General features: G+C 55.9%; 50 protein-coding genes and 4 pseudogenes (1 of these 54 running past the window's edge). 36 read left to right on the top strand and 18 right to left on the bottom strand.

The features are described 5' to 3' along the window. The first annotated feature begins 394 nt into the window (after window positions 1-394). On the top strand, window positions 395-1,996 hold the full coding sequence (locus ASD32_RS21460; RefSeq protein ID WP_060640099.1) for an MFS transporter: 1,602 nt from the start codon (window positions 395-397) through the stop codon (window positions 1,994-1,996). Here the strand turns inward: ASD32_RS21460 and ASD32_RS21465 are convergent. Next, on the bottom strand, window positions 1,993-2,892 hold the full coding sequence (locus ASD32_RS21465) for a LysR family transcriptional regulator (protein WP_060640100.1): 900 nt from the start codon (window positions 2,890-2,892) through the stop codon (window positions 1,993-1,995). The two genes, ASD32_RS21460 and ASD32_RS21465, sit on opposite strands and share 4 nt — an antisense overlap. An 835-nt stretch (window positions 2,893-3,727) precedes the next feature. Here ASD32_RS21465 and ASD32_RS21470 point away from each other — a divergent pair. The 5 genes from ASD32_RS21470 to ASD32_RS21490 all read left to right on the top strand — a co-directional run bounded on the left by ASD32_RS21470 (window position 3,728) and on the right by ASD32_RS21490 (window position 10,444). After that, complete coding sequence (locus ASD32_RS21470) at window positions 3,728-4,477, top strand: gluconate 2-dehydrogenase subunit 3 family protein (RefSeq protein WP_060510760.1); 750 nt, start codon at window positions 3,728-3,730, stop codon at window positions 4,475-4,477. A 3-nt stretch (window positions 4,478-4,480) separates the two neighbouring features. Further along, window positions 4,481-6,247, top strand: coding sequence for a GMC family oxidoreductase (locus tag ASD32_RS21475; protein ID WP_060640126.1), 1,767 nt, complete (start codon window positions 4,481-4,483; stop codon window positions 6,245-6,247). Further along, window positions 6,244-7,473 carry a cytochrome c gene (locus ASD32_RS21480; RefSeq protein ID WP_060640101.1) on the top strand — a complete coding sequence of 410 codons (1,230 nt, stop codon included), beginning with the start codon at window positions 6,244-6,246 and terminating at the stop codon, window positions 7,471-7,473. Before ASD32_RS21475 ends, ASD32_RS21480 begins: the two co-directional genes overlap by 4 nt. 599 nt (window positions 7,474-8,072) lie before the next feature. Beyond that, a complete protein-coding gene (locus ASD32_RS21485) occupies window positions 8,073-9,041 on the top strand; it encodes an MBL fold metallo-hydrolase (RefSeq protein ID WP_082546868.1) in 969 nt (322 codons plus the stop codon). Between the two features lie 356 nt (window positions 9,042-9,397). Continuing rightward, window positions 9,398-10,444: an alpha/beta hydrolase gene (locus tag ASD32_RS21490; protein ID WP_082546869.1), complete on the top strand. Its 1,047-nt coding sequence runs from the start codon at window positions 9,398-9,400 to the stop codon at window positions 10,442-10,444. A gap of 374 nt (window positions 10,445-10,818) precedes the next feature. On the opposite strand, the gene ASD32_RS21495 is transcribed toward ASD32_RS21490, so the two are convergent. After that, entirely contained in the window at window positions 10,819-11,256 is a 438-nt protein-coding gene (locus ASD32_RS21495; protein ID WP_060640102.1) for a hypothetical protein, read from the bottom strand. Window positions 11,257-11,494: 238 nt separating this feature from the next. On the opposite strand from ASD32_RS21495, the gene ASD32_RS30760 reads away from it, so the two are divergent. Further along, on the top strand, window positions 11,495-11,662 hold the full coding sequence (locus ASD32_RS30760; RefSeq protein ID WP_280139468.1) for a catalase-related domain-containing protein: 168 nt from the start codon (window positions 11,495-11,497) through the stop codon (window positions 11,660-11,662). A 193-nt stretch (window positions 11,663-11,855) separates the two neighbouring features. Here ASD32_RS30760 and ASD32_RS21500 read toward each other — a convergent pair whose 3' ends face one another. Continuing rightward, window positions 11,856-14,039, bottom strand: coding sequence for a PAS domain-containing sensor histidine kinase (locus tag ASD32_RS21500; RefSeq protein WP_060640103.1), 2,184 nt, complete (start codon window positions 14,037-14,039; stop codon window positions 11,856-11,858). Between the two features lie 358 nt (window positions 14,040-14,397). On the opposite strand from ASD32_RS21500, the gene ASD32_RS21505 reads away from it, so the two are divergent. From ASD32_RS21505 to ASD32_RS21520, 4 genes are all read left to right on the top strand, one after another. After that, window positions 14,398-15,144 carry an SDR family oxidoreductase gene (locus ASD32_RS21505; RefSeq protein WP_060640104.1) on the top strand — a complete coding sequence of 249 codons (747 nt, stop codon included), beginning with the start codon at window positions 14,398-14,400 and terminating at the stop codon, window positions 15,142-15,144. A 610-nt stretch (window positions 15,145-15,754) separates the two neighbouring features. Then, window positions 15,755-16,534 carry an alpha/beta hydrolase gene (locus ASD32_RS21510; RefSeq protein ID WP_060510769.1) on the top strand — a complete coding sequence of 260 codons (780 nt, stop codon included), beginning with the start codon at window positions 15,755-15,757 and terminating at the stop codon, window positions 16,532-16,534. A 185-nt stretch (window positions 16,535-16,719) separates the two neighbouring features. Further along, on the top strand, window positions 16,720-17,370 hold the full coding sequence (locus tag ASD32_RS21515) for a response regulator (RefSeq protein ID WP_060640105.1): 651 nt from the start codon (window positions 16,720-16,722) through the stop codon (window positions 17,368-17,370). 59 nt (window positions 17,371-17,429) lie between these two features. After that, entirely contained in the window at window positions 17,430-17,801 is a 372-nt protein-coding gene (locus ASD32_RS21520) for a response regulator (RefSeq protein ID WP_060510773.1), read from the top strand. Window positions 17,802-17,810: 9 nt separating this feature from the next. Here the strand turns inward: ASD32_RS21520 and ASD32_RS21525 are convergent, their stop codons facing one another. Next, window positions 17,811-18,065, bottom strand: coding sequence for a hypothetical protein (locus ASD32_RS21525; RefSeq protein ID WP_060510775.1), 255 nt, complete (start codon window positions 18,063-18,065; stop codon window positions 17,811-17,813). A gap of 101 nt (window positions 18,066-18,166) precedes the next feature. Here ASD32_RS21525 and ASD32_RS21530 point away from each other — a divergent pair, with 101 nt between their 5' ends. After that, entirely contained in the window at window positions 18,167-18,607 is a 441-nt protein-coding gene (locus ASD32_RS21530; RefSeq protein WP_060510776.1) for a hypothetical protein, read from the top strand. Window positions 18,608-18,659: 52 nt separating this feature from the next. Here the strand turns inward: ASD32_RS21530 and ASD32_RS21535 are convergent, their stop codons facing one another. Continuing rightward, the gene (locus ASD32_RS21535) at window positions 18,660-19,415 is read right to left on the bottom strand and encodes an NAD(P)H-binding protein (protein WP_244489808.1); all 756 of its coding nucleotides are present in this window, start codon (window positions 19,413-19,415) and stop codon (window positions 18,660-18,662) included. 554 nt (window positions 19,416-19,969) lie between these two features. Here ASD32_RS21535 and ASD32_RS21545 point away from each other — a divergent pair. Together ASD32_RS21545 and ASD32_RS21550 are read left to right on the top strand one after the other, a co-directional pair. Then, entirely contained in the window at window positions 19,970-20,617 is a 648-nt protein-coding gene (locus tag ASD32_RS21545) for a response regulator (protein ID WP_060510780.1), read from the top strand. 318 nt (window positions 20,618-20,935) lie between these two features. Further along, a complete protein-coding gene (locus ASD32_RS21550) occupies window positions 20,936-21,697 on the top strand; it encodes an SDR family oxidoreductase (protein WP_060510782.1) in 762 nt (253 codons plus the stop codon). Between the two features lie 183 nt (window positions 21,698-21,880). On the opposite strand, the gene ASD32_RS21555 is transcribed toward ASD32_RS21550, so the two are convergent. The 4 genes from ASD32_RS21555 to ASD32_RS21570 form a co-directional block, all read right to left on the bottom strand. Then, the gene (locus tag ASD32_RS21555; protein ID WP_082546871.1) at window positions 21,881-22,855 is read right to left on the bottom strand and encodes an alpha/beta hydrolase; all 975 of its coding nucleotides are present in this window, start codon (window positions 22,853-22,855) and stop codon (window positions 21,881-21,883) included. Window positions 22,856-22,975: 120 nt separating this feature from the next. Continuing rightward, a complete protein-coding gene (locus ASD32_RS21560; RefSeq protein ID WP_060640107.1) occupies window positions 22,976-23,611 on the bottom strand; it encodes a hypothetical protein in 636 nt (211 codons plus the stop codon). A gap of 429 nt (window positions 23,612-24,040) precedes the next feature. Further along, the gene (locus ASD32_RS21565) at window positions 24,041-24,760 is read right to left on the bottom strand and encodes a winged helix-turn-helix domain-containing protein (RefSeq protein ID WP_060510785.1); all 720 of its coding nucleotides are present in this window, start codon (window positions 24,758-24,760) and stop codon (window positions 24,041-24,043) included. A gap of 88 nt (window positions 24,761-24,848) precedes the next feature. Further along, window positions 24,849-25,268, bottom strand: a complete 420-nt coding sequence (locus tag ASD32_RS21570) for a cupin domain-containing protein (protein WP_060510787.1) — start codon at window positions 25,266-25,268, stop codon at window positions 24,849-24,851. Window positions 25,269-25,353: 85 nt separating this feature from the next. Between ASD32_RS21570 and ASD32_RS21575 the strand changes: the two genes are divergently transcribed. Then, window positions 25,354-26,757 (top strand): PLP-dependent aminotransferase family protein, encoded by a 1,404-nt coding sequence (locus ASD32_RS21575; RefSeq protein WP_200953629.1) that lies wholly within the window; start codon window positions 25,354-25,356, stop codon window positions 26,755-26,757. A gap of 19 nt (window positions 26,758-26,776) precedes the next feature. Here the strand turns inward: ASD32_RS21575 and ASD32_RS21580 are convergent, their stop codons facing one another. From ASD32_RS21580 to wrbA, 6 genes are all read right to left on the bottom strand, one after another. Next, window positions 26,777-27,937 carry an adenylate/guanylate cyclase domain-containing protein gene (locus tag ASD32_RS21580; RefSeq protein WP_060510864.1) on the bottom strand — a complete coding sequence of 387 codons (1,161 nt, stop codon included), beginning with the start codon at window positions 27,935-27,937 and terminating at the stop codon, window positions 26,777-26,779. A gap of 69 nt (window positions 27,938-28,006) precedes the next feature. Further along, window positions 28,007-28,651, bottom strand: a complete 645-nt coding sequence (locus tag ASD32_RS21585; protein WP_060510790.1) for an NAD(P)H-dependent oxidoreductase — start codon at window positions 28,649-28,651, stop codon at window positions 28,007-28,009. A 282-nt stretch (window positions 28,652-28,933) separates the two neighbouring features. Next, window positions 28,934-29,305 carry a response regulator gene (locus tag ASD32_RS21590; protein ID WP_060510793.1) on the bottom strand — a complete coding sequence of 124 codons (372 nt, stop codon included), beginning with the start codon at window positions 29,303-29,305 and terminating at the stop codon, window positions 28,934-28,936. A gap of 73 nt (window positions 29,306-29,378) precedes the next feature. Further along, window positions 29,379-30,017 (bottom strand): response regulator, encoded by a 639-nt coding sequence (locus tag ASD32_RS21595; RefSeq protein ID WP_060510795.1) that lies wholly within the window; start codon window positions 30,015-30,017, stop codon window positions 29,379-29,381. Window positions 30,018-30,094: 77 nt separating this feature from the next. Next, window positions 30,095-32,170, bottom strand: a complete 2,076-nt coding sequence (locus ASD32_RS21600) for an ATP-binding protein (protein WP_060640109.1) — start codon at window positions 32,168-32,170, stop codon at window positions 30,095-30,097. 253 nt (window positions 32,171-32,423) lie between these two features. After that, window positions 32,424-33,053 carry an NAD(P)H:quinone oxidoreductase gene (gene wrbA / locus ASD32_RS21605; RefSeq protein WP_060510799.1) on the bottom strand — a complete coding sequence of 210 codons (630 nt, stop codon included), beginning with the start codon at window positions 33,051-33,053 and terminating at the stop codon, window positions 32,424-32,426. A gap of 344 nt (window positions 33,054-33,397) precedes the next feature. On the opposite strand from wrbA, the gene ASD32_RS21610 reads away from it, so the two are divergent. The 12 genes and pseudogenes from ASD32_RS21610 to ASD32_RS21665 all read left to right on the top strand — a co-directional run bounded on the left by ASD32_RS21610 (window position 33,398) and on the right by ASD32_RS21665 (window position 44,731). Next, on the top strand, window positions 33,398-34,561 hold the full coding sequence (locus tag ASD32_RS21610) for a VOC family protein (protein ID WP_082546872.1): 1,164 nt from the start codon (window positions 33,398-33,400) through the stop codon (window positions 34,559-34,561). A gap of 45 nt (window positions 34,562-34,606) precedes the next feature. Next, complete coding sequence (locus ASD32_RS21615) at window positions 34,607-35,725, top strand: iron-containing alcohol dehydrogenase (protein WP_060640110.1); 1,119 nt, start codon at window positions 34,607-34,609, stop codon at window positions 35,723-35,725. Further along, window positions 35,726-37,105: an amidase gene (locus tag ASD32_RS21620; RefSeq protein ID WP_060640111.1), complete on the top strand. Its 1,380-nt coding sequence runs from the start codon at window positions 35,726-35,728 to the stop codon at window positions 37,103-37,105. A gap of 14 nt (window positions 37,106-37,119) precedes the next feature. Continuing rightward, window positions 37,120-37,548 carry a CBS domain-containing protein gene (locus tag ASD32_RS21625; protein ID WP_060640112.1) on the top strand — a complete coding sequence of 143 codons (429 nt, stop codon included), beginning with the start codon at window positions 37,120-37,122 and terminating at the stop codon, window positions 37,546-37,548. Between the two features lie 98 nt (window positions 37,549-37,646). Then, a complete protein-coding gene (locus ASD32_RS21630) occupies window positions 37,647-38,288 on the top strand; it encodes a glutathione S-transferase family protein (RefSeq protein WP_060640113.1) in 642 nt (213 codons plus the stop codon). Between the two features lie 156 nt (window positions 38,289-38,444). Continuing rightward, a pseudogene (locus tag ASD32_RS21635) lies at window positions 38,445-39,380 on the top strand (mechanosensitive ion channel family protein); the annotation flags it as partial. 312 nt (window positions 39,381-39,692) lie between these two features. Further along, window positions 39,693-40,406, top strand: coding sequence for a nitroreductase (locus ASD32_RS21640; RefSeq protein ID WP_060640114.1), 714 nt, complete (start codon window positions 39,693-39,695; stop codon window positions 40,404-40,406). Window positions 40,407-40,533: 127 nt separating this feature from the next. Beyond that, on the top strand, window positions 40,534-41,454 hold the full coding sequence (locus ASD32_RS21645) for a LysR substrate-binding domain-containing protein (protein ID WP_060640115.1): 921 nt from the start codon (window positions 40,534-40,536) through the stop codon (window positions 41,452-41,454). A 150-nt stretch (window positions 41,455-41,604) separates the two neighbouring features. Further along, window positions 41,605-41,862: a hypothetical protein gene (locus ASD32_RS21650; protein WP_060640116.1), complete on the top strand. Its 258-nt coding sequence runs from the start codon at window positions 41,605-41,607 to the stop codon at window positions 41,860-41,862. 117 nt (window positions 41,863-41,979) lie between these two features. Next, complete coding sequence (locus ASD32_RS21655) at window positions 41,980-42,873, top strand: LysR family transcriptional regulator (protein WP_060510818.1); 894 nt, start codon at window positions 41,980-41,982, stop codon at window positions 42,871-42,873. A 350-nt stretch (window positions 42,874-43,223) separates the two neighbouring features. Beyond that, window positions 43,224-43,703: a carboxymuconolactone decarboxylase family protein gene (locus ASD32_RS21660; RefSeq protein ID WP_060510820.1), complete on the top strand. Its 480-nt coding sequence runs from the start codon at window positions 43,224-43,226 to the stop codon at window positions 43,701-43,703. Window positions 43,704-43,891: 188 nt separating this feature from the next. Further along, entirely contained in the window at window positions 43,892-44,731 is an 840-nt protein-coding gene (locus ASD32_RS21665; RefSeq protein ID WP_060510822.1) for a tryptophan 2,3-dioxygenase family protein, read from the top strand. A gap of 149 nt (window positions 44,732-44,880) precedes the next feature. Here ASD32_RS21665 and ASD32_RS21670 read toward each other — a convergent pair whose 3' ends face one another. Then, entirely contained in the window at window positions 44,881-46,854 is a 1,974-nt protein-coding gene (locus ASD32_RS21670) for a PAS domain-containing sensor histidine kinase (protein ID WP_244490227.1), read from the bottom strand. A 713-nt stretch (window positions 46,855-47,567) separates the two neighbouring features. Here ASD32_RS21670 and ASD32_RS21675 point away from each other — a divergent pair. From ASD32_RS21675 to ASD32_RS21690, 4 genes are all read left to right on the top strand, one after another. Continuing rightward, on the top strand, window positions 47,568-47,924 hold the full coding sequence (locus ASD32_RS21675) for an SPW repeat protein (protein WP_060510826.1): 357 nt from the start codon (window positions 47,568-47,570) through the stop codon (window positions 47,922-47,924). 204 nt (window positions 47,925-48,128) lie between these two features. After that, complete coding sequence (locus ASD32_RS21680; RefSeq protein ID WP_060640118.1) at window positions 48,129-49,301, top strand: HlyD family secretion protein; 1,173 nt, start codon at window positions 48,129-48,131, stop codon at window positions 49,299-49,301. Window positions 49,302-49,453: 152 nt separating this feature from the next. Continuing rightward, window positions 49,454-50,995, top strand: coding sequence for an MDR family MFS transporter (locus tag ASD32_RS21685; RefSeq protein ID WP_082546875.1), 1,542 nt, complete (start codon window positions 49,454-49,456; stop codon window positions 50,993-50,995). Next, window positions 50,995-52,251 carry an adenylate/guanylate cyclase domain-containing protein gene (locus tag ASD32_RS21690; protein WP_060510829.1) on the top strand — a complete coding sequence of 419 codons (1,257 nt, stop codon included), beginning with the start codon at window positions 50,995-50,997 and terminating at the stop codon, window positions 52,249-52,251. Before ASD32_RS21685 ends, ASD32_RS21690 begins: the two co-directional genes overlap by 1 nt. A gap of 301 nt (window positions 52,252-52,552) precedes the next feature. On the opposite strand, the gene ASD32_RS21695 is transcribed toward ASD32_RS21690, so the two are convergent. Beyond that, a complete protein-coding gene (locus tag ASD32_RS21695) occupies window positions 52,553-53,008 on the bottom strand; it encodes an Rrf2 family transcriptional regulator (protein ID WP_060510831.1) in 456 nt (151 codons plus the stop codon). A 107-nt stretch (window positions 53,009-53,115) separates the two neighbouring features. On the opposite strand from ASD32_RS21695, the gene ASD32_RS30110 reads away from it, so the two are divergent. From ASD32_RS30110 to ASD32_RS21710, 3 genes are read left to right on the top strand one after another with little or no spacing between them, the layout of a single operon-like run. After that, window positions 53,116-53,775: a DUF1971 domain-containing protein gene (locus tag ASD32_RS30110; RefSeq protein WP_112834623.1), complete on the top strand. Its 660-nt coding sequence runs from the start codon at window positions 53,116-53,118 to the stop codon at window positions 53,773-53,775. A gap of 22 nt (window positions 53,776-53,797) precedes the next feature. Beyond that, window positions 53,798-55,012, top strand: a complete 1,215-nt coding sequence (hmpA, locus tag ASD32_RS21705) for an NO-inducible flavohemoprotein (RefSeq protein WP_060640119.1) — start codon at window positions 53,798-53,800, stop codon at window positions 55,010-55,012. Between the two features lie 51 nt (window positions 55,013-55,063). Then, window positions 55,064-56,212, top strand: coding sequence for a hypothetical protein (locus ASD32_RS21710; RefSeq protein WP_244490228.1), 1,149 nt, complete (start codon window positions 55,064-55,066; stop codon window positions 56,210-56,212). Between the two features lie 55 nt (window positions 56,213-56,267). On the opposite strand, the pseudogene ASD32_RS29115 reads toward ASD32_RS21710, so the two are convergent. Beyond that, a pseudogene (locus ASD32_RS29115) lies at window positions 56,268-56,399 on the bottom strand (helix-turn-helix transcriptional regulator); the annotation flags it as partial. Window positions 56,400-56,532: 133 nt separating this feature from the next. Here ASD32_RS29115 and ASD32_RS29120 point away from each other — a divergent pair. Then, window positions 56,533-56,666, top strand: a pseudogene (locus ASD32_RS29120) (transposase domain-containing protein); the annotation flags it as partial. A gap of 237 nt (window positions 56,667-56,903) precedes the next feature. Continuing rightward, window positions 56,904-57,671 (top strand): annotated as a pseudogene (locus ASD32_RS21720) (alpha/beta fold hydrolase); it runs 312 nt beyond the window's last position.

Consider the following 57,671-nt stretch of genomic DNA (forward strand, 5'->3'; position numbering starts at 1 on the left):
AAGGCTTCAATGAATCAAAATCAAACCGATTTGCAAACCCGATTTATGAGTGCGCGGCCTAGCTGGCGTTCTCGTGGACATCCGCCATCGCTCGGGTTGATGATACGGCCCAGCAAAGCTTGAAAATCCCCATAAAGAGACGTCCTGGGCAGCCGGCTCCCGCACGAAACGCTCCCTCGCCAACGCTATGCAAAAGCTCCCCATCAACCGGCATTGCCAACTCAATCATTGGTTAGACAACAGGGATCTTCTGACACGATTTTACACCCAGGCTGTAAGATCCTCTCTCGATTTGCCAGCTTATCAATCGCGCCGTGCTCCGGCATTTTCTTCCCACGCCTCCCCCTGGAGGCAAGAAGAGCGACTTGGGCGCCTCGCGCTGCGGGAAAATGTCATGAGCACCGTTTCGGAAGCCACCAGCCGCCCAACGAACTTCGCGGGGTTTTGCCTGATCGGTGGAGCGTCTTTGGCCGCCTTGACCGAAGCCATCCCCGGGACAGTCCTCTCGTTCGCACGCCTCGACATGATGGGGAAGGTTGCAGCGACGGCCGACGAATTTGCCCGGATGGATTTTGGCTATACAACCGCGAAGCTCATTGGCTTCGTCATGACTGCATGGCTAGCCGGGCGTTTCACGCTGGCCTCATCCTTGGCGACAGCAACGATCACAATGACGGTCGCGTCGGGATTTGCAGCCGTCACGGAGGAATTGCATTCCCTCTTTGTGTTACGTCTTCTCCAGGGCATGGCGGGAGGTGTCATTCTGGTGAGCGCCCAGTCAATGCTCCTCAAGTCATATGCTTGGCGGCATCAACCGTTCGTCCAGAGTGTCTTCGCCGTCACCGCGGTGGTTGCCCCTGCAACGCTTGTTCCCTACCTCCACGGCTGGCTGCTCGACAGTCATTCCTGGGTGTGGATATTCCTGGGTGTCATCCCGATCGGCCTGACCGCGCTCGCTCTCCTGTTGCTGGGCCTTTCATTGGAGGGAGAGGCACCAAAGCCAATCCGGATGAACTGGCCATCGCTCGCTTGGTTCGCTGTCGCCGTGTCATCGCTGACCTACGTTTTAAACCAGGGCAATCGTTGGGACTGGTTTGAGGAGCCCACCATTGTCTTGTTCGCCGCAATCGGCATAGCCGCACTCGCCGTCGTTGTCGGCTGTCATTTCGTTGGCGATAAGAATCGTCGTCTTCTGGACTTCTCGGTGTTCATGAACGGCGGGTTCAGCTTCGGTTTTTTGGCAAGCTTCGCGGCCGGTTTTGCTCTCCTTGGCAGCAGTTACCTGATCCCGTCCTTCGCCATCTCGATACTGCGAATGACACCGATGGAGGCCGGCGCGCTCCTGCTGCCGAGCTCGGCCGCCTTCATCACTACACTCTTCTTCACGGCCTTCATCATCAATCGCGGCGCGCCCCCAGCGCTCACCATCCCCTTCGGCATCCTGGGCCTCATGCTGGCGATGTGGATGCTGTCCGGTTCAACCAGTGGCAGCGGTATCCCTGACATGTTGCCCGGTGTCCTGGTTCGTGGATGCGCGCTTGGATTTCTGTTTCTCTCAATCACCCTCATCACGATGTTTGGACTTAATGGATCGGCAGTCGTCACCGCCGTCGCCCTTTTCAACGCCGGTCGACAAACTGGGGGTCTCGGGGGCATTTCGTTCCTGCAAACATTCGTGGAAGATCAGACGGCCCAAAACCGCGCCGTGCTTGCCGCCTACATCACGCCAGGTCGTCCGGAAGTTATCGATCACCTGTCCGGCCTTGCACAGTATTTCTCGACCCACGGCCTGGAACACGGGGCGCACAAGGCATCTGCGCTTCTGATGGGCAAGTCCGTCGCGTTGCAGTCGACGACGATCGCCTTCAACTCCGCCTTCTTTTCCGTGGCACTATTTTTCCTGGGCGCTGCACCGGTCCTGATCGTCTCGAAGATCATCATCGGAAAGGTGATCGCTAAGCGCCTTCGGGTTGCGGGCCAGATCGCGATGCCTTAGGCCATCCACTTTCGATGTTCGAAGAAGCGTTCAACGAGAAGTTCGATAAAGAGCCTTACTTTGGTCGGAAGTTGCCTTCGTTCCGGAAACAGAGCATCGATGGAAAATTCGACGCCCCGGTAATTGGGCATATTTGATATAAGCCGGCCGGCCTTCAGATCATCGAAGACCAGGAAGCTCGGTGCAAGGAATACGCCGTGTCCGTCGATTGCCAATTCCCTGAGAGTTTGCGGGCTGTTCGAAACGAAGTTGCCCTCAATCTTGACCTCTTCCTTGACACCCGCGCTGTTCTCAAAGTGCCAGGACGTTCCGTAGGCATAGTGCGAGTATTGCAAGCAATTATGGCTTGCAAGATCACTTGGTTGTTCCGGCGCCGGATGTGATTTGAGGTAGTCGGGAGAGCAGACAACAAAGTGTCGCCATGGCGTTAGTTTGCGGGCGATAAGGCGGGAATCCCTCAACGTCGTCCTGATGACGAGGTCATAGCCCTCCTCGATCATATCGATCATCCGCTCGCCAATATCCAGCTCGATAACCACCGAAGAATATTGCTGCATGTACTCGCTCATGAGTGGGACGAGAAACGGGGCGATGGCAGTGCTTGTGTATATTTTAAGCTTTCCCCGGGGTGTTGATACCAACGCGCCGGCGAACTGATCTGCTTCGTCGAGATCAGCAAGGATCTGCAAGGAGCGGTCATAGTAGAATTTGCCGGTTTCGGTGAGGTTGACCCTTCGCGTCGTCCTGTTCAGCAATCGGACGCCGAGGCGATCTTCCAGAGATTGAACGTGGTTGGCCACCATGCTTGTTGACATGTTCATGCGCCTTGCGGCTGCAGAAAATCCCCCGCATTCAACGACTTGTCCAAAGACTGCCAAGCTTGTCAGCCGATCCATGCTTTCCTCCGATTATGCACTCAGGCTTTACGATCCTTACACAATCTCTGAGATTATCAAATCATACGTTAAGGTGCATTTCCCTTCTCCCAGAAACACTAATCCACGTCGGGCAGCAACGAAGTATATGAAAATGGCGGAGTGAGACCCTAACCATATGTCGGAGATCGTCGAAACACGTTCCGTCAAGAACGGAACTGTGGGTTTGCGCATCGGTTTCGGTAGGTGCAAAAGGCAAGCAAGTTGTCAGGAGCGGCGCGATCGCCATTCTTTAGCTTGCGAAGCCGCCGACTACGGGTACCAATTCCGGACGTTCAGCCGCTTTCCCGAGATGACCGACAACGGCCTATTGGAAAGCCGATTGTACCGCCATTGCCTCAAATTTTTCCGGCTCTTTCAAGGAAGGAGACGGAGGGTCCTATTCTGCCGCGCATCGACGACCCAGTTTTTCAGGCGATACTGTCGCATCCCAAGGCGGACGTTAAGACGGGCAGAACCGCGATCGCAATATCGACTCCCCGATTAAGCTTCCTTTGCCAAGAAACGGCCGCAATGAAGCAGCCAGTCACGCTAGCAACAGAGCCCACTCCAAGAGTTCACCCTGTACACCTTAAAGGCGGAACCCGACAGTCCGCAACCGCTCGCGCCAGGAGACCTATACGTAGGTATGGATTGCGACGACAAGCACTGCGAGAAAGACTGCGTTCGATATCGTTTCTGGAGAAAACTTCGCTCATATCTTCCTACCCCTCTCACCAGAGTGGCTGATAGATCAGCGCCCCAAAGTCAACATTCGTCTTCGGAACGAAACAGAGACCCAAACCGAGAAGACCCGATGAAACCCCCACTACCGTTCAAGCAGAGCCGGAGGCATTTCCTCGCTTCCGGCGTCGCGGCCATTTTCGTGGCCGTAGCGTCAACAGCTGGCGCCACCATCATCAAGGGCGTCGCGCCTTTCAAGCCGTTCGACTACAACCCGCCCGAAACTCTGGGTACGGGCGGATGGTATTTTTTCACACCGCAGGAGGCGCGGCTGATGGAAGCGCTGGTCGAGTGTCTCATCCCCGCCGACGAACTGAGCGTCAGCGGTCTGGATGCCGGATGTGCCGAATTCATTGACCGTCAGTTGGCCGGTTCCTACGGGACCTTCGAGCGTCTCTACATGCAGGGGCCATTCGTGGCCGGAACGCCCGAGCAAGGTGACCAATCGCCGCTGGTCCCGCAGCGACGCTATCGCCTCGGACTTGCTGCACTGGAAAGACACTGTCAGCAGACCCTCGGCAAGAGCTTTGTCGAACTGCCGGGCGAGCAGAAAGACCAAGTCATCACGTCGGTACAAAACGGTGAGATCGTTTTCAAAGACATCGACTCGAAAATGTTCTTCGCGATTTTGCTGCAAAACACGATGGAAGGCTTTTTCGCCGATCCGATCTACGGCGGCAACCGGGACATGGTTTCCTGGAAAATGCTCGGCTTCCCCGGCGCACGCTATGATTATCGCGACTATATCGACCGTCACAATGAAAAACTCGATCTGCCGCCACTGAGTATTTCCGGCCGCCCCGAATGGCACAAGAAAGGTTAGATGATGGCAAAGAGACTTCCTCCAACAGACGCTGTCATCATAGGGCTCGGGTGGGCAGGCGCCATCATCGCCAACGAACTGACCGATGAAGGCCTTCAGGTCGTCGCGCTCGAGCGTGGACCGTGGCGCGACACGGCCGCGGATTTCAACATTGCCACGGCTCCTGACGAACTCCGCTACTCACAGCGCCAGGACCTGATGTTGCGGACGGCGCAGAACACGATTACCATGCGCAACAATCCCGGACAGAAAGCCCTGCCTATGCGCAACTGGGGCTCGTTCCATCCGGGGAACGGCACCGGCGGCGCGGGCAACCACTGGGCCGGGATCACCTTCCGTTTCCAGCCCGAAGAGTTCCGGCTCAAGAGCCATTTGACCGAACGATACGGTTCTACGGCAATCCCCGAGCAGCTGACTTTGCAGGACTGGGGCACCGACTGGACCGAAATGGAGCCGTTCTACGATGCCTTCGACAAAGTGGCTGGAACCTCGGGCAAAGCTGGCAATCTCGAAAACAAGATCCAAGACGGCGGCAACCCCTACGAGGGGCCGCGCTCGAGCGAGTATCCGACCCGGCCGCTGAGGCAGCCGTACGGACCAACGCTCTTCGCCCAGGCGGCGCGCGATATGGGCTACAAGCCGTTTCCGGTGCCTTCGGCACTCATCTCCGAGCCTTACACAAACTCCCTCGGCGTAACGATGGGACCGTGCACATTCTGCGGTTTCTGCACGAACTACGGCTGCGCGAACTACTCTAAGGCAAGCGCGATCACCACGATCATTCCGGTTCTAGTGCGCAAGTCGAACTTTACCTGTCGAACCAACTCCGAGGTCTTGCGTATCCTCATGGACGCAAGTGGCAAACGGGCCACGGGCGTGGTTTTCGTAGACAGCTCCGGCGAAGAATGGGAGCAGCCGGCAGACATCGTAATCGTGACCGCCTTCACCTTCGAAAACGTTCGCCTCATGCTGCTATCAGGTGTCGGCGAGCCCTACGATCCGATCACCAATACAGGGACGACGGGCCGTAACTACGCCTACCAGACCGCCAACGGCGTGCAGCTTTTCTTCGATGACAAGAATTTCAATCCGTTTATCGGAGCGGGTGCAGTCGGCATGGGGATCGACGATTTCAACAACGACAACTTCGACCATTCCGGACTGGGTTTCATTGGTGGTGGGAGCATCCGCGTCACGCCGATCGGAGCTGCTCCCATCGGAAATCGCCCGACGCCGCCAGGGACCCCGACCTGGGGATCGGAATGGAAGAAGCAAACGGTGAAGAACTACCTGTCAACGATGTCGATCGGTTGTGAAGCGTCCAGCTACTCGATGCGAAACAACTATCTTTCGCTTGATCCGACTTATTGCGACAGGCTCGGGCGACCGCTTCTCCGCGTGACTTTCGATTTTCCCGAAAACGACCTCAAGATGGCTCAGTACTGTACCGACAAGGTCGGCGAGATCGCCAAAGCTATGAATCCGCGCCAGTACGTTAAAAACCCCTCTAAGGGTCACTGGAACGGAGGGCCATATCAATCCTCGCATGTCGTCGGTGGCTTCGTCATGGGCGCGAACCCCAAGACCAGTTCGGTGAATAAGTATCTCCAGAGTTGGGACGTATCGAACGTCTTCGTCGTGGGTGCATCGGCTTTCCCCCAAAACCCCGGCTACAACCCGACAGCCACAGTCGGAGCGCTAGCTTTCAAGGCGGCTGACGCAATCCGCACGTTGTATGTCAAAAATCCAGGCCCATTGGTGCAAGCATGAACAATCTCCTTCTCAAGTCAGTGGGGATACTCGCGTTCACGGCGACCGCGGCTGTCGCCCAGGCCCCGCGTGACGACTCCTTTGAAAAGGTTGCCCGCGGTCGCTATCTCGCGACCCTCGCCGACTGCAGCGCGTGCCACACGGCCGCCGGAGGCGCTCCCTTCGCTGGCGGCGTCGTCCTGCAGACGCCATTCGGCGATCTCGTCGGAGCCAACATAACGCCCGATCCAGATACCGGAATCGGCCGCTACACCGAGGAGGAGTTTCAACGCGTCATGTCGGAAGGTATCGGCAAGGGTGGTTATCACCTCTACGTGGCCATGCCTTTTACCGCTTATACCAAGGTCTCGAAGTCCGACAATTCCGCGATCTACGCCTATCTCCGGTCGGTCGAACCGGTCAGGAACAAGGTCGAGACCAACCAGCTGCCGTTTCCGTTTAACATCCGCGCGAGCCTTATTGGCTGGAATTTTCTCAATTTTTCAAAAGGCGAATTTGAGAAGAACCCGGACAGGTCGGCCGAATGGAACCGCGGAGCCTACATCGTAGAGGGGCTTGGCCATTGCGGCACATGCCATACGCCCAAGACCTCTTTGGGAGGCGACGAGAACGACAGGTTCCTGGAGGGAGCAACATTACAGAACTGGCATGCGCCGAACATTACCGCCGATCGACACAGGGGTATCGGCTCATGGTCCACGGACGAGATCGTCCAGTACTTGAAAACGGGAACGAATAGATTTGACACTGCCTCAGGTCCCATGGCGGAAGAAGTCGAAAACTCCAGCCAACACTGGAACGACGCTGACCTAAACGCCGTCGCCGTCTACCTGAAGGAAAGCAGGACGTCCGCAACGGAGGTGCCGGACGCGCTCGACGCGGACGACACTCGTATCGTGGCGGGCAAGAATATTTACGCTGACCGCTGTTCCGCCTGTCATACGCCGGACGGAAATGGCATTCCGCGCCTGTTCCCCAAGCTTTCCTCCGCACCGCTCGTAAACAGCGACGATCCGACTAGCCTAATCCGTGTAGTGTTGGCGGGCAGTAGGGCAGGCGGAACACAGGCTTCTCCGACCGGTCCTGCCATGCCTTCGTTTGCTTGGAACCTTTCAGACGACGACGTGGCAAACGTCCTGACCTACATTAGAAATAGGTGGGGCAACAGTGCCGTCCCAGTCGCGGCCAGCGAAGTCAAAGAGTTGAGAGAACAACTACAGGAATGACCGATCCACTATCCCGCTGCTTGTTTTCGCTGCCTATGTGTCGAACCGCCGAGCACCTCGGCCTAGGCAATCCTCTTCATATGGCTGACTCGACCGTCGACGGCAAAATCGCTGATCGTAAGAGATGGTCAGCAGCGGGGCAACGTCGACAACGCCATTATTGTTAGCGCCGTGCCGACCAAATGGTCCACAAGATCGCAGCGAGTCGTGGTGGTATAGCTATATGAGTTTAGCAATCGCCCCCCATTCTTCCTTGGCGTTGCGTCCGGCCCATTTTCGGGCTTCAACCGCCTGGCAGCGCAGGTTTCACAAAGTATGACCGACAACTGGTGGTGCTCGGGCATGCCTTCGCGAACTGAGTGTGCCGTCGTCTACCTCAGACATTGTGATTTCTTACGCGGTCTCGGCAGCAACCTAAACTTAAGTTAGGATTACCTACTCCAACGGCCGACGATAAGTTTGCCGAGAGCCGTCACCCCGAAACGCTCGAACCGGCTAAAGCCGGATAGTTAATTTTCAGCGCTTGTCCGTGCCCTTACGCATCGCGTACTGCAGCACGGGGCGTGAACGGCTTGCATTAAAAAACATAGGAGCGCCTCATGTCGCAGACAGAAGCAAAAACTCATACCCCAGGCCCGCCACAGGCTAAGATCCCCGCTGAAAGCGCCTTTCATCCCGGTAAGGCCGGGGCGGGCGAACTCGTTCCTTCGCGCTACGCGTTGAAAATCGGGGACATCGACGTCATGGTCGTCAGCGACGGTGTCTTGCCGCTGCCGACACAAATGATGGGGCACAATGCCGACCCTACCATTCGTGCAAACTGGATGGCGGACATGTTCTTGCCTCCGGATTCTTTTGACTGGCCACTGAACGCCGTTGTGGTTCGTAGCGGCGATCAGACAATCCTGCTTGACGCCGGCCTTGGTCTCGATCCAGATCTGCACCTGCCGCGCGCAGGCCAACTCGTCCAGCGCCTTGCGGCCGCAGACATTGACCTCGGATCGGTGACGGACATCGTGCTTACGCACCTGCACATGGATCACATCGGCGGACTGCTCGTCGAAGGCGTTAAGGAACGTCTTCGTTCTGACCTTAGAATCCACGCAGCAGCATCGGAGGTGGATTTCTGGAAGAACCCCGACTTCACCCACACCAAAATGCCGGAAGGGTTCCCGGCCGCGCTGCGGGCGACCGCCAAGCGTTTTCTGGAGGAATACGGAAACCACATCATTACGTTCGACGAGCGCTACGAGGTCGCTCCAGGCGTAATTGTACGCCGCACGGGTGGACATACGCCCGGACACGCAGTGATCCGCGTGGCTTCGGGAAATGAAGCACTGACGTTCGCCGGCGACGCCGTCTTCGCGGTCGGATTCGAACAGCCTGACTGGCACAACGGCTTCGAGCACGATCCGGAAGAAGCGGCGCGCGTCCGCATTGACCTTCTGCGTCAGCTCGCAGATACGCGCGAACTCCTTGTGGCAACCCATCTTCCGTTCCCGTCACTCGGACGGGTGGCTGTCGCGGGCGACGCCTTCCGTTGGGTTCCGGTGTTCTGGGACTACTGACACTTAGAGCATGACGCCTTGAGCGATCGTGTTGCTAGCGTTCGCCCGTCATTGAGCAACGATGCGGCGGTGGCCACACCATGCAGCAAAAGGCCCAAAGTAGCGAGGTCCGGAAGTCAACCGGACCTCGCACGAACTCTGTGCTTACAGCATCTCATCTTAGTGGAACGGTGTCACGTTCATCTCAGACCGCGAACTACCGCTTCATCTGTCACAGCAATCGCTCATTTATGTTCTGTTTGGACTGGCGAGCAGCGGAGATGCGGACTGCAATCGTGTTCGCCGAGTTCGACCCGCCACCGCCCCTAACGGAACATCGCTTGGTCCAATAAAAGTCAAATTGCGGAGTAGTCATTATGGCAGGCGAAATAGTCCCCGGCTGTAAAACCGTGTCCCACTCTCTCGCGCAGTTTGGACGTCGTGCATTTGTGGCTGGCGCCGCGGCGTCGGCACTTGGTGTTGCGGTCCCTAAGCGTCTGATGGCTGCGACAAACGGAGATGGAACTTTGTTCTCAGAGACGCCGAGTCAGATTCAGGCCGGGGTGCTGAATGTCGGCTACTACGCTGCCGGCTCCCAAACGGCGCCGGCCGTCTTTCTTCTGCATGGCTTCCCTTACGATGTGCATAGCTACGTCAATGTGGCTCCGATGCTGGTTCAAAGGGGTTTCCGCGTGATTGTGCCGCATCTTCGCGGGCACGGAACGACAGCTTTCCTTGAAACTTCTACAGTCCGGTCCGGTGAGCAGGCTGCGATCGGTAGAGATCTCGTCGACCTAATGGACGCCCTCAAGATAGACCAAGCAATCTTTGCTGGGTACGACTGGGGAGGCCGCGCTGCATGCGTGGCGGCTGCGCTTTGGCCGGAGCGTTGCCTTGGACTCGTCTCGGTCAACAGCTACCTTATCCAGAATATCGCGAAGGCGCTTGAACCTGCGCCGGCGAAAGTCGAACGCGGCTTCTGGTATCAGTTTTATCTGCAGACGGAGAGGGGGCGGCAAGGGCTAGAGCGCAATCGCTCAGACATCGCCCGCATCATGTGGCATGACAACTCTCCAACCTGGGAGTTCGACGAGGTGACGTTTCAGCGCAGTGCACGATCTTTCAACAACCCGGACTTCGTCGACGTTGTCGTCCATTCCTATCGCCATCGACTTGGCGGCGCACCAGGATATCCCGATTATATGAAGCTGGAAGCTCTGCTCGCATTGCAGCCACAGATCACCGTACCAACCGTGACTCTGGATGGGGACTCGGACGGGGTCGTCGCAGCCACTGACGGAAGTTCGACGTCGGCAAAATTCGTCAAGCGTGTGCACCACATTATTCGCGGTGTTGGGCATAATCTACCCCAAGAGGCACCCTACGCATTCGCGAACGCCATCGTTGAAGTAGGGGCAATGTAGGGATCTGCGCCGACCACACTTGGTCCCAAACCTACGTATAGTGTTATTGGAGGGCGCAATCAGGTATCTTCTAAGTGTCGATATCGCGATCCCCTCCCAGCGATACTGACCAAAACCTCGGTTCTCCGCCCCCTCCGCCGAGGACGTGGATGTCAAATCCACCAGTGGGCCGTCTTTCCTCGGAAGACGGCCCCTTTTTCGCATAACGTTTTGGAGGCAGTCAGGCGGAGCCGTTAACGCGCATCAACGTCCACCTCTATTCTTTGAAGCCAGTGGACCCGCTCACCAGTAACCGCAGCGCGGCTTCCAAGGCATGCGAACATTGCCTGAGATAGCATGTCAAAAAAACTAACGGCCGTGAATCTATTAGCACCTCATCCCTGCCTGTTGCGAAGGCGTTCCGCATAACCGGCACCGAGATGGCCGACGTTCACAGGGAAGATTTTCTGCAAGCCGTCGCCAAGTTCCTCCGCTGTCACCCAGCCTTTACTGGTTGCGTCGAGCTTCGCCCATTTACTTTCACTATAGGCGGTGTCGTGCGGTGTTCCATTCATTTCCGCTAGACGTGACTGCCCATCCATGAACTCGCTTTTGGTGACCTTTCCGTCCTTGTCGTTGTCTGCCCAGTCGAGTGCTTGTTTTGACATGCGGGCGTGGAAGTCTGCAATCAATTCCTGATCACTCCGGACGGCGGGAATCTTGGGCGCATTCACCTGAACTGCACCACCCATTTTCGCGTCAGCGATGGACGGCCCTTTTCGCGGCGAGGAAGCCAACAGGCTGTAGATGGAATTGTCAGATCCGACTCTCATTAATTTATCCTTTTCGTTGCGGGGATACCGGCCATAGGCTGGGCATAGGCGCTTGTGTCAAGCTTGCCGAATACGGCTATTTGGCTCTAATGTTGCAACTGCAACCAATTCCATTCGATTTAAGCGGAGTCGTCACCTGAGGCCGTCTTGAGAGCACCCGCCGCGCCTCATGACCACACAAACGACGGTCTATATGGCCGAGCCGCTTGATGGCATCCTGCCAAACCATTCAAATCCTATGGCAACGCATACGCAAAAATCCACTCTCATCCGGAACACAGTTGAATCGATGGCGGAGGTGTCCGCTAGAATCAAAATGCGGTACGTCGCGAACTGCCGTCGGACCGACCTCGAGTATGGGGATCGTTCAGCATCCGCTCTCGGGTTAGGGACGACTGTTCGTTGAGGCTGCAGCAGCACACAGTGAGGCGTGAAAACATCCTCTGCGGATCCAATCGCGTACCGCCGACGTCAATGGTTTCAGGTGCAGCGCAGACACTGTTAGCAGCTCGCTACCCGGCAAGCCATTTAACGGAAAACTGACGACGAAGTGCAATCTGCGGCTTGACGCGAGATGATCGCACCGGCGTTAAAATCTTTCAGGCCGTTGGCAGAGTGAACGAGAAGGTCGCACCGCTTGGGACGGATGGTTCAACCCACAAACTTCCTCCATGTGACTCGACAATCGAGCGGCAGATTGCAAGGCCCATCCCCATCCCCTGTTCTCCCTTTGTCGTAAAGAACGGTTCGAAAACGCGTTCCGGATATTCTACGCCCGGTCCGACATCGCTGACGTCCACCCGGACTGATTCTTCGAAGCGATAGGCAGTGAGGCTTAGCCGCTTTCCTTCAATGGGCAAATCCATAGCCTCAAGCCCATTCCTAATCAGATTGGTGAGCACCTGCTGAATCTGCACTCGGTCCACTGCCACGAGTGGAAGATGTGCGTTGATATCGATAGACATGACGGTGTGCCGTCGAGAGGCCTCCTCCGCAAGCAGATCACGTGCTTCAAGTATAAGCTCGGCCAATGCCGCGGTCTCGCGAGACTCGTCAGTACGCCTGAACAGCGCACGCACACGCTTTACCGTTTCTACCGCTGTTGCAGCGCTTCGGGTTACACGATCCAGTGCCACTTTTGCCCGTTCGAGGTTGGGTGGATCGCTGCTTAGCCAGCGCTCACACGCATCGGAGCTTGATACCAGCGCGGCAAGCGGTTGACCAACTTCATGTGCGATGGACGCCGAAAGTTCAGCCAGACTAGCCGCTTGGCTCGCGCGGGTGTATTTTTCATGGGCTCGCCGTAGTTGCTCTTGGGAGCGAACCTGATCCTCAATATCGAAGCACACGCCATTCCATTGGACGATGGTGCCGTCCTCCTTCCGCATTGCCGTAACACGCATCTCAACCCAACGAAATTGACCATCGAAACGGCGCATCCGGTGCTTGAATGCAAAGGACGTACCTGTCGTCAATGCAGTGAGGAAGGTCTGCTCTAGGGCAGGGCGCTCGTCGGGATGAACGATCGCGTCAAGTACGACCGTCAGCCGCTTTTTGCCCTCGACATCTCTTTGATCGACGTCGAACCCAAGAAAATCGCGAAACTGCTGGCTGAAGTAGATTGGCTCACCGTTCTCAGCAGTGCACCAGATGAGGGCCGGGACGGTCTCGATCAATTGGCGTAGAGAGCGCTCGCTTTCGCGGAGTGCACTTTCCGTTCGCTTGTACACATCAATGTCGATCGAGGTGCCATACCAGCCGGTGATGCGGCCAGAAGGATCGGTGGTAGGGCAGGCGGCGATCCTGTGCCATACATAAAGCCCCGTCGTTCTCAACATTCGATACTCGATATGCCAATGTTCGCCCGTTCTGAGGGAGTGCCGAAATGTCTCGGCCGCGCGCGGATAATCGTCCGGATGCACTCCCAAGCTCCAGCCATTGTCTCCACCCTCAATAAATCGCTTGTCGCTCAACGGTCGATTCAAATCATTGAGCGCCATGCCGATCGCTACCTGGCCAGACGGAGTGACGTAGGTGAACTGCGCTTCCGCGTTCAGCGCCCATGCTTTGCCGTACAAGCGTTCAATGACCTTGGCCGCCCGGATTGCTTCCGCAGTCTCTCCGACCGGTCCCATCTTCAGCCACCGCTCGTCTGGATCGGATACCATCGGATCGACGTTTACGCTGACCCCATAGCCTGGTTCGGCTTTCATCTCCGTCCAGCGATATTGTCCGTTGCTTTGACGCTGCCTGTATTTGAAAACCTGTGGGACGCCGGTCCAAAAAGCATACGCGGCAGCGTGTGACGCCGCCGCACGGTCTTCGGGGTGAACGATGCCGAGCGAGGGATGGACGTCTCGGTCTTCCCCCACCCCTGACGGTTTAGCTAGCGTAGGGCCGCTCGATTGAACCGCTTGCATGGCCTTGGCCCGGATCGCTTCGCAGACCAGAAACGATAAACCGAATAGGGCGACGGTGGACCACGTCAAAGACGCCTCTGCAGCATCTGGCTGAGCTCCCGCTATAATTAAAGAAACAACGAATCCAAAGCACAAGAAGGATCGAAAAATCTCTCTAAGGCGGTCATCAGAGACAACAAATGCGGCCACTAGCGGACACAGTAGTCCCAAGAGAGTGTGTGTGGACCACGCGACCGCCGTACCTGCAATTACGGCGGCGAAGGTGATGACGAACGGCGTCTGAAGTCTGGCAGCGATCCATCCGATCGCACCGGGAGCCTTTTTTGGCCCTGGCGGGTTCTTGCCTAGATGGATTTCTGACATAACAGACCTTCCCCAAAAGCTTCGCCATGCGGGCTAAAATAACGCATTTCCGTGGGATAGACCAACCCCACATTCGGTTTGGGTGAACCGAGAGGATGCCGCGCAGCACGAAAGCACGCTCCTGCGCCCGGGATTGCGGAGAGTTTGATTTGCTCCGGCCAGCGCCTTGACGACGCGGTGTTTGCCGGCTTTGACAAGGCCTTAGCCTTCACTTCACGTCATCCATATTCAGCGGCCGAGAATCGCCATCCCGACGCACATTATAATGGACGAGGAATACCTTATGTGCCGCTCAGGGGGCTAATGCGGCGACAGCCCAAGTCGTATTTCTCCGAAATCAGAACGGAGATAAATAGCAATGCGATTACTCGACGATAAAGTAACAATTATAACTGGAGGCAATAGCGGGATCGGCAAGGCAACTGCCAAGCGCTTTGCTAAGGAGGGGGCCCAAGTCGTCATCACTGGTCGTCGACAGGAGGTGCTCGACCTGGCGGTAAAAGAAATCGGACACGGTGCTGTCGGCGTCTGCGGCGACGTTGCAGCAAATGATTTTCACCAGCGTCTCGCTGATAGCGTCGGTAAGTGGTTTGGAGGCGTCGACGTATATTTCGCGAACGCCGGCATCATCAAGCTCGAGGCTTCAGCAGCGGTTTCCGAAATCGGATACGACGAGCATTTCGCCGTCAACACCCGAGGCGTTTTCTTCGGGGTCCAGGCCATCTCGCCCCTGATCCGTGACGGAGGGAACATCATCGTGACAAGCTCGCTGGCGGCTACCAAAATCTTACCCCAGCACACACTATATGCAGGATCAAAGGCCGCGATGGCAGCCTTCGCCCGCAATTGGGCGATTGAGTTCAAGGAACGACGCATCCGCGTCAACATCCTAAGCCCAGGACCGGTGGAGACAGAAATCCTGACGAAGCTCGGTATCGCCGAAGCAGATCGCCCAGGATTCGAAGCGCACATGGCTGACCTGATCCCGGCCGGAAGGATGGGGCGGCCAGAGGAGCTGGCGGAGGCCGCTCTGTTCCTGGCAGCGAAGGGTACCTTCGTTAATGGTGTCGAACTGGTTGTCGACGGCGGCATGTCGCTGACCTGAGTTGAAAAGGACGAAGGGGCCGACGCGGAACTTTGCGTCGGTCTTCTTTTATATTCGGTCCCCGGGTCGATTTGACCGACTGTGAGCGAATGTCAGTAATTTACAGGTCTGATGAGACTTCCGGTCCCGAGGCCCGCCTGGACGGCTGATATCCCGTCCGTTTCCTTCCTTGAGAATAGCAACTCCGCACGGGACGCCGCGATATATTAGTTCGGCCCTTACTTGCATCGCAAAAAATAACTTTGAATGATTGTCGGGTCGGTCTCCGATATGGAGCATGGCAAGTGACGGCCGTATGACGCCGGCAAAAATCCGATAGAAAAGGCAAAGCTGGCCCAGAGTGTTCTCCATACGCACGGTCGAACTCGTGGGGCCGGCATGGCTGCTGTCCGACCAGTGCAAACACCAGGCTGACAGGCGCTGCTCGATAAAGCCACCTACGCTCGTTCGCCGGCAGTCACATACTTATGTTTGGGTTGAATGGAGCCCCTGCGTGGAAGCAGAATAGATAGCCGCCGTCCGTGACGAAGTCGATTTCTCGACGGGTCGCTCCTGACGTTCGTCTGCAAGCGGCTAGGCCTTTTTTGTCAAGTGATCAAAAGGAATGCAAATGCGTAAGAGTGCCAAACTTCTCGCCGCTGCAGCGTTGTCTGCAGCGACGTCTCTCTCCGTCCATGCAGAGACAATTAAGCCGACAATTGTGCTTGTCCATGGCGCTTTTGCCGATTCCTCGAGCTGGAACCATGTCATCTCCCGCCTTGAAAAGGATGGGTACCCGGTGCTGGCCGTCGCCAATCCCCTGCGCGGCGTTACGAGCGATGGAGCCTACGTGGCCGGCATCCTGAGAGGCATAAAGACACCCGTCGTGCTCGTTGGACATTCCTACGGCGGCTCGGTGATCAGTGACGCAGCCACTTCTGCATCGAACGTGAAGGCACTCGTTTTTGTGGCGGCCTTTGCACCGGAGCCTGGGGAGTCCGCGGTCGCACTGTCCGGTAAAAACCCTGGCAGCACTCTCGGCCCGACACTTGCAGAGCCGGTTGCGCTACCTAGCGGGGCAAAAGATCTATATATCGACCAAAAGAAATTTCCGGAACAGTTTGCGGCCGACGTGCCACGTACCACCGCACGCCTGATGGCGGTAGCTCAGCGCCCTATCACTGACACCGCATTAGCGGAGCCAGCTCCAAAAGCGGCCTGGCAAACGATTCCGTCCTGGTTTGTATACGGTCAAGCTGACAAAAACATTCCGCCGGTTACTCTGAGGTGGATGGCGGAACGCGCCAAGTCCAAGAGAACTGTTGCGATCGATGGGGCGTCTCATGTCGTGATGATCTCTCATCCGGGCGAGGTTACCAAACTCATAGAAGAGGCTGCGACGGCAAAATGAGCCGAGATGTTCGGAGGCGGGCCTGGGTTCGCCTCCGACAAATGGTTCGTTACGTGACAGGTCAGACACCATGGTGGACGGCGACTGCAAGCCCATAGAACCTTCGTATAGGTGGGGGTGCGTATCGGCGGTGTTATATTGCGTCGCTGCGCATGCTCGTCTTGAGAAGCAGCTAGGAGCGAGACGTGCAGCCGACAGATCTACAGCATGACACCCACCTTCCGACGATCTCCATCGTCGACGATGATGCAGCGCTCCGACTGTCGTTGGTGGATTTGTTCGAGTCATTGGAAATACGCGCGATGCCTTATGGAAGCGGCGATGATTTCCTCTCGCGCGCGGACCTCGGAAAAGCGGGGTGCGTTCTTCTGGATATCCACATGCCAGGCATGAACGGCCTCGACATTCAAAAGCAACTCGCCGCCATCGAATGCATGCTGCCGATCGTCTTCATGACGGATGATGCGACGGTACCTATGAGCGTCCAGGCTATGAAGCGTGGTGCGAGCGATTTTCTTTTGAAACCTTTGGATCGCCCTGCACTTGTGGGTGCGACGGACCGCGCGATTCAGTTGAATGCAGCAAAGCGCGCCGCTGCAGTGGAACGCGAGATCACCATATCCGCGATACGGACGCTGACGCCTCGGGAACGCGAGGTCATGAGACATGTTGCGATGGGAAGGTTGAACAAGCAGATCGCCCACGAATTAGCAGTGAGCGAAATGATGATCAAAATCCATCGGAGCCGAATGATGAGAAAAATGCATGTCGGTTCGCTCGCCGAACTCGTCAAAAAACTGGACATGGCTTCCAAAGAATACGACGTATATCTGTAGATGATGCCGACGCTGGCAGGGGACAGCCGAGGTTTCCAGGAAAGAGTTCGCTCAAGCCCATGCCAGCAGAAAAGTATACGACCATAGCAATCGTCGACGACGACCGGCATCTCCGGGAGTCTCTGCAAGACCTTTTGGAGACGGAAGGCATCGAGAGTAGGCTTTACGAGTCGGCCGAAGAATTCTTGTCTCAAAAGGGTCACGAGGGCGTCGATTGCATCCTTGCAGACGTGCGAATGACCGGAATGTCCGGGATTGAGATGCTGCGCATTTTGCGATCGATGACGAAATGCCCGCCCGTTCTGATCATGACATCCTATGCAGATGACGGGATGCGTGCGACCGCGATGAGACACGGGGCCGAAGCATTCTTGGCGAAACCGATCGAGAGTAAACGACTGATTGAGTCCATAAGAACGGCAACGCACTGAAGCTTGTCACTATTTCCTCAACAGTTCGACCACCGAGCGAAGGTCCCGGTTCCCGCGCCCGGCCACGGCGCCGTCGCTCCCAATCTCGACCAACAGGAAGTCTTTATCGGCCTTCGCCAAAGCGGCTTGAACGTCCGCGAATTCCACCTCCGTATCGATCACGACCAAGTGGGCCTCGTCCGATACAACTGTACCAAACTGTAAGAGCGCATACTTGGCTTCGAAAAGCTCGGCATCCGGCACATAGGCCAAAAATTTAGGCATCGATACTCCTCGTTTTACGCAGCGGCTTAAACGATGGTTTGGGAAGTTCTCTCCCCATAGCGGTGGTAGTTTTCTCTTCGGATTAATCGAAGGAGACGAAAATGCAAGCGATCAAATATGGCATCTACGCCACGGTATGGTTCAACGTTCTGCTCGCTGGATGGCTTTCCATCCATATGCTCTATGACCCTGAAGGCTGGTACTACTTCGTACCGGGCGTCACCGATACCGGGTTCTTCAATCAGCATTTTATCCGGGATATCGGCATCATTCAGGGCTTCATTGCTGCGGCATTCACCATTGGCATATTTAGGCTGGAGCGGCGGCTCGAACTCTGGGCCGCGGCGACGCTCTGGCTTATAGCGCACGCAGCATTTCATCTTTGGGAGGTTGCGGTCGGAATCTGCTCAGCTTCGGTTCTGGTGCGAGATTTTCCGGCGGTCAGCCTTCCGGCACTTTTCGGACTTGCGTCGACGATTTGGGCCTGCTCGCAGTCACAAGCCATTGCAGCATCCCGCAGGACTGCCGCGATGCGCATTTGAAACGTGATAGCGGCCCCGGACCCTCTCGCGGTGTCCGGGTTCGCGCCCTTACTTACCCATAGACCGTGCGCGTCAGCCAGTCATGAAACGTTAGCTTTCCCGATACCACTCCTGGATTCGGCAGCAGGCCCTGTCGAGCAAGCGATACGCCGAAGTATAGTGAGGCTGGATCGATCGCGACCGGCCGGTTGTCTTCTGTCACCGTGAGCAGTTCCCTAGCGAGCTCAACGAGTTCGGTGGGCTCCGGTCCTCCTAACTCTACAATCGAGTTGCGTGGCTCTGCGGTGGCGATGTTCGCCATAAAGGTTGCTGCTTCGTCGGCGGCGATCGGCTGGAGCCGCAGGTCGGGCAGTCTTAGGTTGCCATCTAAGACGGAGGTATTCACAATTCCGCTGAAGAACTCGAAAAACTGTGTCGAACGCACGATAGTATGCGCCAGACCGGACGCCCGGACAAGATTCTCCTGTACGAGCTTCGCCCGGAAGTAGTCATTTTCGACAAGGTTGTCGGCGCCGACAACAGACAGTGCCAAGTAGTGGCGCACGCCGGCGGCTTTGGCGGAGGACAGCATTTGCTTTCCGGCCTGCTTGAAAAAGGCGAGCGCGTCGCCTTCGCCAAACGAGCCCGAATTTGTGACATCGATAACGACGTCAGCGCCTTCGAACGCAGCCTCAAGACCTTCGCCACTAAGAGCGTTCACACCGAGCTTGCTCGAAGCTTCGACGACGTCCTCGCCGCCCCGTTCTAGGGTACGGACAATTTTCGCCCCCATCATTCCGCTTGCGCCAACTACCACGATTTTCATCATTATGCTCCATGGAACGTAAAGCGTGCGATACTAGGCGTTTCCACTGGGGGGTCGATTAAACGAAGGCTTGGGTTGACCCAGATAGCACTTCCGACGAGATACGGCTCCTTTGGAGAAGCGGTTCAAACTCGGCATCGAGAGCCACAAATGCAGGTTGCCGTATAGGAAGGTTTGGGACGTCACCAGCGTCATCTACGAATAACTCGTCCTTATGAGCCGTATAACCGGTGATCATGAGGATGATGAACGCGGGGATCCATTCGGTTTCGTTCTTCGACCAACGAATTGGCAGTCCAGGGTCCGGCACATCCGGCGCATACTCGACGCCTTCGCCTAGCTAGCGTGGCTGAACCCCATCGACTGTCGATCATTGTGACAGCTTTGAGGAGACCCTAAACGAAGGTTTATGCTCTCTACGGGGTAAACCATGGTATAAGGTGACGGCAAATAGGTCATAACAATCCTGCGTGGTCCCATCCTCGGACGCGCACGATCAAAGGTGCCGCCAGTGCTAGCGGTTTTTTCGCTGCATCGGTGCACGTAGAGGGAGAACCATGCATAACGTCCAGGCAAAATTGGAAGCCCCGGTCGAGCCCATCGTGTACGTGGTTGATGACGACGAAGAGATGCGGGGCGCGCTGCTCGACCTCTTTATGGTCACCAAAAAGAGAGCGAGTGCTTTCTCAAACGGCGTTGAGTTTCTTCAGTTGGCCGATACGAGCGCTGCCGGCTGCGTTGTGGTCGATCTCCGGATGCCAGGCGGCACCGGACTGGATCTTCAGAACCAACTGATTTCGTTGGGAAGCAGGCTTCCGGTAATTTTCCTGACGGCATACGCGGATATACCGACAAGCGTTCGAGCCATGAAGGCGGGAGCGACCGATTTCATCACCAAGCCGTTTATCAATCAGGATCTGCTGGAGGCGGTGGACCATGCGATACTGCTGGATAGCGAACGTCGCAAAACCGATGCGGCGTTGAATCGCATAAAGACGCTCGCCAGTAGTTTGACGCCACGCGAGAAGGAAGTGATGTGGCAGGTCGTGAGCGGTCTTATGAACAAACAAGTGGCGTACGAGCTCGGAATTAGCGAGATGACTGTAAAGCTTCACCGCATGAGCGTGATGCGGAAAATGGAGAGCCGGTCACTCGCAGATCTGGTCCGCAAGGCCGAGCAGCTTCAGCGCAACTGGTCTGCCTAAAAACGTGCGATTTTCATCGCAGCCCCAAACCTTCGTTTATCTGTTCCCCATGCGACATTCGCTTAAAATTGAAGGACGCCGCCGATCGACGGTTGAGGTCCTATGGCTGTGCCGGTTCCGTGCCTGCCTGGTGGGTCCGTACGCCTTAGCTTTTCAATGTACGAACCTGCCATCGGAGCCATCGTAGCTGATACCCTAAAGGGTTGACGAACTCTTTGTTCAACCTGTCCCGTTTGCCGCGATGACAGGTTTGTATCAAGCGGGTCGGAATTCAATCGCGTCGGCCGCGCCGACATTAGAAAACCTAAGGAGCAAAACATGAAAATCGTCGTTATTGGTGGAACCGGTCTCATTGGTTCGAAATTGGTTAGGCGGCTCCAAGCAAAAGGCCACGACGTTATTGCTGCGTCGCCTGCGTCGGGCGTGAACACAATCACCGGTGAGGGCCTGGCGGAGGCGCTGTTGGGCGCTCAGGTCGTAGTCGACGTTGCAAATTCGCCGTCATTCGAAGATAAGGCCGTCATGGAGTTCTTCCAGACGTCGGGGCGCAATCTCCTGACTGCGGAAGTGGCAGCGGGGATCAAGCATCACGTAGCCCTATCCGTCGTCGGCACCGAGCGTCTTCAGGCCAGCGGCTACTTTCGGGCCAAGCTGGCTCAGGAGGCGCTCATCAAGGAATCTAACGTCCCCTACACGCTCGTTCACTCGACTCAGTTTTTTGAGTTTATGTTCGGCATCGCTCAGTCCGGCACTCAGGGCGATAAGGTTCACCTTTCTCCAGCGCTGATGCAGCCTATCGTCTCCGACGATGTCGCCGACGCACTCGCTGACCTCGTGGTCGGCGCGCCGACGAACGGCATCGTCGAGATAGCAGGTCCGGAGTCGATCCGGATCGCGGACGCCGTCACCAAATATCTTCGCCAGATCGGAGATAGCCGGGAGATCGTGGTCGATGGGAACACGCCTTACTTCGGAGCGGTTCTCGACGACAGGACTTTAATGCCGAGCGCCGGTGTCCGCGTTGGTACGACAGCATTTTCCGAATGGGTCAAAACCGCTACGCCGCCGCCGGCGCGATGATGGATTAATCGGCTCTAGGCTCTCCTGGGCCGACAAAAATCGAAGGCCGCGGTCAGCCGCGGCCTTTCGTTTTTTCGTTTTGCTCCATCGGCAAGTGCGTTTGCTTCGACCGCCAGGTTTATTAGTTCATCTGCGTGTCAAAAGAGGAGAGGGCGCGCGGCGAACCGGCGCCCTCCTGCTTCTTTACGCCTGGATGAATGCCAGGATGTCCGCGTTGATTACATCGGCATGGGTCGTTGCCATACCGTGTGGCAGACCCTTGTGGATTTTGAGGGTGGCGTTCTTGAGAAGTTTGGCCGTCAGCGGCGCCGAATCAGAGACTGGAACGACTTGGTCGTCGTCTCCATGTATTACCAGCGTAGGCACTCTGATGACCTTGAGATCTTCGGTGAAGTCGGTTTCCGAGAAGGCCTTGATTCCGAGGTAATGGGCGTTTGCGGCTCCTGTCATACCTTGTCTCCACCAATTCTTGATCATTGCGTCTGACGCTTTGACACCATCGCGGTTGAACCCATAGAACGGGCCGCTAGCGACGTCGAAATAGAACTGCGATCGGTTGGCGGCGAGAGCAGTCCGGAAGCCATCGAACACCTCGACGGGGAGGCCGCCTGGATTGTCGGGGGTCTTCACCATGATCGGCGGGACGGCGCCGATCAGAACAAGCTTCGCAACGCGCTTTTTACCATGGCGGGCCGTGTAGCGGGTCGCTTCACCGCCACCTGTCGAGTGTCCGACGTGGATGGCGTTATGAAGATCGAGATGTTCAACTACCGCAGCGACATCTGCAGCGTAGTGGTCCATGTCGTGCCCGTCGTTGACCTGTGACGAGCGGCCATGGCCACGACGATCGTGGGCGACGACGCGGTACCCTTTTCCGAGGAAGAAAAGCATCTGATTGTCCCAGTCGTCACTGCTCAACGGCCATCCGTGATGGAAGACAATCGGCTGAGCATCCCTCGGACCCCAGTCCTTGTAAAAGATCTGGGTTCCGTCGCTTGCGGTGACATAGCCGTGACCCGCAGTGGCCTCCCCAGGGGTCTTCTTCTTCTTTCCCGCAGCAGCAGCCGGATGTGCGGCCGCACCGGCCGCGACCGCCGCTAGAGTAAAAGTTCCAGCCATGATGTCTCGCCGAGTAGCGATCATTGAAGAGCTCTTCATATTAAGTCTCCTGATTGAAAATTATATATTGAACTGCGTACATATGGCCTGGGACGGCCAAAATCGCAGCAATCTACATTAAGAAAACAGGAATAATTCTGAAGCTATACATCCGTTTAATCAAAAAATATCGATTGGATGTACCGAGGAACCGGGCCGTTTTCGCGGGCTGGCCAGCGCATGCAAACGCTCTGAGTGGTCCTTGGTTGATATCGTGAGATTCAACGCATCGATGTCGGAGGTCGTATCTTCCTGCCATTCGAACAAATCCGTGCCTGGCTGATGATCCTGAACGATCAGATCATGATTCACAGCGAGGAAGAACTCGGCATGGATGTAATCGTTGAAGCCCGCGAACAACATGCGCTGTCGCTTCGGACTATGGCCTCGTTGATGGACCTGGATCTCGACTATGCCAACAGTTGCGTCCCAATGGGCAGTCGAAAGCGGATTTTTTTTGCCTCGTAAGGCTTGATCAGAATAGGCATATATCACTGGGAACTGGAAGAATTTCTCGATCTCGGTACGCCCTAGCTCTGCAAAGTCGGGACTCCAATTCTCCACGTTCAACGGACCCATGTGATACTCCGAGTGCAGTCTACCTTTGCAAAGCAGATCAAAGCTCTTGTAGCCGAAACCATTTTTACACAACGCTAGCTGAATCACCGCAGTATCGTATTCGAACGGTCGGTCGCGTATCCGATCGATAATCTTTTTTAGATCCCGCAGATAATCGGTATACGACGTGACGGCCATCTTCAAAATCCGGTTTTGTCGGCAAAAGGCACTCGCCAAGTAAGGGGTGGGAAAATCAAGTAGATGATTGGAATAACTCGAAATCCCACGCAGATAGCGAGCGGCTTGGTTTGCATTGCAAAGGCATGACCGCAGGCAACGAAGGTGATTGTAGTGCGATCAACGACGCCGCAAAAGCTATACGGAGGTTTGCGCGCGTCTGGTAATTGACTGTGTCCGCGATCTTGCGATGGAACTCGTGGAGCGGCTTGTGGTTGCGGTTACCACATGACGGGGCACAAGTGTCCGACCGTGGCGTCGACCAAGGCGAACGCCAATATGTTTCGTCGAGGAGCATCCTCCCCAGACCTTGATACCTTCGATATCGGCAACCCGAGCGCGATGTTTCACATAGAGCTGACAAAGAGGTTCAGTTCGAAATACTTCACTCTATCTCTTCAGTCGCGGTCGTTCCTCATAGTCGACGTCACTATCGAACCAATACCCGACTCCACGGGCCGTGCGTATCAACTCTGGCTTGCCGGGGTCGCGCTCGATTCTCCTGCGCAGCCGAAGCACAAGAGAATCGAGGCTGCGATCGAAAATCTCCCCGGAATGCACGCGACTGGCGGCGAGGAGTCGTTCTCGTGAAAGCACCTCCCGAGGCGCTCGAAGGAATGCAGAAAGCAGATTGAATTCTGCCGTCGTAAGTTTGACGTCCTCACGGTCGTGCCACCGGAGAACCCGTTTGTGCACGAGGAGCTCGTTGCCGTTGAACTTATAGGACCGGCGGTCTAGCTCCGGCTTAGCTTTGGTCCTGTCTCTTATCGCCGCCTTGAGCCGTGCGAGCAGCTCGCGGTTGCCATACGGCTGACAAACGTAATCGCTTGCCCCTGCCTCGAGACCGTCGACCCTGTCATCTTCTGTCGTTTGCTTTCTGCTGGTGATCAGAATCGGAGCATCCGTGAGATTGGCAACACTCCGGACAATCTCGACGCCGTCTTCGGTACTAACCTCGATCAGGAATGCATCGACGATTTCTTGTACCAGAACCCGTCGGATCTGTCGGCTCTCGGCGATCTGGGTCACCAGAATGGCGTGTTGCTTCAGAAACTCGCCCAGGATAACCCCCGAGGTTTCATCGCTATCGAGCACTACGACGTGCGTCATGAAATGCTCCATCGACCCCGCCCGCCGTGGAGGTGTGGGCAGAATGACGCACGGCGTCGCGCGGCCAAGGTCGGTCCTTAGCTTCGATCTAGGGCTTGATATCAGTGACCAGGTTTTTCTCGTCGGTATCGACCACAAAAACCGCCAACAAGCGCGCGGGCTTGGTGCTGCTTGCGTTTGCGCTTACACCGTGACGGTCGCCGGGAATTTCGGAGAAATTTTCGCCTGCCTGATATGTCTTTTCGGGGCCATCGTTGACCTTGCTTTTGATAGCACCATCCAACACCGTGGCGTAGATGAAAGCCGATTTTGGGTGGACGTGTGCCGATGAGGACCCGCCGGGACCATACTCCACTAGAACGCCTCTCATGCTCTTGCCGGGGACGTTCGGGAGCGGTTGGTCAAATACGATGGAGATTTTTGCGGAGCCACGATGGGCGTCGTCCGCGTAAACGGTTTGCGTTGACAACGTTGTGGCGGCAAGTATCAAAAGCGCTCGTGCAAACATTGCGAATCCTTCCTAAGTTGGTCGGACCATGGTGTAAGCGGTCGCGGCCTCATAGGCCCAAAAACGCAGAAAGGCATTGTACCAAGTGGCAGAGTCCTATCTTCCGCCGGTAAGCCGCGAGGGACATGTCTCGCTCACCCAACAGATATTTCAGGGTCTGCGGTCCGCTATCTTGAATGGCACGTTACAGGAGAGGGCACGACTTTCATCGTGGCAAGACCTTTCCGCCCAGCTGGGCGTGTCACGGGGAACGGTCAAACGCGCCTACGATCTCTTGAAAGACGAAAATCTCGTCGAGACCAAGGGTAGCGGCGGCACGCGGGTCGCGGCGATATTGCCGATTGGCGCACCGCCGCAAGCTGCGAAGGAAAGCGGGCCGGAGGGCTTGTTCTACGACTTCGAGACAGGTCCCCAGTACTTCCAACTCGGGGTCCCGGCGCAAGATCAATTTCCGGGCAAGGCGTGGCACGCCGCCTGGCGGCGCGCAATATCTGCAGAGGCGACGCGTCCGCAGATCTATCCGGATCCGCGGGGCCTTTCCTCGTTGAGACGCGAGGTCGCGGGATATCTCGCTACCGCTCGCGGCGTCCGTTGCCTCACGAACCAGATTTTTATTACATCAGGTTTTGCCGGGGCTTTGGGCGTAGTCCTGAATGTCATGAACCTGAATGGCAAGAAAGCCTTTGTAGAAGAGCCTGGCTTCCCTCGCACACGGCATGCGCTCGAACAAGCGGGGTTAGAAACCATTCCCGCGGCGGTCGATGGCGAGGGGATCCGGCTTCCGATTACGGGCCTTCATCCAGGCGTCGAATTGACCGTGGTCACGCCGGGGCAGCAGGCGCCCTTGGGGATGACGCTCTCACAGGGCAGGCGACAAGAACTTCTGAAATGGGCAGATGACTCAGACGCCTGGATAATCGAAGACGACTATGCAGGCGAGCTGCAGTTGTCTGGTCATGCTTCCCCGGCTCTCGCCGCAGACGACACCTCCGGACGCGTTTTCCATATTGGGAGCTTCAGTAAGACGCTCAATCCGGGACTGCGGCTGGGATTCCTCGTCGTTCCTCGGGCGCTTACCGAAAGATTCGCCGTCTTCGTGGGACACCTCGCACCTGCCGGGTCAGTCGTCGCTCAGCAGGCGGTTCAGAACTTTATGACAGGCGGTCACTTTTTTCGTCATCTCCGGCAGATGAAGGCGCTGTATGCCGATCGAAAGATAATGCTGGTTGACGCGCTTCGAAGGGAGCTGCATCCAGCTATCAGGTGCGACTTTGAGGGCGCTCTCTCTGTCAGGTTGTTTCTGCCTCCAGGAACGGACGACGTCGCGATCGCGGGCGTTGCGCGAACGCATGACCTCGGCGTCCTCCCACTATCTTCGTGGTACCAGCGCAAAGATTCGCCAAGGGGTCTGCTGCTCGGTATAGCGAACGTTCGCAGGAGAGACGTGGCAAGTCGATGCAAAACTCTGTCTCGCGTGCTCAGCCTTTGAGCAGGCGCTGCGACGCAGTTTAAATCTGCAGCGCGTGGACTTCGACGGCGGCATCAAATCCTTTAACTTTGTGAAGGCCGAGGCAATCGGTTTGCGCCGAACAGCTTGCGGCGGCGACGAAGTCTCCCGAGACCAATACCGGTCGCCCTAACTCTTTTGTCAGGCTCTCAAGCCTCGATGCTAAATTGACTGCCGGTCCGATGACCGTGAAATCCAGCCGCCGCTTCGAGCCTATGTTTCCGTACATGACCTCTCCGACATGGATACCGGTCCCAAACCTGATCGGATATTCGGAGACGCGTCTTTTTGCCGTGGCCTCGTAGGCTGCAACGACTGCGCTTAGAAGTCTCCGACACGCGTCCTCTCTGTCGAGGGGAAAGACTGCTAACAACCCGTCGCCAATGAATTTCAGAATCTCGCCGCCAAAGGACTCGATGGGATCCGCTATCAAATCGAAGTAGTCGTTGAGGATGTCGATCACGTCGTCGCGGTGCCGACGGCCGGAAAGTTCTGTAAAATTTCGAAGATCGCAGATCATTATAGCGGCACTTAACGTCACGCCCCTTCCGCGAGTGGTGGCGCCATCGAGGATCTGTTCGCTCGCATGCGGGCCTACATAAGTCTGGAGAAGAGTCCGGGCGAGTTGGTTCTTCAGGCGGATCTCGGTCACCAACGAGAAGAGAGGAAGGGCCTCGCGAATAAGAGCGATTTCATCCTCTTGGAAGCCTCCCAGTCTTTTGGTCGCGAAGGTGATCAGATGGCGCCTTCCCTGGGTGTGGTCAAGCGGCCAAGCAGCGTAGTCCGTGTGACCTTGTTGTCTTAGCTCGTCGTAAATCGGGAAAGTATGCGGACCGATAGTCTGGATTTTCTGGCGAACCTCGTTCCCCGTCTCGATTACAAGACGAAACGGGCTGCGTTTGAACGCGTCGGTGGCCTCGACGTCGTAAGCAACTGTTTGGACGTGGGCGTCGACCAGTCCGCGACACCAGAGAACGCGGGTTCCCAGCCACTGGGGATGGTGTACTCGAAAATGTAGTGAAGCGCGACTGAGATCGATCCCACCCAAGACGAGGCGCTCGCAAAGCTGGACAAATATGCGTTCCGCAGCAGCTTCTTCACGCAGGCCGGCCGACAACCATCTCATAAGTGACGCTTGACAATCTTTGCGGGACTCGCTCATTTTCGCCTCGTTCACTGTCTGCAAGTCAATCAACTCGGTGACGATCGAAGCTACCACTAAAGCAAATCATCAACAAAATTGCGACCAGAGTGCATGAACCGCCTCATGCGTTATTGCTGGCCGTGAACTTGTCAGGATCGACATCGCATCGGCAGAGTTGATAATCCCCGCGATTCCCGAGAGCGCCTTCCGGTTCAGTCCAAAGAACTCAACGCTGAAAATCCCCATTGCTGCGAACATTGCCCCGAGATAAGGCCGGAGAAAGTCCTGTTCTTTGTCGTTCCAGAGATTTTCTGACGACGACAAAACGACGAAAACCGGACGATCGGAGAGCAGACCGATCATTTTTCGGCCGCTGTAGCGAAAAGTCATACCCGGTCTCACGACATGGTCTATCCACGCTTTTAACGCGGAGGGCAGCGAAAGATTGTGCATCGGCGTCGCGAGCACGATTGCATCGCTTTCCACTATCTCGCCGATCAACTCCTCAGATAGCTGCAGGGACCCTTCCTGAACACCACCCGGTGGCAGAGATCTGGAGGCAAGGGAGTATTCACGATCGACATGCGGCATCGTTAGCGCACTCAAGCAGCGCACGGTGACCTCGGAGCCACTGCTCGTGCTGGTCAATTTCTCAACGAGGTGTCTGGAAAACGCGGCGCTCTGAGACGCATGTCCTCTGGGACTACAGATCAAATGAAGTATCTTCATCATTTCGACTCGCTATGTCGCCCGTCTCGACGGACCTGTTAATCTTGGGCTTTGATTGAAGCACCTTTCAGGATTTGCCTAGGACACGTGGCTCGGAAGCTGGCTACATCGGGCTTCGCGCACGGTATTGTTGGCAAGCAGCCTTATCAGTGTTTGCACGCGTTCCCACGGGCTCGAAGTCCGAAGCTCTCAAAGCGCCGGCACTCCGTAAATCAATGCTACAGCGGATTTACGCCTCAGCACGATGCATTGGGAGCTATACGTCCGTTTGGGACTAGGATCAGATCAATTCGGCCTGGCTGTTGACACGAAGGCAAGCAGGTCCGCCGAACTTATTGGCTTCTCCAGAAAACCGAATGCGCCGAAGTTCCGGACCGCGGCTCTCGTTCGGCTATCGGCGAACGACGTCATAATACAGACTGGCGGCCCCCCTTGCTTGACGAGCAACTCCAGAAGCTGAATTCCATTGGTGCCCGGCATTTTCAGATCGGCAAGCACGCAATGAACATTCGGTAAATCGCCAGATTCGAGAAAGGCGTCGGCGGATTTGAAGGTCTTGCTTGCGATGCCCATCGCATCGAAGAAATCGTGCAATGACTCCAGTAGAAACAGGTCATCGTCGACTATCGCTACCGTGATTGGGGATTTTGCGCTCATTGAACCTCAGCTCGGAATGCCGGCCGATAAAAGCCTGCCGTTGATCTTTTTCTTGGTCGCGTGGTAGCGCTATTTAAGTCAGTAGTTCGAACTGGCGGACCAGGTCTGCGAGCGAGGTCGCCTCCATCTTGCGCATCATGCTACCTCGATGCAGCTTCACCATTATCTCGCTAATGCCTAGTTGGAATGCGATCTGCTTGTTCATGAGGCCGCTCGCGACAAGGCCAAGTACCTCGGTCTCGCGCCGAGTGAGGCTATCAGCGCGCCTGCGTACTTCCACGCGATGGGCTCGTTCTTGTTGCTGGTCTATGTCGAGGGAAAACGCGGCTTTGATCGCATCGATCAGTTCGGCCGTCTGGAGGGGCTTCTCAAGGAAATCGACCGCCCCGGCCTTCATTGCATTCACACTCATGGCGACGTCGCCATGGGCGGTCATGAAAACGATCGGGATTTTATAGCCTCGCGTTTCGAGTTCCCTCTGGAATTCGATGCCATTGATGCCAGGTAACCGAACGTCGAGAAGCAAGCATCCTGCATTGGTCGTGGAAGCAGCGTCGAAAAAGGCCGACGGACTCTCGAAAGCTTGGGCGTCCATGTCCAAGGATTGGAAGAGATCGAGGAGGGAAAGACGAAACTCTTCGTCGTCCTCGACGATGTGTATAAGCTGGCGGGCAACAGCATTGGATTCGAGAGTATTGGCAGTCTCTGCCATGTTGGTTCCTCCAACCGAAATCAATGGCGTCCATTCAACGCCCATTTTATCAACCGCCTCCTATCTGAACAAGTAAACTAACGTTTGTTATCTGGTTGCTTTCTATAAGGATCCAAAGGTTCTGGATCGTTTTGGATTTCGGGGGGCAACGGGAGGGTGACCACAAATATGGCCCCGAGGGCACCATCGTTTCGAGCCGTGATGTAACCTCCATGATCGGTTATGATCGATCGGCATATCGCCAGACCCATTCCCATGCCGTCTGCTTTGCTCGAAAAGAAGCCGTCGAATATCCGTTCCATATCATTTCCCGGGATACCACCTCCCGTATCGCGCACGGCAATAGTCAATTCTTTATCGGACCCGAGAGTGGTCTCTACCGATATTGACCGAGATGCGCGCTGGGAGACTGCTATCGCCTGAATGCTGTTAATGAGGAGATTCACGACAACTTGTTGAAGTTGCACACGGTCGCCCATTATCTGTGGGAGGCCGCCAGCCAGTTGCGTCGTGACTGAGATGTGGTGAGCTTGGCTTTCCGATCGGACCAACAGAACCGCCTCGCGAATGATGTCGTTGACGTCGACGGCTGTTCGAACGGGATCGGTCTTAACAGCCATGTCCTTGATGCGCCGGATTACCTCATTCGCGCGATGAGCATTTTCCATTATGCGTGAAATGATCGCCTTTACTTTCGGGACGTTCGGTTCGTCGCGGTCGAGCCATCTGAGCCCGGTGTCCGCGTCCGTGACTATTACCGAAAGCGGCTGCCGAACCTCGTGAGCGATCGAGGTTACAAGTTCGCCGAGTGCTGACACGCGAGCGGCATGTGCAAATTCGGATTCTATCTTTCTCAACTGCTGTTCGATGCGCCGTTGTTCGGTCACGTCGATCATCATGATCAGCGTCTTGTCGAGCTTCTCAGGGATTTGAGGGAACGTGACGTAGAACAAAACTTCACGGAGTTCCCCGTCGAACGTCCGTATCTTCATTTCTTCGCTATAGTTTCGGCTTCCGTTGAAATGCGCTTTCACCACCCGTACAGCGGCTTCCGGAGTTGCTGAATAGAGATAAGTGACGCTCTGCAGGAAGTCCTCCCTTGAACTTCCTTTGAACAGCCGCATGGCGCTGTCGTTCACCTCAGTCACGACGACTGCCTCACTTGCAAATCGAACCAGGTCTGGTTGTTCCTTGAGATGGACATCTATATCCAAGACACCATTCGACATGAGCCTGTGGATCACGTCGCTCATAATGCGCGCGTCGACTTGCCATACCGGCAATGGGACGTTGTTGATGAGATTTCGATACCGCTGTTCGCTGGCTGCAAGATCCCAGTACGTTTCCGGATCGCTCCATGAGCCTGTGACGCTAGAGGAAATGAGATTGGGATGGTCTGAAGTACCTCGCCAAACAGACAGGATATCGGTGCCGGCCTCAACGGTCATGAACGGCTTTTCACTCTGAGGCGCTGAGAGAACTTCGATGCTCAGTTCGAGCAGCTTGTCGCGGTGCTTTTGCGGCCAGTATCGATAGGCGCTCCGCCCGATCATTGCGCTTGGAGACGTCCCACCGGCAAACAGCTTGGACGCAGCCACGTTCATATCGCTGATCCGCAGATGTTCCGCGATCAAGCTGGGATCCACGGCAGTGAGGCTGTGATCGCGAATTTGTTCGATCTGCTCTAGGAGTGCCGCAGCCCCGGTCGTGTCGATGCTCCAGACTGCGATCCAGTCCTTATAGGCGGTGGGTGCGTGACCTTCGACGATCCTCGCATCAGCGGCGGCGCCGTGCTCTATGAAGTGCGTTATAAGACCGCGCTCGTCTCGAAGCGCCCGCAAGCGGACATCCGCCAGGATCGGCGTATTGTCTGACCAGGTGCGCTGGGCCAAGCCCTGCCAAGATCCGCCAGCTTGCAGTTCATTCCAGTCGGGGCCGACGGCAAGCGTGCCGAACACTTCTTGGGACCGCTTGCCGACCACCTCGGTTATTGGCCGCCCATAAAGACGCTGTGACGCGTGGTTCCAATGGACGATCCGCTTGTCGGCATCGTAAATGATCACGCTTTCGTTGCTGGCGTCGGCGATCTGCGCCGAGAGAATATCGACTCTCTGAGTTGTCTGGCGCCGCTTGAGGTTGGTGATCTGTTCCATCTACCTACTTTGATAATTGTGCGGAAGCGCACTGTCTTCAGCGTTCGAAGACCGTAGACGATCGGCAGTCGTCGGCTCGCTGTAGATGCAGTGCGCTTGTCCAAGTTTACCTATTCCGCTCCACGCACCCACGAGCAACGCGACAAGAAGTCGGCGGGCGGGGCTGCTTTCAAAGCACGCGATCTTGAGCATATGGTACCCCGTGGTCCCGAAGGGGGGCGCGCCCGGCGAACCAGGCACGCTAAGCATTTCTTCAGGCGACGGCGCCGATAATTTTCGCATTCACTAGTCCGCGGGCGACCGAGGCGACGCGGCGACCCTGGAAGCGGGCGACGGCGAGGTGGTCTTCGTCGGGCTTCAGGCTGTCGAGCAATGATACATGCGTCGCACCGTATGGGGTGCCGGCCTTGAACATCGCCGGGTCGGCATAGCCGAGCGGTACGATGATCAGGCCGAGGTGGGCCATGGGCGTGTAGATGGAAAGCAAGGTCGATTCATTCCCGCCGTGTTTGGAGGATGTGGAGCCGAATACGGACCCGACCTTTCCATTAAGCTTGCCCTGGAACCAAATACCGCCCAAACCATCGATGTATGCCTTGAGCTCGGAAGAGATGGATCCAAAGCGTGTCGGCGTGCCGAAAACGATGGCGTCGGCCCATTCCGCGTCCGCTTCCGTGGGCGCCTCGTACTTGGCATTCATGGCTGCTGCGTTTTCTTTCCAGCCAGGGACCTGGGCCATGACGTCTTCGCCAACGAATTCGCGAGCGCGGCGAAGGCGCACTTCCGCGCCCTCCTTGATCGCTCCTTCAGCGATTGCATTTGCAAGAATTTCGGTGGAGCTGTTGCGCGAATAAAACGCAATGAGCACCTTGGGGTTGGACATGCTTGCCTCCAGCTGGGGGTTAGGGCTGTCGGCCTATGCCACAGCTTAAGCTCACAAATGGACGAGTAGGGCGCGCCTCAGAAGCTGGGGAAAGATGGAATGTGCGTCCAAGAATTTGGACGACGGAAGCGACCGCGACCGGCAGTGGCCGCTTAGGCGGCATTATCCGAACCTGCCACGCTCACGTCATCGTCAAAGGACCGGATGCCTGCCAACGACTTGTCCATGATTTTGGACGCTTCGTCTCTGCGCGCCAGTCTTCTGAGCAGGGGGACGAAGGGCTAGCCTGCTCCCGATCGAGCTTTTTGAAGCCGGTAGAAAACGAAAAAACCTAAAGGTGGAACATGAATCAGATGGTTATCAGAGGTGTCAGCAGCCAGACATTCGTCGCTGCCAACATAAAGCGGACCGAAGAGTTTTATGGCAAGGTTTTGGGCCTGCCGGTCGTCAAGAGGACTGTGCACCACCACGACGCCCGACTGCCAACCGTCACCTTCGGCTTCCGGCAGTTCCAGGGCGAGCCGGCGCGCGGCGAATCCATAACGTACATCGAGTGGAACCCTGTCTTCTACATGATGCCCGATAGGGGTTTCATTGAAGCGGACAGCACGCGAGACGCTGTCGCCAATCCGCGCGTGGGCGACCCCAAGGGCCGCTGGGGCGCAGGCACCAACCACCATCTCGCACTTCATGTCCCCAACAGAGACGGACTGCTCAAGTGGAAGCGCAGGCTATCCGATCACGGCGTCCACGTAACGGGTCCCTACAACCGCCACTACTTCTTCGCCATTTATCTTCGTGACCCTGATGGAGCGATCATCGAGATCGCAACGAGCGAGCCGGGCTTCGGTCATGACGAGACTGTGCTAGGGTCTGGCTTCCGGCCCCAGCCTAAGGAAAATCTTATCGGCGGGCGCGACGAGCTTCAGGTGGCCGCCGAAACTTGGCCGCAGCCGCTTCCAGAGGTTACGGCGGACTTCGCGCTTCGTGGCTTCCACCACATCACGTCGATCTCCAGCGACGCCGAGCGAACCGAGAACTTCTTCGTTCAGAAAGTGGGTCTTCGCCTAATTAAGAAGACCGACTACCTCGATGAGAAGGGTGGCACGCACTTCTATTACGCCTGCGACGAAGATCTTTCTCCGGGGTCGGTGCTGACTTTCTTCGGCCTACCGGGGTACACGCCCGGTCGCCTCGGCACAGGTCTGTCGCATCATTTCTCGCTTGAAGTGGAAAATGAGGTCGCGCTCGGCGAGGAGCATTCCAGGTTCCGGAAACTCGGCATCGAGGTGTCAGCCATCCAGGACGCAATTTACTCCCGGCAGTTTCATTTCCGGGATCCAGACGGTCACATCTGCGCCCTTTCCACGCCAAACAAGTTTACTATAGACGAGGACGCCGCCGTACTTGGCGCGAAACTGTGCCTCCCCGAACCCCTCGAAAAGGATCGGCGGACGATCGAGCAGCACATCGCTTACCGTCCAGCTCCCGTACCGATACCCCGCTAAATTCGGGGCGTTTTTGGATGACAAACAGGAGAGCAATCAGCGCTTATGGAAAAGCTCGATTTTTTACCCCAAGAAAAGGTCATCTGGGGCCGTCAAGTTCTATCCGATGCCATGGCGAGCCTCGCGCGCTATGGCATCGAGAAGCCCATCGTTTTTTCGGTTGGACCTTTAAACGACCTTAGACGTGCCTTTGTCGAACCGTATGTAAAAGATGCGGTGGGCGAGTTTCTCGACTTGCCGCCGCACGTCCCGGACTTTGCCGTCCGACTTGGCATGCAGGCGTGCGAAGAGTCCGGCGCTCGATCGATCATCGCCTTGGGAGGCGGCTCCGTTCTTGATGCGGCAAAAGCGGTTTCACATTTCCACCAGGTGAAGCACGGCAGCTTCCTTCCGATCGTCGCACTGCCGACCACCTTGTCTGGATCGGAATTCTCCCATTACTTCGGAGTCACAGAGACTCTGTCGTCAGTGAAGTTCAAGCGAAGCTACGCCGTCAGGGAGATCGCACCGAAGCTAGTGGTGATTGATCCTGAACTGATCAGGGGGACGCCGAGAGTTCTGTTGCTTTCTTCTGCGATCAAAGGAATTGACCACGCCGTCGAGGGCATGCGTCTGGTGGGTGCGGACCATCCACATGCCATTATGGCTGCGAGCGGCGTCCGACGCTTCCTCGACGTCTTGAACATGTGGCCTGCAGAGATTGTTACGGAGACGGCCCTTGAAGCAAATCTTGTCTCGCTCGACGACCTGCTGCAGCTACAGCTTGCCGCTTGGCAAAGCTATTTCTTTCCGGCGTCCGTCGTCTATGGGTTGAGCCACCGAATAGGTCATATTCTAGGTGGCACCTTCGGGGTACCTCATAGCCTTACGTCCTGCATGACTCTCGGCCCCGTCATCAGTGCCTGTGCAGCGTTCTATGGTGAGAAGCTTCGCATATTCAACGACGCCGCCACGGGACGAGAGGCCGCAAACCTGCTTTCGGGCGACGTGCAAACGACAGTGAAACGGCTCGGGCTTCCCAGTCGTCTTCGGGAAGTTGAATTCGATCGAGGCAACCTCTCCAAGGTACGCGACTTGCTGATTGAAAACTACCCAAGGGAAGTCGCCGATCTCGGCGGGGACACAGAGCAGAAGCTTGCCTCGCTGCTTGACGGGATTTGGTAGATGAAGCTGTCGACGAAACCTCGTGAGACAAGTTCGATCGCAACTCTTCTGTCCGACTATTCAGCGGGGCGGCGTACCACCACGGACGCCGTCGCCGAAAGCCTGGCGTTGGCAAAGCACTACCAGGCCAACATCAGGGCGTTCGCGGAAATCGACGAAGCTGGCGCGCTCGAGGCTGCATCGCGCTCGGATCAACGGTATCGGGAGAAAACCGCACGAACGCTAGAGGGCGTCCCTGTCGCTGTGAAGGATATGATCGACACCGGAGACATGCCTACACGCTACGGCTCTCCTGCATACGAGAGACATCAGCCAGACTCTGACGCAGTCGTGGTGCAAGTGCTTAGGGAAAATGGTGCCGTGGTCGTCGGCAAGACCACGACGCACGAGTTTGCTTGGGGCGTGACGACGTCGAGCGAGGCCTTGGGGGACACGCTGAATCCATACGACCACACTAAAATTCCTGGCGGATCGAGTGGCGGGATGGCGGCCGCGATTGCGTGTGGGGCAGTGCGGGGAGGCCTGGGGACGGACACAGGCGGTTCGGTGAGGATTCCCGCTGCGCTCTGTGGGGTCGTCGGCTTCAAGCCGACTTTTGGCTTCCTTTCCACCGACGGCGTGTTCCCACTCGCGTTCTCGCTGGATCATGTTGGTATCCTTGCCCGCTCGGTGGAGGACGTTCAAATAATCTCAAGGGCGTTCGGTATTGCTTGGCAAGGGAAGGCGATGCGATCCCGATATCGCATCGGGGTCACGAGTGGTCTGGGCGGCGTTCCCATGTCCGCCGATGTCGCCGACCTGTTTACGCTGGCATGCAGCCTACTGAGGCAGAGTTTCGACCTAACCGAACTGTCGATCGAAACAGTGTTTGACGAGGCTTTCAAGACATTCGCTGGCATCGTGTTGGTCGAAGGAGGAGTGGGACACTTCGGTCGTAACGACGTCGAGTTCATCCAGTCGAGGTATGGGCGCGAGACTGCGGCCCGCTTGAAGCTCGCGGAAAACGTAAGCCTTGGCGACTATGCAAAGTGGCAGCAGCGACGCAGGGAGTTTGCGCGTGACCTCGATTCTGTGATGCAGACGCTCGACTTCCTTGTACTTCCTACCTGCCCGTGCACGGCGCCGCTCATCGGTGAAGATTTGGTTGTGATCGGTTCCTGGAGCGGCACTGTCCGCGAGGCTTTAATGACCTACACGGCGCCCTTCAACCTCGCCGGTTTGCCGGCGATCTCGATCCCGATCGGACAATCTGCGGCCGACGGCATGCCGGTAGGCTTACAGATCGTCGCTGCGCGCGGACGCGAGGCGCAGCTCCTCGAATTCGCGGGCGAAATTGAATCGTGGGTCCGACCGTTGGCCGGTCCTGAGCATCGTATGTAAAAGGGAGGAAAAGCATGTCTGTACAGGCGATATTGAAGGAGAAAGGATACAGCGTCGTCACCGCGCCGCGCGAGGCGTCCGTGCAGGAGGTGTGCCATCTACTTCATGAGAATCGTATCGGCGCTGTGGTGGTCGTCGACGCCGAAAACAGGATCGAGGGCATTTTCACCGAACGTGACGTCGTGGCCGCTATTTCGAAGCGCGGCATCCAATGCCTAGCCGAGCCGCTAGGCGAAGTGATGTGGCGGAATGTATTCTGTTGCACTCGCCACACAAGCATCACCACCCTCATGGACATAATGAACATGCACAGGGCGCGTCATCTGCCTGTGGAACACAACGGGCGCCTTGCAGGGATCGTATCGATCGGCGACGCAGTCCGGCATCATATCAAAGCGATCGAATACGAGGCGGAATACATTCGCTCCTACATTACTGGTTGAAATCGGTGGCTGCCAATTAAACCTTGTTTGCATAGTCAAACCGGTATGTCGGAGTTTAAGGTGCGAGTCGATTAGTCAAGTTGGCGAGGGCCCAGACGATGCTTCGACTCTATGACAGCCGCTATTCCGGAAACTCGTGGAAGATCCGAATTCTGCTCAACCAGCTAAAAAGGCCATTCGAGCGATACACGCTCGACCTGGAGTCAGGCGAGACGAAGAGTGACGAGTTTTACGGCTTAAACCGGTTCAGCCGAATACCGGTCTTGCAGCTCGAGGACGGCCGTACGGTGGTCGAGTCAGCCGCTATATTGTTGTATCTGTCGGAGGGCACTCCCTATCTCTACGACGATCCCTACCTGCGTTCTCAAATAATCGGCTGGATGTTCTTCGAACAGGGTGACCTTCAGCGTTTCATCGCGCTATCGCGGGTCTACCATATTAGAGGAATGGCCGACAAAATGTCCCAGCAGATCGAGCGGCTTCACGCCGACGGCTATCTCGGCCTGGAGAAGGTGGAGCGATGGCTGGCCGCCCACGAGTGGCTTGTCGGCGATAGATATACCGTAGCAGACCTCGCATTGTTTGCGTACGTCTCTTTGGCACATCAAGGTAAATACGAGATGGAGCGCTTCCCGGCCATCCTCAGGTGGCTGGATCGCGTGAAGGAGCAGCCGGGTTGGCTGGATATATTCGACCAGAGCCCGTACCAGAAGGGCAGCTCGCGCGCGTCGGCGAAATAAAGTCTCGTGGTTTGGCATCCAACCTACCCAAAGGTTTTATATAGCTTGGTCGAGACATCGGTAAAATACTGTTCCGGAAGTTCGATTTCAATCTGTCAGCCGCCCGCGTCTGCGCTGCTTTGCCGTTCCGCGGGCACTCGCGCGCGTGAGTTATTTATGCCTGTGCAAACGGTTCATCTTATAATTTTGATCAATATCCTAGGAGTGGCCGGGATCGTCGTCTGGCACCTTCAAGGAACGTCGCGACCTACTGCCCGGCTGATCGCACAGATCATCTTTTTCATTGCTATGACAGTCACCTTGGTATTCGCTCGGGTCATGCCGTTCCGCTTCGACACCCCACATCTTGATGGCAGCGGGTATTGGATGGTCTCCGCCAAGATCCTTTGGTGGACTCATCTTTCCTGGGCGACCATCGGTCTCGTTAGAATATACATTGTGCTCGACGGCAGGCCGCGCGAAGCGCGGCTGATCCAGGATCTGCTGGTCGCCATCGTTTATCTGGGCGTCGTGCTCTCCGTAATGGCTTTCGTGTTCGGTGTTCCGATCGGCACGCTGCTCGCGACATCGGGCGTATTTGCCATCATTCTAGGTCTCGCTCTGCAAAACACTTTGGGCGATGTATTTTCGGGCGTGGCACTGACCCTTGGTCGACCGTACACCATTGGAAACTGGATTGTGCTCAGTGACGGCACCGAGGGTAGGGTCGTCGCTAGCAATTGGCGCTCGACATACCTGCTTACGAGCGCACATAACGTAGTCGTCCTCCCCAACAGCGTGTTGGCAAAACAGGGCCTCACCAACGTTAGCAAGCCGGATGAAAACCACCAGATAATGCTGGGCGTCCGCATCGTACCGACGCGCGAGCCTAATGAAGTGTTCAACGTCATGCTCGACGCATTGAATAGCTGTCGTGAAATAGCCCACGAGCCCCCGCCGAGCGTTTCGCTCGTTGGCATCGACGCCGCAGCGATTGATGTTCAGTTGTGTTTCCGCGTATCAAGTCCCGCACAGCGCGGCGTGGCCCGGAACGAGGTGATCGACAGCGTCTACAGACACTGTGTGGCCACCGGTATCGAGCTCGCGAAGCCAGCGGGGAGCCATACTTTCCAAGCCTCATATGACCAAGTGCCTACAATGCAGGCTGCGACGGACGCCGGAGTGGCTCGTGCAAGGGGCATCAATGCAGTGCCACCGCCGCCGGACGTAGCGCGAGAGCAGTTGCTTCAGTCAATCCGATCGACCTTCAGGGGGCGGGTGACTCGATGACAGCGTCGCTCTTGGCCAAGTATGGATGGCGTCATCGTTCGCGGGAATTGGACCATGCGTACAAGACTGCGAACTTCTCAAATATCGACGAGCGTTTAGTCTTCTCTCAGCTCAATAAAAGAAAGGGGAGCTGTCATGCACGCCAATGTAAAGTGGGACGAATCCAACTTAGTACGATCAGCCGTCGTCGATCAGGTCATGGTCGAAAGGCGAGCTAAGCGAGGATTTCTCAAGACGCCTGTGTCGCTCGATACCGTGAAAGACATTCTGAACGCCGCGCGTTTCGCTCCAAGTTCAAGCAACACCCAGCCTTGGAAATGCTACGTTCTCACCGGCGACACCCGCGACCGCATCACCTCCAAGGCGGTCGATATATTCCGAGCGGGGCCGGAGAAGCTAACTCCCGAGTATCCCTTCTTTCCTCAGCCTTTGCACGATCCTTTTTCCGGCCGCTTCAACGTATTCCGAGGTCAGCTTGGTGACGCGGTTGGCGTACCTCGCAGCGACAAGTACGGACGAATGAAAGACGTCGAGCGGCAGTTTCGCTTCTTCGAGGCGCCGGTCGGCCTGATTTTCACGATGGACCGAAAGCTCGAATGGGCGAGCTTCATCTGCTACGGATGTTTCCTGCAAAACATCATGCTTGCCGCGAAGGCGCGGGGGCTGGACACATGCGCGCAGCAGATCTGGTCGCTCCAACATCAAATGCTGCGAGAAGAGTTTAAGTTTCCACAATCGGACATGGTGGTTGCCGGACTTTCCCTGGGTTGGGCGGATAACAACCTGGCCGAGAACAACATGGCAAACCATAAGCTTTCACTCGAAGAGTTTGTCACCTTCTCGGATTAAGCGTCCGGGGATGCGTTTCGGATCTTGACGTTTTATCTGCAAGGGCGTCGATTAACAGGGCCATCGCGGTGTCTCGCGATGGCTTTCGCGCGGTTTTGTCGGGCGCGCTCGAAGACGGCAGGTGTCGATGCTTGAACTCAAAGACGTTTACTTCTTCGTCCAGGTCGTTGATCGCGGCGGCTTCACGTCTGCCGGAAGAACTCTGCGGGTGCCGAAATCGACGCTTAGTCACCGAGTTCGTGAACTAGAGTCGATGCTTGGCGTTCGGCTAATAAATCGTACCTCGCGGCAGTTCGGCACGACTGATGTGGGGGCGGAATTCTACCATTATGCTCTGCAGATTCTTCAAAGTGCTGATATCGCCGAAGAATTCGTCCGCCAGAGATTGAATGAGCCAAGCGGGACGGTGAGGATAACGACTGCGGTTGAGATAGCTCAATTTGCACTAAAGGATCTAATTCCAGTTTTCCTGAACAGATATCCAAAGGTAAGAATCGTCGAAATCGCGACGGACAGACTTGTCGACATGGTCGCTGAAGGATTCGATTTGGCCCTTAGAGGACATGTTGCTTCCTTGCAAAACTCTACGCTGGTGCACCGCGGAATCGCAAGCGTTCCATGGTATCTGTTTGCCAGTCCAACCTACTTGAATCAGGCCGGCGACATAACTGATCCGCGAGCCCTCTCCTCCCATTCAACGCTAGCTATGGATCGACATGGTGCCGAGATGTGGGGTCTGAAAGGGCCATCAGGGCATGAGTTGGACGTGCCGATTGAGCCACGGTTTCTGAGCAACAATATGATTGCCCTCAAGGAGGCTGCTTGCGCTGATCTGGGCGTAGCCGCACTCCCTGGATATATGTGTCGCCAAGAGATCGAAGACGGAAGACTTCGTCAGATATTGCCTGGCTGGATGGCTGCCGACGCTCGTATGAGCGCGCTCATGCCTTACAGGAATGGGCTTCTGCCAGCAGTTCGTGCGCTGGTCGATTTCCTGGCAATGGAAGTGCCCAAGGTCACGGCGTTCACTCCCCGTGCGCACGACTGATAGATTTTGCGGCCCATGCCGCTATGCAAAAACTTGCGTCTGCACAAGCTAAACCTCAGTTGGCTATCTGGGGCATCTGAGACCAAATAGACTCATTCGACACGTATCCCCTTTTCCGGTTCGGGCCGGATCGCACCGAGATTGATTGCTATGAAACTTCGTAGTCAGGTCGAGCAAGGCTTGCTTTGCTGCTTGTTGATGACGACGTTGGAAAGAAACGAAATACTTTCCACCAGCCTCGAGCGGGAGGCGCGCTCAATAACCCTGCTTAAGGTCGTGCGAGCGATAGAAGGCGACATCGAGACCTTTGCGGACAGCGGCCGAGCCGAAAAAATGCTCCCGGCCGGATCCATTGCCAGCGTGGCCTCGATCCTGGAACGGTCGTTCAAATCTGCCGACGCCGTTTGACAGGAAGTACTTGCGACAAACAATCTCGAAAATCTGGCAAGGGAGCTTCAAATCTCCTCGGACAGGCTTCCGGCATTTGAAAGCAGCTCTCGGCGTCCGAACTGAGGATTTCGCACGATGGAAAGTCTTCTGAATGAAACTGCCGGGATGCTTGCCTTCGTCCGGACGGTCGAAACAGGCACCTTCAGCGCTGCCGCCCGAACTCTAGGGGTCACGTCGTCGGCAGCGTCGAAAAGCGTCTCGCGACTAGAATCCATACTTCATGCCAAGCTTTTCCGGCGCTCGACACGGTTGCTTGCGATGACGGCCGAGGGTGAGGCCTTCTACGCGCGAGTGATGCCACTACTTCGCGAAATCGAAGCCAGCGCCGACGCCGTCCAATCTTATCGGGAGACATCTGGCCATCTAAAGGTCAGTCTGCCGGGCGAGCTCGGCCGAGTGATGCTCGGGCCGATCTTCAATGACTTCATGCCTAGATTTCCGGGCATCTCTCTGGAAATTGGGATGACGGACCGGCATGTCGATCTTGTGCGTGAAAACTACGACGCGGCATTCCGCGTCGGCAACTCGGATCGAAACGAACTCATGTGTCGAACGCTTGCGCATCTCGATATGGCGTTAGTCGCCTCGCCGTCGTTTCTTAGGGTAAATCCGGTCCCTGGTTCCATCGAACAGCTGTCGCAGCTTCAGTTTGCCAAATACTCGCTTGGAGGCAAAACATATCCCGTGCGGTTTGCCAGCGGCCGCGAATTCTTTCCTTCTGGAAGGATCGAATTTGATACCGCGACCGCCATTCGGGAAGCTGCAAGAAGCGGGGCGGGCGTCGCCCATTTGCTGAAGCGCGTGGTTGAGGAAGACCTTCGCGAAGGCTCACTGGTAGAGTTACTTCCCAACATCCGATTGCAGACCGTTCCGTTTCAGGCGCTGCACGCCTCTGGATCCATGCCTAGTCACCGCCTCCAGATTTTCACCGAATTCATCGCCCAGGTAATGGTGGGCGCCCCTCAATAGAGGCTCATTTGTGCCACAGAGCTGCGGTTTTGCCTCGCTGCTTCTGACTCGCGGATGATGCGGAAAATTCAGCGACGCCGCGATATCCCGGCTTGCCAATCTAATAGGAAACACGGGGTAGGATATTACTAAGGTAACTCAGAGCCAGCGAGCAGCATTTGGTTGCGACCGCAACCGAATAGCGCGCACCACCTCTTCGCAACCCGCATTTTGGGCCACTTCGGTTTATGCCCCCAACATTGGTATATCTATCCGAGTGTGTGCGCGTATCCCAGGATCGAGGCCGGCCATTCGCGTCTTCCAGACCGCCGATCTGGCCGATTTCAAATTCCAACCCTGGGAAGAAGAAGATGACACAGCGACTTAACTTCGCACAGCTTTCGCCCGAGCTCTTCAAAAGCTTGATGACTCTGAGCAACGAAATCAAGAAAGGTTCTATCGAGCAGTCTATCCTGGATCTGATCGATATTCGCGCCTCCCAGATTAACGGATGCGCCTTCTGCCTCGATATGCATTCCAAGGAAGCCAAGATCCACGGCGAACGCGAGCTGCGGCTCTATCATCTCGCAGCATGGCGCGAGTCAACTCTTTTCAGCCCACGCGAGCGCGCGGCGCTCGCCTGGACCGAAGTGGTGACGAAGCTGCCTGAAGGCGGCGTTCCTGACGAAGTCTACGAGAGAGTTCGTGGTCAGCTATCGGAGAAGGAACTTTCCGATCTTACGTTCCAGGTCATGGCGATCAACATGTGGAACCGGGCCAGCATTGCGTTCCGCGCGGTTCCAGGATCTGCCGACAAGGCCTTTGGCCTCGATAAGGCCGGCCTCGAGTAAAGCATACTGGCTGGTAGACGGCCGAGCGTTTCGGCCGTCTGCTTTTCAAGCGCCTTAAAATGATTGTCCATTGTTTTGGACGCTAAGTCGAAGAACCGTAGCCTGTCGTGAATTGATGTTTGCTCCTATCCTCGTGCCGGACCGGTTCTAAAGGCCCGGCTGCTTAGGCCAATAAAAAGGATGGAACGATGATCGACACTGGGATGAAGTCGCCGACTGAAGGAGACAGTCACACACCCTACAGCAGATATGTCCAAACAGAAGTTCTCCATACGCTACAAGAACTTGTCAGCGACAGTCCTGCGGAACCTGCGTTTCTTGCCAATGTGCAAATCAGCGAAATCTATTGGGCGCTTATCACCCGTGAGCTACTGACAGCCCAAACGGAATTGCGAAGCGACAGGATCGCGGCGACCAATCGCGTTCTTCGCCGTATCGTCAGCCACATGGAAGCATTCAATGCAAACTGGAGATCTCTTTCTTGGCTGACGCCGGCCGAACTCATGCCCATCCTGAAAGGACTCAGTGCTAGGCACGGGAAAGACACCGCCCTCCAGGGTTGGGCGTTCCGCGAGATGGTGTTTCTGCTCGGCGTGAAGGACAGGCCCTCACTTGAGCATTTCGAGCCGCAGCCGCATCGGTTCAGGCAACTTTCCGAAAGACTAAGTTCGCCGAGCCTCTACGATGACATTCTCGCTGCGTTGGCTCGCGATGGAAAGCCGATCCCGCCGCAATACCTCACGCCCGATTATGCTGCGGTCTACGTGTCGAACAAGGAGATAGAGGGTGTGTGGGCCGAGATATACCGGGTAGACGATCCGGCTGATCATTGGCGTACACTCGCAGAGCTACTCGCCGATATCGCCGTTGAGTTCACCAACTGGAAATACCTGCATTTGATGGCAACACGACGAACCTTCGGTTCGCGACCGGCATACCACGGCGTAGATGCAATCCAGTGGTTGTTGCCGACCATGAACGAGATCCCTTTCCCTGAGGTTTGGTCTGCCCGCGGTCTGGTGGTTTAGTCGCAAGGTGCCACGACGAGCCGCACCGCAAGTCTCGGAGTTCGAATTATGAGTGGCCAGCTTTCGCTCATACGCACGGACCCGTTACTCCAGCGTTTCGTCGTTTTTGCTGCACGAGTCGATCCATGCGCGATGATTTATACGAGAGCCTACAGATTCAATGGAAGCGTGAAAACAAATTTTGAGCCAGTCGGCTCATTACTCTGCACCCAAAGTCGCCCGCCGTGCGATTCGATGACAGTTCGGCATATTGCTAGTCCCATTCCCATCCCCTGCTCTTTTGTTGTGAAAAATGGCTCGAAAATGCGGTCAGGAAACTCAACTCCTGGCCCAAAATCCGAAACCTCAGTTCGAATCGAATTATCAGAGTGCGAAGTACGCACGAAAAGCGATTTTCGGACAATGTCACCGTCCATAGCCTCCATCCCATTCAATATGAGGTTGATGAGAACTTGCTGAATCTGAACACGGTCAATGAAGACATCAGGTATTTCGCGATCCACCTCGGCTTGTAGGCGAACGTGCCGACGGTTCGCACCATCTCTTACAAGACTCAATACCTCGTCAATCACTTGCCCGTAGTCCGTGATTTGCCGTGCCTCATCAGAATGTTTGAACAAGGCGCGAATACGGCTAACCACGTCGTTCGCAATTTTCGCACTTGATACAACTCGTCTAGCGGCAATTCTTGCGCGGTCGATGTTCGGGGGCTCTGCCGAAAGCCATCTGTCGCACACATCTGAACTGGAGACCAGAGTTGCTAGCGGTTGACCGATTTCGTGGGCGATTGATGCAGAAAGCTCCGCAAGGCTGGCGGCTTGGCTGGCTCGGGATAACTTCTCCTGCGCCACGCGAAGTTCTTCGTATGAGCGGACCTGTTCCTCAATGTCAAAGCAAATGCCGTTCCAGCGGACGATCACACCGTCGCTGTTTCTCATTGCCTCAGCGCGGGTCTCGACCCACCGATAGACGCCGTCATGCCTTCGCAACCGGTGCTTCATAGCATATGGCTCACCAGTCAGTAACGAGTGAGTATAGCTGGCCTTCACAGCGGCGACGTCGTCGGGATGAATAATCAAGTCAAGCGTGTCGTTTATCGGAGACGCTTTGGATACATCCTTGTCTGCAAGCCCGAATCCAAGATAGGCCTCGAGCTTCTGGCTTCGATAGATTGGTTTTCCATCCGGTAGGGAGGAATAGATAAGGGCTGGCAGCGCTCCGATAAGCTGTTGAAGCTGCCTCTCTCGTTCTCTTAAAGCTTCTTCGGTCTTTTTATAGACGTCCATATCCAACGAGGTGCCGTACCACCCTGTAATCCGACCCTGTCCGTCGTGCGTTGGACGGGCAGCAGTCCTTGCCCAAGCGTAAATACCTGTCGCGCGTTTAATATGATACTCAGCGCTAAAAAGGCCACCTGTTTCCACAGCGTGACGCCATTTGGCCGCAACCTCATCGTACTCGTCGGGGTGCATCAGCTGTTTCCAACTCAGCTCGCCTTCGACCGTGGACGAATTGAGATCGTCGGGTGTCACCCCGAGCGTGGTTTGAGCGAATTCAGGGAGATAAAGCCATTTTCCTTGGGCATCCAAGGCCCACCCGTTACCAAAGAGATTTTCGATGACCTTTGCGGCGCGGACAGCCGGCAGTTCATCCGCGCTGGCGCTTTTTGACGCAACTGCGGGAACTCCAATTTTTGGGGCTAGGTCATCGATGTCGACGCTGATCCCGTATCCGGGCTCCAGGCGAGTATCTGCCGACAGGTACGATCCGTCCGCCTGCAATTGGCGAAGCCGCAGGACCTGCGGCACTCCAGTCCAGAACGCACGCGAGAGCCCATACGCCGCCGCGCGCCAGTCATCGGGATGGATGGAGTTCAAGGCCGGAAAATTTGGCGGGAAAGTTGTGTCCATCTCCCCACGATCGGATCCATTCGCAAGAAACTTGTGAACCTGCCCGAGGTGCCGTGTCTGAATGATGTACCTCAGTATCATTCCGCTGGAGCCAGCCAAGGCAAACATTACTGCCCAAGACAACGCATACTGCTGGTTTACACCGACAATACTAATGGCCGTCAAACCTGAGACAACCAACCCAAGCGCACACATGACCATCAAAATGTGCACGACACCGCCTCGTGCAGCCAAAAAGAATGACAAGAATGGAGCTAGCAGACCAAGGGGAGAGCCGGCAGTCCAAGACGCGATTAATCCTGACGCTATCGTTGCGGCGACTAAGTAGGTCAACCGCCGCCGGACCTGCATTTCCCCCATCGCCGACCCCTTTGCCAACGGCCTTCACATCAGCAAAACAACTGATCAGTCCCGATCCACAGTTCAGCCATAAGTTAGCCCGCGCAACCAATTTGCTTCACTGATGTCACACTACCCTGTACCCCTAACATGGATTGAGCCGATATATGAACTCCCACGGCAACATAAAAATTTGGTGGAGCAATATTGGGCGTTCTATAGCGCCGAGCGGTGTCCCTGCCCTTCGGCATGCTGAGCGATAGGGTCGGCATGGCCCGCTAACGCTCGTTGTCGCTAGCACATAACCTGTTCGTGACGATCGCTAATTTCGCGTTGACTTCCATCAACAGCGTCAGACAACCGAAAATGTTAAACTTGCGCGCAGCTAAGTCCTATTGCCAAGGTGTCAGCCCGATTCCCTTCAGCCTCGAGTGCTAGGTCGCCCGATAGCTCCCATCGTTCAGATCCTGCTCTATACGTGTGTTTAGTATGCATGCACGGCGCGATGAGACATTGTTCGGTGCATCCGATGCCGACGGAAAAATCGTAACGGCAAAGGGTCAAATTCAACTATCAGGAAGTAAAAAATGAAAAACGTAGTCCCGAGCAAAGGCTTGGAGTGGACCAACTTCATCATGGGCGCGTGCCTCGCGTGCTCCGCGCTCTTCTTCACGGAATTCCCCGCTGCCGTTTGGGATGCTGTGATTGTCGGTGCCATCATCGCAAGCTGCTCCGCGGTAGCGCTCTCGCGCTATGGAGTCTGGACTGAGTGGGCGAACCTCGCTCTAGGATGCTGGGCGGCTGTTGCCCCTTTCATTCTGAAATTCGGATCGCTTGCCTCGCCGACGTGGATTCATGTGACTGTCGGACTTTGTGTCGCGTTGTTCGCATCGATCCAGCTCTTGGCTAGCAAGAAAAGCGAATCTGGTTCGGCCAACAGCTAACACCGATTTTCTCAAGAACACCGAAGCAATTGTCTCCGCGGTTAATGGCCAATGCCAAGTTCACAGCGGAGGCAATCTAACAACCAATGGGTTGGATTATCCGCTCTCAGCGTAAGATCCTTCCTGCCCTTTCGGTCTTATCTGGTGGCTCAACGCAGGGCATTTAAGATCAAAGCAAAATATGCGCACAGATAGGAGATCGAAATCGTGGAGTTACCCCGCAAGGAGGCCTTCGAAACCCCCGAAGAAATCGAGAGGAAGATAGAGGCAGTTCCTTCCACGCCACCCGAAACAATTGGTGCCCAAAACGAAGCTATTGCCAAGCCTCGGAGCGCCAGAGTAAAAAAAGGATTGGGTGCGGTACTGCTCGTAGCCGGAGTAGCGTACGGGGCCTATTTTGGTCATCATTATTGGACCATCGGACGATTCATCGTTTCCACTGACAACGCTTATGTGAAAGCTGACTATACGACTGTCGCACCCAAGGTAGGGGGTTACATTAAGGAAGTGCTCGTTAATGACAATGACGTCGTGACTTCGGGTCAGGTCATTGCAACAATTGATGACCGAGACTTTCAGGCCGCGCTCTCTCAGGCGAGGGCAGAAGTTGCCGCAGCAGAAGCTGCGCTCACGAACGTTGACGCCCAGATCGATTTACAGAAGTCGGTAATCGGGCAAGCGAAGGCGTCACTGGATGCTTCTAAAGCTTCATTGGTGTTCGCGAAGTTGGATGCGTCCAGAAACGCACGACTGGTCAACAACGGTGCCGGTACCCAATCCCGGGCCGAGCAGAGCCAATCCGTATTGGATCAAGCCTCTGCCGCGGTCGAACGCGATGAAGCGGCACTTATAGCTGCACAAAACAGGATTCCGGTTCTTCGCACCCAGCGTGATCAGGTCGGGGCGCAGCGGGATAAGGCGGCCGCGGCTGCTCAACAAGCCGAGCTGAACCTTTCTTACACGAACATTGTTGCAGCGGTTGACGGTACGGTGGGAGCTCGATCAATTCGTGTTGGTCAGTTCGTCAATTCCGGCACGCAACTCATGGCGGTTGTGCCATTGCAGTCGGTCTACATCGTAGCGAACTTTAAAGAGACCCAGCTCACATTCGTGCGACCAGGGCAACGCGTGTTGATCAAGGTCGACAGCTTTCCAGATCTTGAGGTGAAAGGTCGCGTTGACAGTATTTCGCCTGCAAGTGGCCTTGAGTTCTCCTTGCTTCCTCCGGACAACGCCACGGGTAACTTTACGAAAATTGTCCAGCGCATACCTGTAAAAATTCTCATTGAGGATGATGACGCTGTCGGACGCCTCCGCGCAGGAATGTCAGTGGAGCCTGAGATCGACACGAAGGGCGAACATCTGGCCGCCAGATAAGACGGGAAACCCGCTCTAATCCAACAAAAGTTCTAATTGCGAGGTGGATCCCAGGATTCGCCACGAGGAGATGAATCGTGTCCATCGGTCATGTAAAGGCGAAGAACGCCAGTGGTGTCCTAACGACATCGTTGCCACCTAGTACGCCGCAGATGAGTACAGCCCGGATGTGGTGTGCGGTGGTCGGATCTACTCTCGGGGCGTTCATGGCAGTGCTGAATATTCAGATTGTCAACGCTTCACTTGCGGACATTCAGGGGGCGATAGGTGCAGGAAAGGACGACGGCGGATGGATTTCCACATCCTACCTGATAGCCGAGATCGTCGTCATTCCGCTAAGCGCCTGGTTGGCGAAAGTATTCTCGCTTCGTAAGTATCTTCTCGTCAACGCCATCCTCTTCCTCGCCTTTTCGGTAGCGTGCGCCTTCGCAACCAATCTTTCTCAGATGATTGTTTTAAGGGCGATACAGGGGTTTTCTGGAGGCGTTCTCATACCGATGGCATTTACGATCATCATTACGTTCCTGCCAAAGCAAAAGCAGCCAATCGGCCTTGCCTTGTTTGCGCTATCAGCAACGTTCGCACCCGCTATTGGGCCAACGATTGGGGGATTTCTCACAGAGAACTACGGTTGGGAGTACATCTTCTACGTCAATCTTGTACCAGGCTCAGTCATGGTCGCTATGCTATGGGTTTCCCTTGACCGAGGGCCGATGAACCTAAGCCTTCTGGCAAAAGGGGACTGGCTGGGGGTCGCGACAATGTCCATTGGTCTTGCTGCGCTCCAGACCGTACTTGAAGAAGGCAACAAGGAAGACTGGTTCGGATCAGAGTTCATAGTACGGCTCTCGGTAATCGCCACCGTCTCGCTCGCCCTCTTTATTGTCATCGAACTAAGATCGGAGCACCCACTTCTAAACCTTCGCCTCCTTCTCCGGAGAAACTTCGGTTTCGGCGTCGTCGCCAACTTTCTACTTGGAATGACGCTCTACGGCTCGGTATTTGTGTTGCCTATCTACCTAAGCCGAATCCAAGGCTACAACGCTGAGCAAATTGGCTTTGTATTAGCTTGGACCGGCATTCCGCAACTCTTGTTGATCCCATTGGTGCCCAGATTGATGAAGCGCTTCGACGTGCGGTTTGTCATCATAGTCGGATTTGCTTTGTTTGCAGTTTCGAATTTCATGAATGTTCACATGACAAGCGACTACGGGAGCGATCAACTATTCTGGCCGAACATCGTTCGTGCCGTCGGCCAGGCTCTCGTTTTTTTGCCACTCTCCGCGGTCGCAACTGCGGGTATCGAGCAGGAAAATGCCGGATCGGCTTCGGCAATCTTCAACATGATGCGTAATCTGGGCGGCGCCGTCGGCATAGCTTCTCTGCAGAGCTTCTTGTCCAAAAGAGAGCAATTCCATTCGAATATCATCACGAACTCAATAAGTGTCTTTGACGAAGCTACGCGAACGAGCGTTTCAAAACTCACGGCGTACTTTATGAGCCACGGTACAAGTGACCAGGCAACTGCAATCCATACTGCAATCGTGGCAGTCGCACTGAAAGTACGTAAACAGGCTAACATTATGGCATTCAGTGATGCGTTCTTCGTTCTTGGCGTCGCGCTTTCGATTGCCCTTGTCGCTAGCATGTTGCTCAAAAAGCCTGATCATCTCTCGGGAGGAGGAGGTCACTGATGACAAAAGCAGGAGGCAAAGCGACGGCCTACAAACAAGTTAAATCGAAAACCCGCGTCGATGACAATTCAAAGCGTTCTCTCGACCCCGGCTCGCTGCTATCGATCCTCGAATGGCTTTCGGGAGACGAATGCCATTTGCTCGATGAAGCTGGCATGATAGCCGCATTCGGGAGGAGGCTGCGGCAGATAGGACTGCCATTGGATAGGCTTACATTGCATTTAATGACATTGCATCCTGAAATTATGGGTCGGACCTACGCATGGGCCCCCGGCGAGCCGGTGGAGGTACATGACCGCGAGCATGGAATGCAGACAGCGTTCGCGGCGACGGCCCTAAGAAGGGCAATAGATTTCCGGGAGACCTTGGTCGTCAGCGGAACCGACGAGACTTTGCCGTGGCTGCACATCGACGTGTTCGAGGGCAGGGGGCTCAGTCAGATCGTCATCGCTCCCCTTTGCAATGCAGACGGCCCAGTCAGCGCCGTCTCGTTTGCAAGCAGGGAATCTGATGGTTTCACCGTATCGGAAATCGGTATGATTGAGCGGTTGCTTCCCGCTTTGCGAAACACCTGCGAAATAAGGGTGATGCGCCAAGCCGAACTTTCACTGCTGGATACCTACATCGGCCCAATGACTGCCCGTCGCATTCTTGCGGGACGGATCCGGCAGGGGGAAGTCGAAACGATGGAGGCCGCACTTCTCCTTTGTGACCTCCGCGGGTTTACCGAGTTGTCAAACAGACTGCCCGAAGGAAAAGTGCTTGCAATTTTGAACGAGTATTTCGACTTGGCGGTCCCCGCAATCACGCGAAGAGGAGGCGAAGTCCTCAAGTTCATGGGCGATGCTGTACTTGCGTTTTTTCCGCATGCGGACGTGAACGAGGCGAGCGAGAAGGCGCTTTCGGCTACAATGGAGATCATGGACCAATTAACTAGGGTCGTGGGCGATGGCGCGGGTCTCGAGGCCGCAATAGCCCTGCATTATGGAAAAGTCAGCTACGGCAACGTCGGCTCGGGCCGACGCTTGGATTTCACGGTAATCGGTCCGGACGTAAACATGTTGAGCCGGATCCAAGCAGTGTGCGGCAGCCTAGGAATTTCCGTGTTGATGTCGAGCACGTTTAAGGAAAGGACCAGTTGTCGCATTGTTGACTCGGTTGGATTCCACCGTATGAAAGGCTTCAAAGAACCAGTGCAATTGTTTGCTGTTAAGACGACTTTTAAACACAACCAAAAGTACTTTGGACAGGTCTAACATCTCAGCCTTGAATTAGGAATTGCTTGGCGAGCACAACGGTGTTCCGCATCATCGGCTTGCTGCCGCAGGCCCTTTCGCTCCGACTTTGGCTGCCCACGAAACCGCGCATGCCCGGCATTTAAGAAACTGAACCGGTCTTCTAACAAGGAGGTCGCAAACCTTCCCGCCCTTCAGTATTAGAAGGAACCTTGGGTACTTGAATTGGCGGTGCCAGTACTCTTCCGCTCACATAATGGCATATGCGTTACTGCATTAGGAACGAGCCAACGCGTAACCCTGAGGATGGCATCGTATCTGGTCAGTCCAATATGTCAGTGATAATCGAGTTGCGAATTTCCGAAAGCCGCAAAAGAGCATGCAGGTCCGATTTGCGTCTTATGAGGTCGGCGACGGTGTATTTGTCAAAGACCGCGACGAACGCTTTTGTGGCCTCGGACAATATGGGGGGCAGGCCACAAGCTGGCGCTATCATGCAGACCGAACAATCCAGGATGTCCGAAAGCCCCTCGGTGTGACGCAGGACGGCACCGATATTAATATCAGCGGCGGGACGAGCGAGCAGAATCCCTCCGTTCCGTCCACGAATGGACTGTACGAACCCCGCAGCCGCAAGGTCTTGCACTACCTTCATCAAGTGGTTCTGCGAGATAGCGAACGTGTCCGCGATCGCACGTATCGAAGTGCTCTCACCGTCACGTGTACCTAAGTATATCAAGACCCTGATCGCGTAGTCGGTATAGCGTGTGAGCCTCATCTAACAGCCTGCGTCAAAACGTCCAAAGGAGCAAAGATGCATTTAGATCGCATCTTTTCCCAAAATATAATAGATGCATATAAAATGCATCTATTAGGAGCGATAATGTGGAAGCGATCACGGAGGCCGAAATCACCTTGGTGCTCGAGAGGTTTTACGAGAAAGTCCGGCGGGATCCGGAGATCGGACCCGTGTTCGACGTAGTGACCGACTGGGACGAGCACATCGTCCGGCTGTCCGAATTCTGGTCTTCCCTGATGCTGACTTCGGGTCGCTACAAGGGAAATCCGATGTCGATGCATATGATGCATTCGGACAAGATCAGGCCGGGGATGTTCAACCAATGGCTTACTCTCTGGATGCAGACGACGTCGGAGCTCCTGACACAGTCAATAGCGGCACTGATGCAGGCGAAGGCTTCCCGCATCGCCTCTCGGCTGTCGCTCACCGTCTGTGGTTCGCTACCTCCAGGCCCTGTCACCCATATCTCCCTGCCGAGGTCCAAACCCTACATGGTTACACAGGATTTCGATGAAAGTTCTATCCCAGCGGCCTTGCTGCGTGAACATTCGTTGAAGCCTGGCTCATGGGGCGTCGTCCGGATCACGGAAGGTTCGGTCGCCTTGGTTGCAGCAGGCCGAGAGATTCTAACCTCTCAAAGCTTCGGCCTCATTCTCCCGGAAATTCCCCACCACCTCGAAACGCTCGGCCCGGTGAAATTCAGGATCGAGTTTTATGATCACGCACCGACCACAGACCAACATTGAAAAAAGAAGAAAGAGCACTTGGATGCCAACTCCACTCTCCGCAAAAACCATTGAAATCGTAAAGGCGAGCGCCCCTGCACTGGCGGTTCATGGAACCGCGATTACAAAAGGCATGTACACACGCCTCTTCGAGCACGACCACATCCGAGGGCTTTTCAACCATTCCAATCAAGGCGAGGGCGGGTCGCAGGTCCACGCGTTGGCTGCGGCCATCCTGGCGTACGCACGCAACATCGAAAATCTGGGTGTACTTGCGCCCGCGGTCGAGCGGATCGCCCACAAGCATATCGGCTACCATATTCTCCCCGAGCACTATCCCTATGTTGCGACAGCGCTGCGAGCTTCAATCTCGGACGTACTCGGCGAGGCGGCGACGCCGCAGTTGCTGGAAGCTTGGGGCGAAGCCTACTGGTTCCTCGCCGACATCCTGAAAGAGCGTGAAGTGCAGTTGCGGTCTGAACTGCAGGCGGCGGTTGGGGGCTGGAACGGCTGGAGGCAATTCGTCATCGCTGAAAAGATCAAGGAGAGCGATGTTGTCACGTCTTTCGTACTACGCCCAGCCGACGGTCAGAAAGTAACCAGGCATCGTCCCGGCCAATATCTTACCTTCCGACTCACACTGAATGACGGGCAAGAGGTCAAGCGGAACTATTCCATCTCGTGCGGGCCCAACAACGATTTCTACCGGATCTCCGTAAAAAGGGAGGCAATGGGGCAGGGAGGCTCCATTTACCTTCACGACCACACCTCCATTGGCGCAATCATTGAGGCCACGCCGCCTGCCGGAGACTTCTTCCTTCCGGATGAGCCAAAGCGGTCAATCGTCCTGCTGTCAGGCGGCGTGGGTCTGACGCCGATGGTCGCCATGCTTGAAGCTATCTCGGCCAGCTACCCCGACCTTGACGCGCATTTTGTCCACGGTGCTCTAAACAGCACCACGCATGCCATGGACCGCCACGTGCGTACATTGGCGTCTCAACACGGTCGCGTCGCTGTCCGAACGTTTTATAGCGATCCCGCTGACGCTGACGCAGCTGGGATCTCACACGATCATGACGGTATGATCTCGATTGAATGGCTCAAGGAGAATACTCCGTTCGCCTCAGCCGACTATTACCTTTGTGGCCCTAGGCCATTCCTAAAAGCGTTGGTTGGCGGTTTGTGGGAGGCAGGGATCGCGCCGGATCGGTTACACTACGAATTTTTCGGCCCAGCCGACGAGCTCATTGCTGCTTGAACCATCACAGCCGGGGCCATTGGCCGCGGCGTCTCTCCGAAAGGCTACGCCATGTGGAAACGCAAACTATCGATCGGCCTAAAACTCGCTTGGGCGCTCATGCTCGTCAACGCCTCTCCCTCCGTTGCATCCGCTCACGTCAAGTGGTTTGCACCGTACATTGTCGGTGCGCCGCCCGCGCCCATAACGAAGACGCTGGCCGACACTTGGTTCTGGGCGGGCATCGCACTGGTTCTGGTGTTCTTTGTCATAACCAGAGCCCTCGAACTCTCCAGGTTCGGAAGCGCTGCTATCAGCGCACTCGACTATGTCACTAATCCGCTGTGGCAGCGACAAGACGACTATATCCGGGCCATAATCGGTGCGTTCTTCGTAGCCATTTTCGCGGTAGGGGGCGTCTATCTCACTCCAGACCTGAAGACTCCGGCAGAATGGGTATCCTGGCTACAGCTGGTTATCGCGTTCTGCGTCTTTTCGCGGCGGACGATGCCCATCGCAGGGGTTGGTATCATCGCCCTCTGGATCTTGGCCCTGCGTGACTATGACCTGTTCCATTTATTCGACTACCTTGCCCTCGGGCTGGGCGTCGCCGCCTACCTTCTCCTCGAACCATTGAAAAACGAGTCGCTGCGAACGAGGCGCTTCGAAGCCCTACGTTGGGGACTGGCTATCGCCTTGATGTGGTCCAGCCTCGAGAAGTTCGCGTTCCCCAGTTGGTTCTATCCTCTTGTCGTGGAAAAACCGTTCCTGACTTTCGGGATGCCCCGGGACGTCTTTCTCCCGATGGCTGGGGTTACGGAATTCACTCTCGGCTTCGGATTGCTTTGGACCCCGCTGATACGGCGTCTTTCGGCACTGGCTTTGATCGTGATTTTTACGGCCGCCGTCTGGCCGTTCGGACGGGTTGATCTCATTGGACACGGCCTCATCATGGCGATCCTCCTCGCCGTGGCTGCCGATCACAGGACGGGGGTCGACGTTTTGACCAACCTCAAGCGAGGCACATGGCGTATTCCGATAGGAATGGCCTCGGCGCTTGTGATCTTTTGCACCGCATACTGGGGTCTGCACCTTGCCTTCTATGGAATCGACGGAAAACTGGACGGGCATGAAGGGCCGAAATCGACCCACTCCTATGATCCCGAGCATCCGCATGCCTACGGTAGAGAGGGAGAGATCGGCGGACAGCCACATCAGTGAGTAACAACGCAATGCGCGGCTCGTATCGATGCGACGCCACAAGGGACACAACCCATCATTTTCCCGGTGTCACAAGCTCCACATGACTTACACCTAGAGCTTTTGCCAGTTCATACAATCTAATCACCGTTGGTTTGCGTCGTCCGCGTTCCAATCCACTCAGATATTGCTGACTGTATTAGGCGCGGCAGTTTAAGCCCTTGAACGCCGAAAGCTGACCCCGGTGGCAAGCGTCAACGTATTGTAATATGTGTAAATTCAGAAAGTCATTGGGGTGAATTGAAAGCCGATGACGGAGGTAAATGCCGCACCCAAATACAGCCAGCGCCGTGATCTACAGTCTGATGCTCACTTGCCGCGCCTGTGGAGTCGCCCCACTAACCTGGCTGCGTCATGTGCTAACTGGGCTGCCGCTGCGCGACAGGCGGCCGACATCGTCGATCTGCTGCTGTTCATGGCTTATGCCATGATGGGCGGGATCATCGTGGGAACGGTCGTGACGCTTTTGTGCCAGTACTCCGCGTGGCCTGGTTCCGCATACCGAGTGAAGACGATGCGTCGGCGACGCCAGAAGTCGCGGCACACTAGGGTCGAAGACGTTCTGCATCGTTTCCCATCTCTCTATTAGCAAGGCGTGTTAACGATGATTGTCAAATTTACCAAGCCTGGCCGTAATCTGATTACGGTTCTTATGTTGATACTTCTGACCGGCGTCACGGCGTGCGCTTCGCGGCCGCCATCATCTGTTCTCCAGCCTGTCCGGCTCGCACAGAACGAAAGCGAGAAGATAACGCTCCTCGCTATCACAAACCGCGACTAGGAAGGTGACGGAAAGGGATTTGGAAGCCGTTGGGCGGCGAAACTCACTTACGAGAAATATGGCTTCTCCATACCTTCGGAGCGCAAATCCACCGCCATCGTTTATCCGTCAAAAAATCTGGACCCGCGCCGCCAATTCGCGGTCACGGCCCGCAAGCAACTTTCGGAAAGAGAACTTATAGACAATGCCACGAGCGCGGCGAATTTCGACGGCACTGTCGCGGTCTTTGTCCATGGCTACAACTACAGTTACCAGGAGGCGCTCTTTAGAACTGCGCAAGTGGCCGCTGACGCCAGGACCTTGAGCCCTCCGATACTTTTTTCGTGGCCCTCGGCGGCCAGCGTCACTGGTTATGTGACGGATAGGGACGCGGCTCTTTATTCACGTGCGGAGCTGGAGCGCCTTCTTGGGGCACTCGCGAGGGATTCGAGAGTCAAACGCATCGTGCTGTTCGGCCACAGCATGGGTGGCTTTTTGTCGATGGAAGCCGCAGTCCAGCTTAAACTTCAGGGCAGACACGATGTAATGGGAAAGCTGCAGGTAGTGCTTGCCGCACCTGATATAGACGTCGACGTGTTCAGGTCTCAGCTGCGCGATCTTGGACAAATGCAGGCACCCATCACCCTTCTCGTGTCGAAA

The sequence above is a fragment of the Rhizobium sp. Root483D2 genome (assembly GCF_001426685.1).
GTDB classification, from domain to species: Bacteria; Pseudomonadota; Alphaproteobacteria; order Rhizobiales; family Rhizobiaceae; genus Pararhizobium; species Pararhizobium qamdonense.

Coding starts and splice junctions, on each gene's coding strand:
- ASD32_RS21460 (WP_060640099.1), top strand. CDS start 395: ATGAGCACCGTTTCGGAAGCCACCAGCCGCCCAACGAACTTCGCGGGG.
- ASD32_RS21465 (WP_060640100.1), bottom strand. CDS start 2,892: ATGGATCGGCTGACAAGCTTGGCAGTCTTTGGACAAGTCGTTGAATGC.
- ASD32_RS21470 (WP_060510760.1), top strand. CDS start 3,728: ATGAAACCCCCACTACCGTTCAAGCAGAGCCGGAGGCATTTCCTCGCT.
- ASD32_RS21475 (WP_060640126.1), top strand. CDS start 4,481: ATGGCAAAGAGACTTCCTCCAACAGACGCTGTCATCATAGGGCTCGGG.
- ASD32_RS21480 (WP_060640101.1), top strand. CDS start 6,244: ATGAACAATCTCCTTCTCAAGTCAGTGGGGATACTCGCGTTCACGGCG.
- ASD32_RS21485 (WP_082546868.1), top strand. CDS start 8,073: ATGTCGCAGACAGAAGCAAAAACTCATACCCCAGGCCCGCCACAGGCT.
- ASD32_RS21490 (WP_082546869.1), top strand. CDS start 9,398: ATGGCAGGCGAAATAGTCCCCGGCTGTAAAACCGTGTCCCACTCTCTC.
- ASD32_RS21495 (WP_060640102.1), bottom strand. CDS start 11,256: ATGAGAGTCGGATCTGACAATTCCATCTACAGCCTGTTGGCTTCCTCG.
- ASD32_RS30760 (WP_280139468.1), top strand. CDS start 11,495: ATGGCAACGCATACGCAAAAATCCACTCTCATCCGGAACACAGTTGAA.
- ASD32_RS21500 (WP_060640103.1), bottom strand. CDS start 14,039: ATGTCAGAAATCCATCTAGGCAAGAACCCGCCAGGGCCAAAAAAGGCT.
- ASD32_RS21505 (WP_060640104.1), top strand. CDS start 14,398: ATGCGATTACTCGACGATAAAGTAACAATTATAACTGGAGGCAATAGC.
- ASD32_RS21510 (WP_060510769.1), top strand. CDS start 15,755: ATGCGTAAGAGTGCCAAACTTCTCGCCGCTGCAGCGTTGTCTGCAGCG.
- ASD32_RS21520 (WP_060510773.1), top strand. CDS start 17,430: ATGCCAGCAGAAAAGTATACGACCATAGCAATCGTCGACGACGACCGG.
- ASD32_RS21525 (WP_060510775.1), bottom strand. CDS start 18,065: ATGCCTAAATTTTTGGCCTATGTGCCGGATGCCGAGCTTTTCGAAGCC.
- ASD32_RS21530 (WP_060510776.1), top strand. CDS start 18,167: ATGCAAGCGATCAAATATGGCATCTACGCCACGGTATGGTTCAACGTT.
- ASD32_RS21535 (WP_244489808.1), bottom strand. CDS start 19,415: ATGATGAAAATCGTGGTAGTTGGCGCAAGCGGAATGATGGGGGCGAAA.
- ASD32_RS21545 (WP_060510780.1), top strand. CDS start 19,970: ATGCATAACGTCCAGGCAAAATTGGAAGCCCCGGTCGAGCCCATCGTG.
- ASD32_RS21550 (WP_060510782.1), top strand. CDS start 20,936: ATGAAAATCGTCGTTATTGGTGGAACCGGTCTCATTGGTTCGAAATTG.
- ASD32_RS21555 (WP_082546871.1), bottom strand. CDS start 22,855: ATGAAGAGCTCTTCAATGATCGCTACTCGGCGAGACATCATGGCTGGA.
- ASD32_RS21560 (WP_060640107.1), bottom strand. CDS start 23,611: ATGGCCGTCACGTCGTATACCGATTATCTGCGGGATCTAAAAAAGATT.
- ASD32_RS21565 (WP_060510785.1), bottom strand. CDS start 24,760: ATGACGCACGTCGTAGTGCTCGATAGCGATGAAACCTCGGGGGTTATC.
- ASD32_RS21570 (WP_060510787.1), bottom strand. CDS start 25,268: ATGTTTGCACGAGCGCTTTTGATACTTGCCGCCACAACGTTGTCAACG.
- ASD32_RS21580 (WP_060510864.1), bottom strand. CDS start 27,937: ATGAGCGAGTCCCGCAAAGATTGTCAAGCGTCACTTATGAGATGGTTG.
- ASD32_RS21585 (WP_060510790.1), bottom strand. CDS start 28,651: ATGATGAAGATACTTCATTTGATCTGTAGTCCCAGAGGACATGCGTCT.
- ASD32_RS21590 (WP_060510793.1), bottom strand. CDS start 29,305: ATGAGCGCAAAATCCCCAATCACGGTAGCGATAGTCGACGATGACCTG.
- ASD32_RS21595 (WP_060510795.1), bottom strand. CDS start 30,017: ATGGCAGAGACTGCCAATACTCTCGAATCCAATGCTGTTGCCCGCCAG.
- ASD32_RS21600 (WP_060640109.1), bottom strand. CDS start 32,170: ATGGAACAGATCACCAACCTCAAGCGGCGCCAGACAACTCAGAGAGTC.
- wrbA (WP_060510799.1), bottom strand. CDS start 33,053: ATGTCCAACCCCAAGGTGCTCATTGCGTTTTATTCGCGCAACAGCTCC.
- ASD32_RS21610 (WP_082546872.1), top strand. CDS start 33,398: ATGAATCAGATGGTTATCAGAGGTGTCAGCAGCCAGACATTCGTCGCT.
- ASD32_RS21615 (WP_060640110.1), top strand. CDS start 34,607: ATGGAAAAGCTCGATTTTTTACCCCAAGAAAAGGTCATCTGGGGCCGT.
- ASD32_RS21620 (WP_060640111.1), top strand. CDS start 35,726: ATGAAGCTGTCGACGAAACCTCGTGAGACAAGTTCGATCGCAACTCTT.
- ASD32_RS21625 (WP_060640112.1), top strand. CDS start 37,120: ATGTCTGTACAGGCGATATTGAAGGAGAAAGGATACAGCGTCGTCACC.
- ASD32_RS21630 (WP_060640113.1), top strand. CDS start 37,647: ATGCTTCGACTCTATGACAGCCGCTATTCCGGAAACTCGTGGAAGATC.
- ASD32_RS21640 (WP_060640114.1), top strand. CDS start 39,693: ATGCACGCCAATGTAAAGTGGGACGAATCCAACTTAGTACGATCAGCC.
- ASD32_RS21645 (WP_060640115.1), top strand. CDS start 40,534: ATGCTTGAACTCAAAGACGTTTACTTCTTCGTCCAGGTCGTTGATCGC.
- ASD32_RS21650 (WP_060640116.1), top strand. CDS start 41,605: ATGAAACTTCGTAGTCAGGTCGAGCAAGGCTTGCTTTGCTGCTTGTTG.
- ASD32_RS21655 (WP_060510818.1), top strand. CDS start 41,980: ATGGAAAGTCTTCTGAATGAAACTGCCGGGATGCTTGCCTTCGTCCGG.
- ASD32_RS21660 (WP_060510820.1), top strand. CDS start 43,224: ATGACACAGCGACTTAACTTCGCACAGCTTTCGCCCGAGCTCTTCAAA.
- ASD32_RS21665 (WP_060510822.1), top strand. CDS start 43,892: ATGATCGACACTGGGATGAAGTCGCCGACTGAAGGAGACAGTCACACA.
- ASD32_RS21675 (WP_060510826.1), top strand. CDS start 47,568: ATGAAAAACGTAGTCCCGAGCAAAGGCTTGGAGTGGACCAACTTCATC.
- ASD32_RS21685 (WP_082546875.1), top strand. CDS start 49,454: ATGAGTACAGCCCGGATGTGGTGTGCGGTGGTCGGATCTACTCTCGGG.
- ASD32_RS21690 (WP_060510829.1), top strand. CDS start 50,995: ATGACAAAAGCAGGAGGCAAAGCGACGGCCTACAAACAAGTTAAATCG.
- ASD32_RS21695 (WP_060510831.1), bottom strand. CDS start 53,008: ATGAGGCTCACACGCTATACCGACTACGCGATCAGGGTCTTGATATAC.
- hmpA (WP_060640119.1), top strand. CDS start 53,798: ATGCCAACTCCACTCTCCGCAAAAACCATTGAAATCGTAAAGGCGAGC.
- ASD32_RS21710 (WP_244490228.1), top strand. CDS start 55,064: ATGTGGAAACGCAAACTATCGATCGGCCTAAAACTCGCTTGGGCGCTC.